Below are 57,484 nucleotides of genomic sequence, written 5' to 3'. Positions count from 1 at the left end.
GACTTGCCTGTCGCACCGGATGACGAGGGCCATGAGGCTAGCAAGAGTGCGGGCCGGATACCAGCCCGCACGGTAGCGGATGTGCCGCAGTTAACGGTTTGCGGGTTATTGCACCAGGGCGTGGAGGGCGGCGGCGATGGCTTGCTGCTCACCGGCCATCATCGCCTGTTCGGCGCTGGCGTAATCCGCCACCCCTTGTTGCACATCCTGCTCGAACAGCACCACGTTGCAGAGCACGGCGGCGACCCGCACCTTGCGCAGGCGCCCCACGGCGAGCAGTGAGGCAGTCTCCATATCGGCGCCCAGCACGCCACGGGCACGCCAGTAGCGGCACACCTCCTGCTCGTCATCCCGATAGAAGCTGTCGTGGGAGCGTACCAGCCCGTGCCAATGAGGCTGGCTGCCGGTTGCCACATGGTTGAGCAAGGCGGCCTGCAGCCAGATATCGGCGCAGGCGGGGTACTCAGGGGGCAGATAGGCCTGTGAGGCGCCCTCATTGCGCACAGCGCCTTCTACCACGATAAGGTCGCCAAGACCGATGTCGTGCTGCAGGGCACCGGCGGAGCCGACCCGGATCAGCGAGCGGGCGCCGGCTTGCACCAGCTCCTCCAGCGCTATGATGGCCGAGGCACCGCCAATGCCGGTGCTGCAGACCGTGATGGGCTGCCCCTGATAGCGGCCGTTGATGAGGCGAAACTCCCGGTTTTGCCCCAGCACCTCACACTCTTCAAGCTGGCTGGCGATGCGATCGACCCGGGCCGGGTCGCCGCACAGTACCACCCGCTCGGCAATCTGGTCGGGGCGGCACTGGAGATGGGGTAACAGACTCATGGCTTACAGACCTTGTGGCTGGCGCTTGGCGGCAATCACCCAGAGGCGGGTGCCGTTGGCGGCGATAAACAGCAGGATCAGGTACTCCAGCGACATGGCGTAGACGCCCTGCGCCGCATAGACACCGATGCTGATGATGTTGATGACGACCCAGAGGATCCAGTTCTCCACGTATTTGCGGGTCATCAGGATCTGGGCGACCACCGAGAGCACCGTCATGCTGGCATCCCAGAACGGGAAGGCATCGGGTGAAGGCTCGGGGGTAGCAAGGTTGGCACCAAACAGGTTGAGCAGGGAGACCGAGGTGCGCGCCAGGGTGGCGAAGACCGGGTCGATATAGCGGGTCAGCAGAGCGATGGCCAGCACGCTCACGGCGGCGGTCACCATCAGTTTGGATTTGCTGAGCCAGCGGATCTGCAGGGTATCCCCCTGATCGTTGGCCGGGCGGGTCCAGGCGTACCAGCCGTAGACGTTGGCGCAGAAGAAGAACAGCTGCAGCATCAACAGTCCGTAGAGCTGGATCTGGAAGAAGATGATGGCAAACAGGCTGACGTTGATCAGGCCAAACAGGTAGTTGATGGTTTTCTCCTGACTGGCGAACCAGATACAGGCCAGCCCGAACAGGGTACCGATGGCTTCAATCCATGACATGGCATAGCCGCCACCCAGCGGTATGGTCACTAGCGTGTTATTGATGCTGAACAGCTCGAATATGCTCATTTTCTGATCCTTGGACATGAGGGTTAGTATGCGAGGGCGCCATTCTAAGGGGTGAGGGGGAGGAGGGGCAGGACTTTTGTCCGCCCCGTACTTGGCCCATATCAAAGAAATCGCCGCTGCTGCCCGGTTATTCCAGCAGTGATGGGTTATGGGGTCCCGATGGGCCGGACTTTATTGATATGTAGCAAGATGATAGCGCCATGGCTGTGGTCTGATAGAGTCCACTCTCCGGGAGGAGAATCACGTGATAAAAGGAGGTTGCATTGAATTCCGAGCTTGTCTGGGTGCTCTGTCTGCTGGCTGGCGCCATCTATCTCTTTATGACCAACAAGGTGCGCATGGACGTGGTCGCTCTGTTGATCATTATCCTCTTTGTGCTGAGCGGCACCCTCACCCTGCCGGAGGCGCTGGCGGGCTTTAGCGATCCCAACGTCATTCTGATTGCCGCCCTGTTTGTGGTGGGGGAGGGACTGGTGCGCACCGGCATCGCCTATCAGGTGGGGGATGCGCTGGTGAAGGTGGCGGGCAGCAGCGAGACCAAGCTGCTGGTGTTGCTGATGGTGGCGGTGGCAAGTCTGGGGGCTGTGATGAGCAGCACTGGGGTGGTGGCCATCTTTATCCCGGTGGTGCTGAGTGTGGCGAACCGGATGGGGATCCCGGCCGGTCGCCTGATGATGCCCCTCGGTTTTGCCGGGCTGATCAGCGGCATGATGACGCTGGTGGCCACGCCCCCCAACATGGTGGTCAACAGCGAGCTGATGCGCCACGGCATACATGGTTTCGGGTTCTTCGATTTCACCCCCATGGGCGTGCTGATCCTGGGGCTGGGCATCCTCTACATGCTGCTGGTGCGCGGCTCCTTGGTGGGCGAGGGAGAAGAGGGCAAGGGCAAGCCGACCGGGCGCCGCACCCTGCGCGATCTGATCCGAGACTATCGCCTTACCGGTCGGGCCCGTCGTCTGGCGCTGCGCCCGGACTCCCCGCTGATTGGTCACACCCTGGACGAGCTGCAACTGCGTGCCCGTTATGGTGCCCACGTCATCGGGGTGGAGCGCTGGCGCAAGTTTCGCCGGGTGATGGTGCCGGTGTCGGGGATCAGTGAATTTCAGGCCAAGGATGTGCTGCTGATCGACATGTCAGACCCCGAGGTGGATGTGCGGGCGTTTTGCACCGAGGCGCGGCTCGAACCCATGATCCTGCGCGGGGAGTACTTCTCCGATCAGGCGCGGGAGGTGGGGATGGCCGAGGTGTCGCTGATCCCTGAGTCCAAGCTGCTGGGTAAAAGCGTGCGTGAGGTGACCTTCCGCTCCAGCTATGGTCTGAGCGTGGTGGGGCTGCGCCGCGACGGTGAGGCACTGGCAGGCAAGCTGGTGGACGAGCCGCTGCAGATGGGGGATACACTGCTGGTGGTAGGAAACTGGAGCCACATCAGACAGTTGCAGACCCATAGCCGCGACTTTCTGCTGATGGGGTTGCCCGCAGAAGTGGACGAGATGGCCCCCGCCCGCAGCCAGGCGATCCATGCCCTCTTCTGTCTTGGAGTGATGATCCTGCTGATGGTGACCGATCCGGTGCCCAACGTGATTGCCGCGCTGATCGCCTGTCTGCTGATGGGCAAGTTTCGCTGCATCGATATGGAGAGTGCCTACAAGTCGATCCACTGGCCGACCCTGATCCTCATCGTCGGCATGCTCCCCTTTGCGCTGGCGCTGCAAAAAACCGGCGGGGTGGATCTGATCGTCGGTGGTCTGATCAATGCGGTAGGGGAGATGGGGCCGCGGGTCATGCTGGCCAGCCTGTTTGCCCTCTGCGCGGTGATCGGGCTCTTTATCTCCAACACCGCGACTGCTGTGCTGATGGCACCCATTGCGCTGGGCACGGCCCAGCAGATGGGGGTATCGCCCTATCCGTTTGCCATGACCATTGCCATCGCCGCCTCGGCTGCCTTTATGACGCCGGTCTCGTCACCGGTCAATACCCTGGTGCTGGGGCCGGGCAACTACAAGTTTGCCGATTTTATCCGTATCGGGGTGCCATTCACCCTGTTGGTGATGGCGGTCAGCGTGGTAGCGATCCCCTGGTTCTTCCCGTTCTGATCACCGGGATGATGAATGTGTGCACCAGCGGCCTGCGGGCCGCTTTTTTATGGCCGGGAGACAAGAGTGGCAAGGCGTGCTCGGAATCAGTGAAGAGTGATGTGGACGGGAATTAACGTGGAGCTGGGTTAATAGAGGAGCGAGAGAAAAACTGGGGAGAGGCAAATTTCAGATACAAAAAAACCAGCGTGAGCTGGTCTGTTTGGTACTGCTATTAATGGTGCGGAAGGAGAGACTCGAACTCTCACGCCTAGGGCGCCAGAACCTAAATCTGGTGCGTCTACCAATTTCGCCACTTCCGCAATATTAATGGTGGCTATGACGGGATTCGAACCTGTGACCCCCGCATTATGAGTGCGATGCTCTAACCAACTGAGCTACATAGCCGTTTGTTATCGACCACTGATGTGGAAGAGAACAGAAAAATGGCTGGGGTACTAGGATTCGAACCTAGGGATGGCGAGATCAAAACCCGCTGCCTTACCGCTTGGCGATACCCCAACAGAAATAATGGTGGCTATGACGGGATTCGAACCTGTGACCCCCGCATTATGAGTGCGATGCTCTAACCAACTGAGCTACATAGCCGTTTGTTATCGACCACTGATGTGGAAGAGAACAGAAAAATGGCTGGGGTACTAGGATTCGAACCTAGGGATGGCGAGATCAAAACCCGCTGCCTTACCGCTTGGCGATACCCCAACAGCGCTCCTCAACAGTCATGAGACTGGCAAAGAACTTTTAAAAATGGCTGGGGTACTAGGATTCGAACCTAGGGATGGCGAGATCAAAACCCGCTGCCTTACCGCTTGGCGATACCCCAACAGCGTTCCTCAACAGTCGCGAGACTGGCAAAGAACTTTTAAAAATGGCTGGGGTACTAGGATTCGAACCTAGGGATGGCGAGATCAAAACCCGCTGCCTTACCGCTTGGCGATACCCCAACAGAAATAATGGTGGCTATGACGGGATTCGAACCTGTGACCCCCGCATTATGAGTGCGATGCTCTAACCAACTGAGCTACATAGCCAACCTTGCTTCCGGTGAGTCGTTACCTCGTCACCGTGCGGGCCGAATTATGCGTATCTGGCTCTGGGGCGTCAACCCTTTTTTTGCCAGAAAAACGCAATTTGAGTGCGTTTGACCAGTTATTGGTCTCTGTTGCGCAAAAGCCCAACAATCTGCTTTTTTTTAAGACATTGCCATGATTGCCCGGGCAATGGCAGATAAAAAACAGGCCAGCAAATGCTGGCCTGTCATGGGATTAGACGTTGAACAGGAAGTTGGTCTTGAGTGAGTCTCCATGGATGTCATGAAGTCTCATCTTTTAATTCAATCTCTTTATTATCAATAAATTAAAGAGTTTTTGGTCTCACGACGTTTCAGGTGGAATCACTGGTAGCCAAGTAGTTTGTGTACGCAGTTGCGTACTCAAAATGCTATTGTGTACACAGCTTGAACAAAGGGGGCTAGGGTGGCGCTTAAGACAGATCGGGAAATCGCCAATTTGAAGGCGGAGGATGGCCAACGACAGGTGGTTGCTGTTGCTAGTGGGGCTGGTGGTGGGTTGTGTATCGAGGTTCGCAGTGGTGGGCGTTCTAAAACATGGCTTTACCGTTATCGTATCAATAATAAGGCCCGAAAATTCACATTGGGCTCTTACCCAGCAATGAGCTTGGCGGCTGCGCGAGTTGAGCACGGTAAGGCTGTTGCTTTGGTTAAGGCAGGAGAAGATCCTGCTGCTGTTGCCAAAGCATCCAAAGTGAAGCGGTCGGCTATGCCGACATTTGATGCGTTTTTTGAAGAGTGGTTGGAGTGGAAGCAAGTTGCCAGGCCTGCCCGAGCATCTACCGTTGAAGCCTATCGTCACACACACCGACTATATATAAGCAAAGCCATTGGTAGTCTGTTACTGAAAGATGTGACGCGAGCAGTGTTGTTTGCTCACTTATCTAAGGTTCGAGGGCGCAGCATACAGGCTGCGCGAAAGGCACTGACTATCTGTGCTCAGATGCTAGATCATGCTGTGAACCTAGAATTGCTCGAACTGAATCCAGCTCGAACCATTAAGCCATCAACAATTGGGGCTGAGGCGCCACCTCCTCGTCAACGTTGGCTTTGTCGTGAGGAAGTCGCTTCTTTTTGGCAAGGGCTATCAGAAGGAGGGTTCCATCCATCTCAGTCAAATTGTTTACGTTTGATTTTGTTAACTGGTGTTCGCCGTGGAGAAGCTACGGGCATGACCTGGGAGCAAGTTATTGGCAACAAATGGATCATTCCTGCCAGTAATACCAAGAATGGTAAAGAGCATACGGTCACGCTTCATAAGATGTCTCTAGAGATCCTTGCTCATCAACGAGCTATTAGCAGTGGCAGTCCTTGGGTTTTTGAGGCAATAAGAGAACACGAAGCTGGACAAGGTCATATTGATGGCAATGCCCTTCGTTGGGTGATAAATAAGGTAAGGTCTATTTCTATGGCCCAAAGTGAGCAATTCACCGTCCATGATTTACGGCGTAGCTTTGCTAGCTGTTGTGCAGAGTATTTGGATGCAAATGAAAGTGTGATTGAACTTGCTCTTAATCACAGCAAGCGAGATCGTCTCGTTGCTACTTATCAAGCGGGTAAACGTGCGGAACAGGTAGCTCGGCTTTTTGAAAAATGGGGTGAGTATATTGAAAAGCTCACTACAACAGAAAATACAATTCCAGACAATGTTGTTACTATAAACTTCAGGAAATAGATACCAATGATAAATCACATCAATTATATTTGAGACTATTATGGTTCATGATTAATGTGAGAAAAGTTAGTTGCCAACACCGGAACTATGGCTAAATACGGCAAGGAAATGCCAAGTGATTTCCTTGTCGTATTGTTGTAGAAAGCTCAAGGTCTCGTTATCTTCTCATACTCAGCCCTGATCAGGGCCTCAACTATTGCATTTTTATTTTCATTTCTAGCTAAGCTAAGTTTATCAAGAATATCGCCAATGTCTTGGCTCATGTTTATACTGTATTGTTTCTTTTCTTTGTTTTTATCTCGGTATTTTCTCTGGCTCCATGTTTTTTTCATGGTGAGTGCAATAAGTTTTGAGCTATCCTCATTTAATGTGCGCGTCACATCAAAAAATGAAATAATATCATCTCGAACTCCAATTGAACCAGGAAGTACTAGTGGTATATATCTTGGTTTGATATTAAGTAAGTAGTCAAATACCCACGTTGTTTTTTGATGTTCATCCTTGCTTAGCCAGTTAGTTATTTCTTTATTTTTTAGAGTGTATGAAGCTGCCTGTTTTATGTGGTCTAGTATTTGTAATTTAGTGGCCTTGCTAACTCTCAATCTATTTATACAGCAAGCGATTAAGAATGTGCTTATTTTTTCGTTGGTAATATCATCCATTCTCGCCATTTTTTTGCTGTTGTTTGGCTGCATTGTGTGTAAAAAATCATATTTAAGATTCGAAACCGAACATCCTATTAGAGGTGTTCTCTAATATTAAATGACTTAATGTTCGCCATATATAAAAAATCAATCTGGTATTTTTGTCATCTATCCAATGTAGGTCACCCTTGGAAATACAAACTTGGGTATATTCGTTATGAATTACTTTGATAAATCGGTCGAGGTTAAGTGTTGAATTGTCTCTAACATCATTATCAGACATGAATCTTTGGGCGTTAGGATCTAAGCTGGCTCTTAATAATTCGTTTTCAAGATTTTCAGCTGCAGGAATTATACATACTGAGTACAAATTTATTTCACATGTTCTATACCAAAGATAATCAACGAAGTATCTGTCGAATAACTGTGTTCTGACAACTTTTCCATCCGCCCAGACCGCCATGCTTTTACCCCAATAACTTAAAACTACATTGTAGTTTTTATTGCGTCTTTCATGAGTGGTTTTTGTTGATTTTCGTGATGCATTTCACGTGTTTTTTATGTCTAGCCTGGTGCAGGCTATGTCAACCAGTGTCTGTGGTATCTGGTTTTAAGCTATCTATGTATATGGTGGTTTGGTTCCTGATATTGTTTGGTGTGCTATGAATTACTGTGTGTCAGTAAAGTTATTTCTTCATGAATTTATCGCAAAGTTCAGTGGAGGCCGGGCTTTATTATTCAGTTGTGGGAGGTAGTGAATTTACTCTACGAATTAATGAGATTGAGATTAGATCGGCTAGATAGTGGTTTTCTTCGGATGGTAATTTTTCACATGAGGTCCTTCGTTATGAAGAAATAACGGAGAGAGAACATGAAGTTGATTAAGCTAAAAGAAGTCATCGAAATGACTACCTTATCCAAAGCGACAATTTATCGCTTGATGAGCAAGGGGGCATTTCCTAGAGCCGCTCCTTTAGGGGCTCGTGCAGTCGCTTGGAAGCAGAGTGACGTAATAGAATGGATTGATTCGAAGGTATCCGCTAGAGAGGAGGTATCGAGCTAAGTTCAGAGTAACTTCTTTGTCCTAATGCTCGGTATTATCGAGAACTTATAGAAAATAACTGCGATTTTCTCGGTGATTTAGTCGGCTACTTAGTTTGGTAATAGTATTACTATACACGCGAAGTGTATAACAAGGTAAATGCGGCGTAGAGGATATACACACCAAGGTGTATAACAAGGTAGAGGGGGTAGGAGATATATCGAGGGTGAGAGTGATACACCATCAGAGTGTATCACAGGGTATGTGAACGAGAATATGTGATATATACACTTCGTGTATACCAATCAGATGCACATCAGGCTTGTACATCAGAGACAAGCCATTAGCCGTATACATCTGCATAGCGAAGCATATGTAAAACACAGGGTGCTAAATGTTGGTTGATATATAAACCTAGTGGTTTGATAAGAGAGCAAGGTATCAGTTGTCCGTAAAGTTTTACGTAGCAATCCTCATTAATTACGATAAGTGAAGTCACCTGAGTATCTAACCCCAAGGCATGGATATTCCATGCGAACAATAGGTCTGTATATGAAGTCAATTGTTGGGTATCATTTAATAGCCGACGAGCTAGAAAACTTGCGAATTGATGCAGAAGCCAAGTATGGCGAAATATCACATGAACAATTGGAAACGTCATTAGGTGTGATCATGAACTTCTTGCATCGCTACCCACGAGTGTTTGCAGTGCGCGTTGATCTACGCTTTCCCCAGATACCAGTTATGGATGATCCGGACATGCCGACAAGCTTTCCACCGGAGGTAGAGGAGGAAAGGGTGATTAAGCGCTTTATAGCTTCACTAAAAAGCCAAATACAGGCGGCACGTCACCGTAAGGGGAAGACCGGTAAACCATTCTTCTTGGGTTATATCTGGGTGAAGGAGCAAGTAGCAAGCCAACATCCTCATTACCACGTGGTGCTACTGTTTAACCGAGATGACTACGGTCATCTTGGTGATTACTCTAATTTTGATGCGGATAACATGGCTACACGCATCCGTAAAGCTTGGTGTAGTGCATTGAGGCTCGCATACCCTGATTATGCGTCTTTGGTGCATTTCCCTGATGATGCAGAGTATCGATTTGATCGCCGAGATGCTGACCTACACAATGAGAAATTTTATAAATTCTTGGAGAGGACTGCGTATTTATTTAAATTACGTTCGAAAGTACGAGGTGAGCGTAATTTCGGGCGTAGTCAACTGATAAGGTAATGTTTACACTTAATTCATGGGCTCTAAATAACTGATCCTAATAGTGCTACACCTTCGCTGTGCCATAGCCATTCCCGGCGAAAGGAGACACGGTATCCATGAAGTGTTTCACTCGGGCCAGCAGGCTGGCCATTCCTCTACATTGATGATTGCGCGTGATGGTTTCATGTAACTTGTGCCACAGCCGTTCTATGTGATTAACCCAAGGGCTGTAAACTGGCTGGAACACCAAGCAGAACTTGGGGTTCTTCTTCAACCATCGCTCGGTCTGCTTGCTTTTGTGGGTGATGCATCCGATCGGTTGAGTTGATATGATGAACTCTTTTGAGACCGACAGCTTCATGGCATCCATCCCCGTTCACTGTCCTCGTTGCAACTCTGACCACGTATATCGCCATGGTAAGACCCCTGCTGGCCATGTTCGCTATCGTTGCCCCGTCTGTCCGCACGTGTTTCAGCTCACCTACACCTATGAAGCCCGAAGCCTGGCGTCAAAGACAAGATTGTTGATATGGCGTTCAACGGCTCAGGTGTTCGTGATACTGCTCGCGTCCTCAAGATTGGCATCAACACCGTCATACGCACCCTAAAAAACTCACCCCAAGGCAAGTAACCTCCGAAAAGGGGGGGCTCGATGACGTGGCGCTTATCTGTGAACTTGATGAGCAATGGGCCTATGTTGGCAACAAACTGCATCGACATTGGCTTTGGTATGCCTTTGATACCAAGAGAAAACGAGTCGTGGCATATACCTTTGGCCCACGCAACGATGAGACATGCCGTCGGTTGCTGAGCCTGCTTTCTCCGTTCCAGATAGGCTTTATCACCAGTGATGACTGGGGAAGCTATGCCAGAGAGGTGCCGAGCGAGATGCATCTGACCGGGAAGATATTCACCCAGCGTATCGAGCGTAACAACCTGACGCTCAGAACGCGCATCAAGCGATTGGCTCGCAAGACCATCTGCTTCTCTCGTTCCGTTGAGCTCCACGAGAAAGTGATTGGTGCCTTTATAGAAAGACACCATTTCAACTGATTGGAGTCATTACCGTGAGCTGATCACCACGATCCTCTTCAAGTCTGCATCATGGGCAAGTCGCTTCACCCCATTACCAACTGGCCTCAATACAACAAGTCTCTGATTAGCCGTGGCTCTCTCACCTTCTGGGTTGATGCAGGCGCCATGGATAACTGGTTTCACCAAAACCAACACGGGCGACGGGGCCGCAACCAGCTCTACACCGACCAGACCATCTGCACCTTCCTGATGCTCAAGGGGATTTTCAACCTCACTCTGCGGGCCACTCAGGGACTACTCGACACCCTGTTCGAGTTGATGAATGTGCCGTTGTGCGCACCGGACTATAGCTAATGGGATGGTCGCCCCTCCCCAAAACGGCATCTGAGTGCCCAAGTGGCGAATGTATGTAGTTGGTTAGCCAGAGCTGTTCGCTGCTCAACTATGAGCTGGCGAGCACTACGTAACGCCTTGATATCTTGTTGTTCTGTAGTTTTAACTGATACGAATTGGATCCCTGGTCGGAAAGCGCCATGAAAAAGGGACTGCCGGAGCAGTCCCTGAGGTAGGTTCATAGAGATAACATATATCTGAGATTTGGTTCAATTGTATTATCCACATGTTAATCAAAGCTGCTTACTGAGAGCGTTGTTTAACTAAACTAAGTCCAATGCTCATCGCTTAGCAATACGGCTATACCATGACCAGTTTGGAAATAGTTGACCACTACAATATTGAGGTGTCAGCGAAGATATCAGAGTAGGCCGGCTCCGGCTGAGGGCTTACAGATATAGATGCTCGGGGCCAGACCGCTTACTTGGGGATAACGAATATTAACCTGTTCGCACAATGCTGCTGTCAGTGACTGTGGAACCAATGCAACCACACAACCACCAAACCCGCCACCTGTCATCCTCACACCACCACGACTGCCGATGATATCTTTGATTATGTCGACCAGGGCATCAATGGCGGGCACTGTGATGGCAAAATCATCACGCATCGAGGCATGAGAGGCTGCCATTAATTCGGCCATCATGACCATGTCTTCATTGGCAAGCGCATCGGCCGCTGCCAGCGTTCGTTCATTCTCGGAGATGACGTGGCGTGCACGGCTCGCGACGACAGGAGCCAGTTCGTTGGCTCGCTCCGTGAACTGGGTCATAGTCAGGTCGCGCAGTGCCTTGACCCCAAAATGCCGTGCGGCCTCTTCACACTGTGCTCTGCGGGTATTGTATTCGCTATCCACCAGGCCCCGGCGTACGTTCGAGTTGATTATGACCACATCAATGTCGGCCGGCATGCTTACAGGACGGGTTTTCAGGCTACGGCAATCGATCAGCAGGGCATGATCCTGCTGACCCAGGGCGGAGATGAACTGATCCATGATGCCGCAGTTGCAACCGACGAACCTGTTTTCCGCCAGTTGTCCGTTCAGGGCGATATCTGCCTGGCTGATGTCGAGGTGATTCATCTCTTTGAAGATCTGTCCTACCGCCACTTCCAGAGAGGCGGAAGAGCTCAGACCGGCTCCCTGCGGTACATTGCCACTGAGCACCAGGTCAGCCCCGGTCAGTTGACAGCCTCGCAATAGCAAATATTTGACGACACCTCGCACATAGTTGGCCCACAGGTATTCCGGGCGCGGCTCTATGGGGTGGCGCAAGTCAAATTCATCCAGCTGGTTGTCATAGTCGGCAGCGATCACCCTGATCAGGCTGTCTTGGCGGGGGGCCGCACTGATCACTGTCTGATAGTCAATGGCGCAGGGGAGCACGAAGCCGTCGTTGTAGTCCGTGTGTTCCCCGATGAGGTTGACACGCCCTGGAGCCTGAATGGCGAGGGTAGGGGGATAACCGTACTGGGTGTAAAAGGTGCGTTCAGTCACGCTGCGTGGCGATTCAATACTCATATCTCAACCTCAAACCTGTTCACGAAAATGGATATCACTGACGGAACGCAGGCGTTCGGCCGCCTGTTCTGCCGTCAGGTCACGCTGTGTTTCCGCCAGCATTTCATAGCCCACCATAAATTTGCGTACGCTCGCAGAGCGCAGCAGGGGCGGGTAGAAGTGGGCATGCAACTGCCAGTGGTCATTCTCCTCGCCATTGAAAGGCGCACCATGCCATCCCATCGAATAGGGGAAGGAGCACTGAAACAGGTTGTCATAGCGGCTGGTCAGCTTCTTGAGCGCAAGCGCGAGGTCTTCACGCTGTTGTGTTGTCAGGGCCGGTAGACGTGTTACCGCAAACTTGGGAAGCAACAGGGTTTCGAAGGGCCAGGCAGCCCAATAGGGCACCACTGCCAGCCAGTGCTCCGTTTCCACTACGGTACGGCGGCCGTCAGCCTGTTCGCGCTCCACATAATCGAGCAACATGGCACGACCATTTTTTGCAAAATACTCCCGTTGGGCATCATCTTCCCGCGCGGCTTCGTTGGGCAAGAAGTCGTTGGCCCAGATCTGCCCGTGTGGGTGGGGATTGGAGCAACCCATCATGGTTCCCTTGTTTTCGAATACCTGGATCCAGGGGTAGTCGCACCCCAGCTCTGCAGTTTGCTCGCACCAAGTGTTGACCACGGCGGTGAGGGAGGGGACGGACAACTCGGGTAAGGTCTTGCTGTGATCCGGTGAGAAGCAGATTACCCTGCTGGTGCCGCGCGCACTCTCTAGCTGGAAGAGGGGATCCTCGCTGGTTGGGGCCATCGGAGTATCAACAATCAGGGCTGCAAAGTCGTTGGTAAAGACGAAGGTCGACTGATAATCCGGATTTTTGTCACCAGTGACGCGAGTGTTGCTGGCGCAGAGGAAACAATCCGGATCGTGAGCTGATCGCTGGGTGCGATCGGGTTCATCCTGCTGCCCCTGCCAAGGGCGCTTAGCCCTGTGGGGAGAAACTAGAACCCACTGCTGGATCAATGGGTTGTAACGACGGTGGGGGTGATCGGTCGGTTCAAATTGCATAGGAAGGCCTGTCTCGTTCTGTACATTCATGGAAGGGGGTAACCGTTCGGATTTTGGGATTGCCAGCGCCAGGTATCGGCCGTCATCTCATCAAGCGTGCGATTAGCCTTCCACCCCAGCTCGTTGTAGGCTCGTGTTGGATCGGCCCAACACTGCGCTATGTCCCCGGCGCGGCGCGGCACGATCTCATAAGGCAGTTCGCGGCCACAGGCCTTGGAGAAGGCGGCATGAATGTCTAGGACGCTGTAGCCATGCCCAGAGCCCAGGTTGTAAACATGGACGCCAGCTTGCCCAAGAGTATGTTTCAAGGCTGCAACATGGCCATCGGCTAGATCCATGACATGAATGTAATCCCGCACGCCGGTACCATCCGGTGTCGGGTAGTCATCACCAAATATGGCGAGTTTGGCACGGCGGCCCACTGCCACCTGGGCAATATAAGGCATCAGGTTATTGGGAATGCCCTGGGGATCTTCGCCCATCAGGCCGCTGGGATGGGCTCCTACCGGATTGAAATAGCGCAACAGGGTTAATGACCAGTCGGGAGCTGATCGTGCAAAGTCCTTGATGAGACGCTCCACCATCAGCTTGCTCTGACCATAAGGGTTGGTGGCGCTAAAGGTTGGCGATTCCTCGGTGATGGGCATAGTCTCTGGTTCACCATAAACGGTGGCAGATGAGCTGAATAGCAAGGTCTTGACCCCGGCGCGTCGCATAGCCTGCAATAGCACCAAGGTGCCGCTGACATTGTTGTCATAGTACTCGAGAGGTTTTTGTACTGATTCACCTACAGCCTTGAGGCCAGCGAAGTGGATTACGGCATCTATTTGCTGGTCGGCAAAAACTCGATCAAGCAGGTCGGCATCTCGCACATCACCGTGATAGTGCAGAGGGCGTTGTCCGCTGAGAGTGTGGATACGTTCTAGGACACTTTCTCTGCTGTTAACCAAATTGTCCAACAAAATGGGGGTCATCCCGGCAGCGATAAGCTGCAAGCAGGTATGACTACCTATGTAACCAGTTCCACCCGTGACGAGTATCTTCAACATGAATCTCTCCTTGGCGCTCGTTTTGATTGGGTTTCATTAGTGTAACCGCTTACCCTTATTCTGCGCTTGTGAAAGTATGCCGGGAAGATTCACCTCCATTTTATGTGATTTTTGTCACGTTTTTATTCGCAATACGCATGATGCTGGAGAGCGGTGTATGTAAGATGATTACACGGCGAGGCGCTCGTATTGATAGAATGATCCCGCTTTTGGTATGAAAGCCGTGTCAGGCATTGGAAATGTCGGTAGTATCCTTACCATGTAAAGCACAGGTTTTTATTTATCCCGTTCACCGGAAAAACTAATTCATGGCAACTATCAAAGATGTGGCACTCCTGTCAGGCGTATCCGTCGCCACAGTCTCACGTGTCATCAATAAGTCGCCAAAGGCAAGTCAGGCATCACGCGATGCCGTCTTCAAGGCGATGCATGAACTCAACTACCACCCCAACGCGAACGCGAGAGCATTGGCCCATCAGAACAATGAAACTTTGGGATTGATTGTTGCTGATGTGTCTGACCCGTTCTTTGGCACCATGGTTAAAGTTGTTGAGCAAGTGGCACAGGCCACGGGGAATTTTCTGCTTATCGGAAATGGTTACCACGACGCAGCCAAAGAGAAGCATGTAATAGAGCAGTTGATAGGGCATCGCTGCTCTGGCTTGGTGGTTCATGCCAAAATGCTGCCAGATGAAGAGCTGATCCAGATGATGAGCTATGTTCCAGGCATGGTACTAATCAACCGTATTGTTCCAGGATTCGAGTCCCGTTGTGTTGCGCTAGATGATCGCTATGGTTCCTGGCTTGCGACTCGGCATTTGATTCAGGAAGGCCATAAGAAGATAGGATTTTTATGCTCAAATCATCAGATATCAGACTCTCAGGACCGTCTGCAGGGTTATCTGGATGCTCTGCAAGAGCACAATATTCCGGTTGATGAACGCCTGATCTCCCGCGGTAGTCCTGATGAATTGGGGGGGGAGGCTGCGATGACCGAGTTGCTGGGTCGGGGACCGCAGATGACAGCCGTCGTTTGCTATAACGATTCGATGGCGGCGGGGGCCTTGTCAGTGCTTAGCGATAACGGGATTGATGTTCCTCAAGACCTCTCTTTGGTGGGCTTTGATGATGTGCTGATATCTCGCTACTTGCGTCCGCGTCTCACCACAGTTAAATACCCCGTGGTGGCTATGGCAACGCAAGCTGCTGAGTTGGCTGTGGCTCTGTCGCGTGGTGAGGCCATCAATTCAGCGACCAACTTGTTTAGCCCGACCTTGGTTCGGCGCCATTCAGTCAAAACCTTGTAAATCTGACTCCCGCCTCTCTAAGTGGTCAAGATCCAATGATCTGGCCACTGCTTCTTCTTGACGTTGCCTTTAATGCCCGTCTCGCTATCCGCTCTGTTAGCTAAGACCTCTGCCTAAGTCGTTGGCTTAGGGCCTCTTTCAGTCCGCAGTGTCTGCTTGACAGCCTTGGTTGTGCGAAAACACTTTATTAACAGTGTAATCGATAACACTCCAGTGGTGATTTATTTTTATTGATTATCAATACCTTACATTAAGTCTTGTGTTGATGTAATGTGTTTTCACCATTTCAATGATGCTTGTTTCATGAATGTGTGATGCATGTCATGACAAAAGTTCAATCGTCGCGCATATAATCCGTTCCGTCGGTGAGAGCGTTTTCTTGGATGCTGACGTTCATCGCCATACATATATAGATACAACGGAGGAAGGAACGCACATGAAGACCAAATATTTGACATCATCGATTGCACTCGCTGTTGCCATGATGGCTGCGAATGCTCACGCTGTTGATTTTACTGGTTATTTCCGTTCTGGGGTCGGTGTTTCCCAAGATGGTAAACAGCAGACAGCGAATAAGGATCTATTAGGTCGCCTGGGTAATGAAGATGATACCTATGGCGAAATTGGTCTTGGACAAGAGCTGTTTAAAAAAGATGGCGTCTCGTTCTATGTAGACAGTATGGTCAGCATGGAAAGTGATGGTTCTAATGACGGTGAAAGTACCAAAGATGATGATGCAAAATTTGGTCTTCGTCAGTTTAATGCTAAAGTTAAAGGCCTCATTGCTAGCGATCCAGATGCAATACTGTGGGTTGGTAAGCGTTATTATCAGCGTCATGATCTGCATATTATCGACACCAAGTATTGGAACGTGTCCGGTGCAGGCGCAGGCTTGGAAAATCTGAAAGCAGGGCCAGGAGCATTCTCTTTTGCCTGGATCCGTTCCGACGGCAATGATATTGATAATTCCATTACCAATAATGATCTGAATATCAACTTCCTTGATGTACGCTATGCAGGATTAAAGCCCTGGAGTGGTGCTTGGACTGAGTTTGGTGTTGATTACGCTATGCCCAACCCAACTGATGAGCAAAAATCTGCTGGCTCCAGTTATGATCCAAAGAATGGGGTAATGGTGACTGGTGAAATCAGCCAATATTTTGATGGCTCAGGCATCAATGAAAAGCTGGTACTGCAGTATGCCAATAAAGGTCTGGCTCAGAATATGATCTCGCAAGGTGGTGGTTGGTATGACGTATGGCATACAACCGACGATGCCACTGGCTACCGCGTCATTTTGACTGGTGATATTCCAGTTGGTGAGCGTTTCTCAATCAACCATGTTTTCACTTATGGCAAGGGTGAAAAACTCCAAGCTTGGCACGACAATACTGAACTCTTTAGTGCAGTAGCTCGTGGTTCATATGCTTGGACTGATATTACTAAGACCTTGGTTGAGCTTGGCACTTTCGAGCGCACCAAAACTTGGACCAGTGGTTCTGAAGACAAAGAAAGTGGTCAAAAATATACGTTGGCACAAGCTTGGTCTGCTGGCCCTAGTATGATGGCTCGTCCTGAAATCCGTGTTTATGCAAGTTATCTGACAGATGGTGAAGGTGATTCCTTCAATGGTAACACCGATGACCATGCGTGGAACTTTGGTGTCCAAGCTGAAGCGTGGTGGTAATATCTACTCGGGTTTGTTACATGCTGCCCCCTTTTGGGGGCAGTCTTGTTTGTGTCACCATTTGATAGGGAAATACGATGAAGTTGGCCAATTATCTCCTTGCCGCCGCGGTGGCAGTCGTGTTGTCGGGCTGTTCAAGCATGACGGTTCCCCTGCAGCCGCATGAAGCCGTGTTAAATTCCCCCGATGCAGCTAAACAGGCGCTGCTTTCAGCCCAGAGTTGCTGCGCTTCCCTGTCGGCGCTTAAATATCAGCCTCTGGCGGAAGGCGATACGCTGCTGACCATTGATGGCGCTTCCCAGGTTTATAAATTTCAGGAAGGGTTGAGTTACCTGGCTGCCTACCAGTTGCCCACCAATACCGGTGATATGGTGGTCAAGGTTGCAGCCCAAGTGGGCAAGAGTGTCTTGATGCCGCAGGTATTGATGCTCAACAGCAATTTTGAAGTGACCCGGGTATTGGGCAAATCTCTGTTTAGTTACAAACCGGCACACCTGCTCGATAATGACCGTATTGAGGGCACCATTTACGTAAGCCGTAATGCACTCAAGCCAGAGGCGTATATGGTCATCTATTCACCGGCCACCGAGCTCTCGGGTTCGACCACGATTTTGCACCCCGCTAAGGCGTTTGCCCGAGCGACCTCCACTCAGGAGCCGCCGGTCAATGATCCGGTTATCCCGCACTCCCCGTGGGGATTGGTCAAGATTGAGCTGGTGGATCGCGCCAAGCTGGAAGGGGTCGATAATGTGTTTAAATCAGAATACAGCGACAAACTGGCATTGAGCCAAGGTGTGCAACCCAGTGCCATGGCGCTTGGCGCCGGTGCTGGCGCTGTGGCGGCAACGGCGATAAAGAATCAGCCAGCCGTCGCGACTCCGACCATGTTGGGTGAAACGGAGAACTTCTATCTGACCCAGATTGAGATAGCGGTGCAGGCTGGTGATATCGACAAGGCGATGAAACTGGTGGATGAAGCTGAGCGGGCTGGCTCGACCAAGGCCAAGACCACCTTTGTCGAGGCGGTCAAGCGCAGTCAGAAATAAGACGAGCCACGTTTCTTAAATAACAACGCCTGCTTAAGCAGGCGTTGTTATTTAAGAAACATAATGCCAGCTAATTTTTACGGGTTGGCATTATTTGTCGGTATTATCTGTGCGGCAATATTTAATCTTTACTGACGGTGACGATCACCTTGGCCGGGTCACGACGATCAAGCGTAAATGTGTAACTTCCATCAGCAGCTGGTGTAAATTTCATATCGCCCCACTGGTAACCGGCTTTGACCACCACGGGCTTGCCTGACTCGACTTTGCTGGTGGGATCGACCTGGCCATAGGTCGTGTCACTTTTCCATTTTTCATCAGCAATCTTGAACTTGTAAGCGCCGTGACTGGCTTGCAGTTGCGTCTTTACGCTCAATAGGTCGATCGCCTGAACCGTCATCTTGGCGGCAGCTGACGCTTCCCAGTTGTTCATCTCGCCACGTAAAAACAGAGCACGGGTTTGCGCCGAGTCATCATCGGCAAATGCAGGTTGCAGGCAACTGAGCATAGCCGCGACAAGCAGAGTACGTTTGAGCATGTTAGTAGGTCCTCATGGTCATGGGATATCTCCCGTTTTGGTCAGGTATTTTGCAGAACAAAGCGCTGTACCAGAGATTGCTGCTGTGATGAGAGCTTTTGCAGTTGCCCGCCGGTATGAGCCACATTGCCCAGCACTTTTTGGTTTTCATTGGCAATAGAGCTGATATTGCTGATGTTTCTGGCTATTTCTGTACTGGTTTGGCGCTGCTGTAGGGCCGCTGTAGCGATTCGACTGCTCAGTTCGGCCACTGAGTGAAGACTGTCTGAAAGAGCGCCAAGCATCATTCGGGTTTGTTGACTGTCCTGGCTACATGCCTGCATTACTCCGTGGCAGCGGACAATGGTCTCGACCGCTCCGGTAACCCCTTGCTGCAGGGCCGCAATGTGCGACTGGATCTGGGTTGTTGACTCTGCGGTATGACGGGCTAGCTGGCGTACCTCGTCGGCAACAACCGCGAAGCCACGGCCGTGCTCGCCGGCTCTGGCGGCTTCTATTGCCGCATTGAGCGCGAGCAGGTTAGTTTGCTCTGTGACCCGCTCAATGATCTCAAGAATGCCACCGATATTGACACTCAAGTGATGCACTGACTCAATGGCGTGGCAGGAGTTGGTCAGGTCGTCAGCTAATCGACTCATTCGCTCTGCAGTGTGCTTACTCATCATGCTGGTCTGAGTGGCTTCTTTCGCCACCTGTGCCAGCGTCTGTTCGGCCATTTCAGCACTGGTTGCCACTTCTCGCGCCGAATAATCCATCTCCTCCATCGCGGCGCAGACACTGTTAGTTTCACTTCGCTGCTGCTCAAGCTGGCGGGTGGCGCTTTGTTGTGCGCTCAGGTTGAGCTCGGCCATTTCCCCGAGTGAACGGGCGGCATGTACCACTTGGCTGAGCATATTGCTCATCTCGTGTGCCAAAGAATTGATCCCTTCGCCTACTTGCCCCAGTTCGTCATGACGATCCAGCATGGCTCGCTGTGTCATGTCACCACGACTTAGTGAGAGCAGTGTTGTGAGCAGTTGTTGCATGGGTTTACGAATGGCGCGAATCAGATGCAGTAAAATAAGAGCGCTCAAACACAGTGAAACCAGTAGCCCAACCGAGAGCCCGATTTCCAGTTGCAACAGAATACCCTGGCTTTGTGAAACCCGCGCACTGAGCTGGGCGTCCACGATGTCATCAATGGCAGAGAGTTCTGCGAGCAGTGAGTCAACCATGCGGGTTGCTTGCTCGCTTTGATTGCGCAATTGTTCACTGCGCATAGAAAGTTCCAGGTGTTTTGCCAAGAGTGCTTGGGGGCCGGAGAGCAAGGCAAATACGCTATCTAGGGTGATCCCGGCACTTTGTTCAAGGTCAATATAGTCACCAAAGGCACTTTCCTGCGTGCGTAATTGCACTGAGAGTTGCTTGCGCAGTGCAGCCAGTTTCATCGCTGATGCGGTGAGTTGCTCAACCTTGCTGGCAATCAGCTGGGGATCACGTTGTTTGAGAGAGTCTGTCACACTACTTGTTTGTAGCTCCAACTCTTGTAACAGCTGATTTTTTGTAAGCACGGCAGGATAAGCCCCCAGTGGCGCAACCAATATATCCAGTTGTCCGCGTAATTTTCGAAAAGCACTATTGAGTCTGTTATCGCGGCTGAGCGTCTGCTGATGGGAGAGATTAGTGGCATAGTCAGTTGCAAGTTGCTTTATCAGTGCCCAGTACTGGCTCTGCTGCTCGTCCAGCGTCAAGACCTTCTCTTGTAAATCGGCATCACTGTTGGTCTGCTCTTTTAGACGCTGCGCGTCTTGCTGGTAGCTTTGTTGCCATTGCTGCATGAGGGCTATCGCTTTATCGATATCCTCCACAGAGGGCTGCAATAAGGCGACTCGCAGGCTCTTATCGAGAGAGAAAAGGTCACGCGTCACCGCGCGGCTCTGTACCAACGTCGGGGCAGTGTGTCCGGTAAGCTCATTGACTTGGGCTGCCAATCTCTGTCCGGTATAAAGCGAAAGCCCGACCGAGAGAATCAGCAATAAGATGATGGTAAGAAATCCCAGTGCGATGCGCTGAATAATGGAAAAATGTCGTTTTGATGTCTTCATTGTAATCAATTACACGGATTAAGAGTTATGACACTCGGTTGATTGATGACCGAAGACCTCTTCGGCGACTCGTTGCTGATGCGTCGCAACACGTCTATAGCGCGTCTTTTGATCGCCAGGAACTTCTTGTGTAACGTTTACACAATTAAGTGATTATTTTACACCGCCTAGTTCAGGACGAAATTACAACTCACCGGAGCTGAGAGATAGCTCTCATTTTCCTTTTAATAACAAATGAATAAAAAAAAGCCCCCGGCTCTGCTGGGGGCAAATCTGGCATGGCTTGTGATGAAATCAGTGGTTGATGCGTAATCCTTCTGCATCAAAAACGAGACAATGTTCGGGTGAGAAAAAGACATCCATCTTCTGGTAGGGGCTAAATGCGCTGTCGCCGGCAAGTAACAGTTTGAATCCATCGACGCCGCAGCACTGGCCAAACAGATAGGTACTGTTGCCCAGGCGTTCAACGACTTCACAGGTAAAAGTGAGGTGAATGCCTTGGCCGTTTGGCACAACATGCTCCGGACGCAGGCCCAGTGTCACTTCGCTGCCTTCTGCTACGTGAGAGGTGGCTATGGGCAAAGTCAGGATCTGTTGCTCACTGACTTGTACGGTCAGCTCATTTTCACTCCAAGCAAGCACTTTACCGGGCAGGAAGTTCATCTTGGGGGATCCGATAAAACCGGCGACAAACTTGTTGGTTGGTTTGTAGTAGAGTTCCATCGGAGAGCCCACCTGCTCTACCTTGCCGTAGTTCATGACCACGATCTTGTCTGCGAGGGTCATTGCTTCCACCTGATCGTGTGTAACGTAAATCATGGTGGTCTTGAGTTCCTGATGCAGCTTGGCGATATGTAGACGCATCTCCACACGGAGTTCTGCATCAAGGTTGGATAGTGGCTCGTCAAACAGGAACACCTTGGGGTTACGCACGATAGCTCGGCCGATGGCTACGCGCTGACGCTGCCCGCCGGAAAGTTGCTTGGGTTTACGGTCGAGCAAGTGGGAAAGTTGCAGTGTTTTGGCCACCATGCTGACCTGATGTGCGATCTCCTCTTTCACCACACCATTGACCCGCAGGCCATAGCCCATATTTTCGGCCACAGTCATGTGGGGGTACAGGGCATAGGATTGGAACACCATGGCCACCCCGCGATGAGCTGGGGCTACATCGTTGACCACCTGCTCATCAATCGCAATGTGGCCGTCCGAAATCTCTTCCAGACCGGCGATCATGCGCAGCAGAGTGGATTTACCACAACCGGAAGGACCGACAAAGACGGTGAACTCACCGTCTTCTACATCCAGATTCACATTATGTAGGGTCACATTGCTGCCAAAACGCTTGATCACATTGTTCAGTCTGATACTCGCCATGAGCTTTAACTCCTTGATAATAAATGCATTAGCTGCGAGTGCTGGGGCGGTCATACCCCTTCTGCGGCTTTTTTGCCCTGGGAGGGAGAAGGCGTTTCACACCGTTTCACTCTGTGGCTTTAGAGGGACTATATCAGGCTGGTGTAATCGGTTGCACAAAATGCTGTTTCTTTTGTGCATGAGATCACAGCCTTGATATGTGCTGCTGGCAGGCAGAGCAAGCACCGCTTACCGTAGAGGTATTCGGTGTAATCGTTACTTTTTTGCTGTTCCAGTGCACCCGAAGACCTGTGCCAAGCAAAAATCAAGTGATAGAGCGTATTGCTCCGGATCTGATGTATGGGATTAAACCATTTATTTTTCATTGCATTAGGTGGTGGTTAGGTTGTGTCGTAGAGGCCAGACCAGTCCGGCGTGAAATGTGGCTTTGCTTTGTTTTACACCCGAATTGGTAACAATCTTCAGAAGTTACACCGACTGGATGGAATCGTAACACTCACTTTACCTACGTGGTCTGACAAGACCTGCTTTTACCTGAGTTGGGGACAAGGAAATTATATGAAAATCAACAAATTGACTGCTGCAATGTTGTTGTCTTTGGGCGTTATGGGGTTGGGCCAGTTAGCCCGCGCCGCTGACGGTGAACTTCTGGTGTGGGAAGACATCAAGAAATCAAACGGCATTGAGGAGGCTGTCAAGGCGTTCGAAGCCAAGCACAACGTCAAGGTGAAGATCCTCGAAACCCCGTATGCCCAGCAGATCGAGAAGCTGCGCTTGGACGGTCCGGCCGGTATCGGTCCGGATGTACTGGTACTGCCCCATGATCAGGTTGGTACTGCCGTGGTGCAGGGGCTGATCAGCGAGATCAAGCCGGGGGCCGACTACCTTGCTGGTTTCACCAAACCTGCGGTGGATGCCCAGACTTATGAAGGCAAGCTCTATGGCCTACCCAAGGCGGTCGAGACCATTGTCATGGTCTACAACAAGGACTTGTTACCCAAGGCTCCTGAGAGCTTTGACGAGCTGATCAAGGCTTCCCAGACCCTGCGCGGGGAGGACAAATACGGTCTGCTCGCCAAGTTTGACGAGATTTATTACTCCTATGGTGTAGTTGCAGCCATGGGGGGTTATATCTTCGGCCAGAACCCCAACGGTTCGCCCAACGTCAAGGATGTGGGCCTAGCCAACCAGGGCTCGGTCGATGCAGTGAGTCTCCTCAAGCGTTTCTACAGCGAAGGCCTTTTCCCGGCCGGTATCGTGGGTGAGACCGGTGCTAACGCCATCGATTCCCTGTTCACCGAGAAGAAGGCCGCGGCCGTCATCACTGGACCCTGGTCGTTCCAGCCCTACAAGGATGCGGGAGTGAACTACGGTGTTGCCCCGCTGCCGACATTGCCCAATGGCGAGCATATGCGCTCTTTCCTCGGCGTGAAAGGGTACAGCATCTCTACCTATTCCAAGCAGAAAGAGTTGGCACAGCAGTTCATCGAGTTCATCAACCAGCCTGAGTACGCCAAAGTCCGCTTCGAGAAGACCGGCGAGATCCCGCCCCTCAAGGCGCTGATTGACGATCCGCTCATCAAGAATGACGAGAAATCCCGTGCCGTGGCCATTCAGGCCGGTTTCGCTACTCCGATGCCGAGCGTGCCCGAGATGCAAGAGGTGTGGACCCCTGCCAACAGTGCACTGCAGCTTGGCGTGACTGGCAAGCAGGATGTGAAGGCGGCACTGGAAGGTGCAGTCAAGAACATCAACATGCAGATCGAAGTCAATCACTCGCAGCAATAACACAAGTTGGGCACAGGCCCAATTCGGGCCGGGCGGCGTTCGTGGCCGCCCGGGCTCTCAATGGAAAGGAGGTACATTGTGGTTGTCGATTCCGGATCGCTTACCCAGATCGGTACAAGAACCCATCATGCCAAGGTGGCCGCCCTGCTCTCGCTGATCCCGGGACTCGGTCAGTGGTATAACCGGCAATGGGTCAAGGGCACCCTGTTTTTCATCGTCATGGCCTGTTTCTTCGGCGTATTCCATGATTTTCTATCTCAAGGGTTCTGGGGGCTGTTTACCCTCGGTACCGAGTTGCCCCGGGACAATTCCGTCTTCCTCTTGGCCAAGGGGGTTATCAGCGTACTAGTGGCCATCTTTGGTTGCGCCATCTATTTCTGGAGCGTCCGTGATGCTTATGTTAACGGCGATCGCCGGGATCGTGGCGTAGCGCTGACCAGTGTGCGTAAGCAATACCAATTGTTGCTGAGCGAAGGTTTCCCCTACCTGATGATCACCCCGGGCTTTATATTGTTGGTATTCGTGGTGGTGTTCCCCATCATCTTTGGTTTCTCCATCGCCTTCACCAACTACGATCTCTACCACACTCCGCCTGCCAAGCTGGTGGACTGGGTGGGGATGAAGAACTTCATCAACATCTTCAAGCTCGATCTGTGGCGTTCGACCCTGCTCGATGTGCTGCAGTGGACCGTGATTTGGACGCTGATCGCCACCACGCTGCAATGCACGGTCGGGGTACTGCTGGCTATCCTAGTCAATCAGAAGGATCTGCGCTTCAAGCCGCTCATTCGCACTATCCTGATCCTGCCGTGGGCAGTGCCCGGTTTTGTCACCATTCTGGTCTTTGCCGGCATGTTCAATGAGACATTTGGTGTGATCAACAATGGCATCCTGGCTGCGCTTGGCATTGAGCCCAAGGCATGGATGACAGATCCCTTCTGGACAAAGACGGCCCTAATCCTGATGCAAACCTGGCTTGGTTTCCCGTTCGTCTTTGCCATGACCACCGGGGTACTGCAGGCGATCCCGGATGATCTCTATGAGGCCGCCATTATCGACGGCGCCAGCGCATGGCACAAACTGACTACCATCACACTGCCTCTGGTGTTGTACTCGATCGCCCCGATTCTGATCACTCAGTACACCTTCAACTTCAACAATTTCAACATCATCTACCTGTTTAACAATGGTGGCCCTGCTGTGGCAGGCTCAAACGCGGGTGGGACCGACATCCTGGTCTCCTGGATCTATAAGCTGACCATGTCATCGTCCCAGTATGCGATTGCGGCGAGCATCACCATCCTGCTCTCTATCTTCGTGGTCGGCATCGCCCTGTGGCAGTTCCGTGCGACCAATTCGTTCAAACAAGACGACATGGTGTAAGGAGACCCTGCCATGAGTGTCAAACACAGTCTGAAAAAGCGTAATGCCATTCGCCTGACCCTGAGCTACCTGCTTCTAGCCATGGTCGCGGTTATCATCATCTATCCCCTGATCTGGACGGTTGGAGCCTCTCTCAATCCGGGCAGCAGCCTGCTCAATACGTCGATCATCCCGGAAAACTTCTCCTTTATTCATTATCAGGAGCTGTTTGACGGTCGCATCGACTATGCAGCCTGGTACTGGAACTCGATGAAGATCAGTTTCCTGACCATGGCGTTTACCCTCATCAGTGTCAGCTTTACTGCCTATGCCTTCTCACGCTTTCGTTTCCGTGGGCGGCAAAATGGCCTGATGTTGTTCCTGTTGTTGCAGATGGTGCCCCAGTTCTCGGCCCTCATCGCCATCTTCGTGCTGGCCCAGATGCTGGGTCTGGTCAACAGCCACCTGGCGCTGGTGCTGGTCTATGTGGGCGGCATGATCCCGATGAACACCTATCTGATGAAGGGTTACCTCGATGCCATCCCCAAGGATCTCGACGAGTCGGCGCGCATGGACGGGGCGGGCAACTTCCGCATCTTCATCGAGATCATCATGCCGCTCTCCAAGCCCATCATTGCGGTGGTTGCACTGTTCTCCTTCACCGGCCCGCTTGGCGACTTCATCCTGGCCAGCACCATATTGCGCACCCCGGATCAGTTCACCCTGCCCATTGGTCTCTACAACCTGGTCGCCCAGAAGATGGGGGCCAGCTACACCACCTATGCAGCGGGAGCTGTGCTCATCGCGGTGCCGGTGGCCATCTTGTACCTCTCCTTGCAGAAGTACTTCGTTTCCGGTCTTACCGCAGGTGGGACCAAAGGTTAATCCGTTAAACAGGACGTTCGACATGAAAATCAAGAAGACGCTGGTGATGGCGGCGCTGCTCGCCACCGGCATGTTGGGTATGCAGGCCCACGTCGTGGCTGCCGAAAGTGTGGTGGTGCAACCAGTAGCGGTACCGCAGGAGTTCATCAAGGGGGCCGATGTCTCCATGCTGGCCGAAGTGGAGAAATTTGGTGGCAAGTTCTTCGATGCCAGCGGCAAGCAGCAGGATGCCATGGCCATCCTCAAGGAGAACGGCTTCAACTACATCCGCCTGCGCCTGTGGGTGGACCCCAAGGATGCCGACGGCAAGCCTTACGGCGGCGGCAACAACGATCTGGCCGCAACGATCGAACTGGCCAAGCGTGCCAAGGCGCACGGCATGAAGTTCCTGCTCGATTTCCACTACAGCGACTTCTGGACCGATCCGGGTCGCCAGAACAAGCCCAAGGCGTGGCGCACCATGTCGGTCGAGCAGTTGGCGGATGCGGTCTATGCCCACACCAAGGAGAGCATGGACGCCCTGGCCAAGGCCGGCGTGATGCCTGACATGGTGCAGGTTGGCAACGAGATCAACGGCGGCATGCTGTGGCCGGAGGGTAAGAGCTGGGGCCAGAACGGTGGCGAGTTTGATCGCCTGGCCACCCTGCTCAAGGCCGGTGTGCGTGCGGTGAAAGAGCACGGCAAGGATATCAAGGTGATGCTGCACCTGGCCGAAGGCACCAAGAACGACACCTTCGTCTGGTGGTTTGACGAGATAGCCAAGCGCGAGGTGCCCTTCGATATCATCGGGCTCTCCTTCTACACCTACTGGAATGGCCCCATCAGTGCCCTCAAGGCCAACATGGATGACATCAGCAAGCGCTATGGCAAGGATGTGATCGTGGTCGAGGCCGCCTACGGCTACACCACGGAGAACTGCGACAACGCCGAGAACAACTTTACTGCCAAGGAAGCGAGCGACGGTGGTTACCCGGCCAGCGTACAGGGGCAGGCCGACTTCCTGCGCGATCTGATCAAGAGCGTGGTGGCGGTACCGGACGGGCGTGGCAAGGGAGTTTTCTACTGGGAGCCTGCGTGGCTGCCAACCCCTGGTGCCACTTGGGCTACCAAGGCTGGGATGAAGTACAACAACGACGACTGGAAAGAGGGCAATGCCCGGGAGAACCAGGCGCTGTTTGACTGCTCCGGCCATGTGCTCCCCTCGATCAAGGTATTCAACTGACCCGGTTTCAACCGATAGGGCGACCGGCCATGGCCGGCGCCCCCTCGTTTTAGGAGATGTGTGATGTTCAAGTTTCCCCCGCTCAGTGAACGGGTGCCCGCCCTGCTGCATGGTGCTGATTACAACCCGGATCAGTGGCTGGATGATCCCCAGGTGTTCGAGCGCGATCTCGAGATGATGAAGCAAACCCGCTGCAACGTGATGTCGGTCGGCATCTTCAGTTGGTCTTCCCTGGAGCCACAAGAGGGGCGCTATGAATTCGGCTGGCTCGATACGGTGCTCGATCGCCTGCACGAAAGCGGTGTGTCAGTTTTCCTCGCCACACCAAGTGGTGCTCGTCCGGCTTGGCTTTCCCAGCGTTATCCCGAGGTGTTGCGGGTCAGCAAGGAACGTGTGAAGGCACTGCACGGTGGCCGTCACAATCACTGCATGAGTTCGCCTGTCTATCGTGACAAGGTGCGAGCTATCAACGGTGCCCTGGCCGAACGCTACGGCCATCATCCCGGTGTCATCGCCTGGCACATCTCCAACGAGTACGGTGGCGAGTGCCACTGCGAGCTTTGTCAGGAGCGCTTTCGTGACTGGCTCAAGGCTCGTTATGGCAGCATAGAAGCGCTCAATCACGCCTGGTGGAGCAGCTTCTGGAGCCATACCTACACCGACTGGTCACAGATCGAATCCCCGTCTCCCATCGGCGAGAGCTCGATCCACGGTCTCAACCTCGACTGGAAGCGTTTCAATACCGCCCAGGTGAGCGATTTCTGTGCCGAGGAGATCAAGCCCTTGAAGGCGGCCAACCCGAGCCTGCCGGCCACCACCAACTTCATGGAGTACTTCTACGACTATGACTACTGGCAGTTGGCCAAGGAGATCGATTTCATCTCCTGGGACAGCTACCCCCTCTGGCACAACAGTGGCGATGACTCGACCCTGGCGGCGTACACCGCCATGTATCACGACCTGATGCGCACTCTCAAGGGAGGCAAACCTTTCTTCCTGATGGAGTCGACCCCGAGCCTGACCAACTGGCAGCCCATCAGCAAGCTCAAGAAGCCTGGAATGCATATCCTATCCTCCTTGCAGGCGGTAGCCCACGGCTCCGACTCGGTGCAGTACTTCCAGTGGCGCAAGAGTCGTGGTTCGGTCGAGAAGTTCCACGGCGCCGTGGTCGATCACGTTGGTCACATCGATACCCGGGTGGGCCGCGAGGTACAGGCACTAGGCGAGATCCTGGCCAAGTTGCCAGAGGTCGCGGGCAGCCGCGTCGAGGCCAAAGTGGCCATCATTTTCGACTGGGAGAGCCGCTGGGCCATGGACAATGCTCAGGGGCCGCGCAATGCCGGCCTCTTCTACGAGAAGACGGTAGCCGAGCACTACCGCCCATTCTGGGAGGCAGGGGTGGCGGTGGATGTCATCAATGCCGACTGCGCGCTTGATGGCTATGACCTGGTTATCGCCCCCATGCTCTACATGGTGCGCGATGGCTTTGCCGAACGGGTTGACGCCTTTGTCAAACGAGGCGGGCAGTTCGTTACCACTTACTGGAGCGGCATCGTCAACGAGACCGATCTCTGTCACCTGGGGGGATTCCCAGGGCCGCTGCGCCCGGTCCTTGGGATCTGGGCAGAGGAGATAGACGGTCTCTATGACGAGGAACGTAACGCCGTCTCGGGTTTTGCCGGCAACGAAGCCGGACTCTGCGGCCCTTACGAAGTCACTCACCTTTGCGATCTCATCCACCTGGAAGGCGCGAGGGCCCTGGCCAGCTATGACGGTGACTTTTATGCCGGACATCCGGCGGTGACGGTCAACGAGCACGGGACAGGTCGCGCCTATTACGTCGCCTCGCGAAATGATCTGGCGTTCCAACGCGACTTCTTTGGCCATCTCATCGAGACCCTGGCTCTGCCGCGTGCCTTGCCAGCCTTGCCGGAGGGGGTCACCGCCCAGTGTCGCACCGACGGTGAGCAGGTGTTCGTATTCGTGCAAAACTTCGCCAACGCCGAGCGCCTGGTCACTCTGCCGGGTGGTCACAGTGACATGGTGAGCGGTGAGGCGCTGAGCGATTTACTGGTGCTGCCTCCATTCGGCTGCCGGGTGCTGCGTCGCGCCTGTTGATTGCGGGGCGGAGCCAGTGGCTTCGCCCTCTTTTTTACGTTTAGGAGACTCAAATGGTCAAGATGCAGGACTTCAAGCGGCTGTTCGCCGCGGCCCTCGGCCACAAGGAGGAGAAATCGGCCGAGGCACCGCTCTCCGGGCTGGACGAAGCGGCCATCACCGCGCTCATCGCTGCCTTTGGCGGGCGCGACAACATCGTGGGCTTTGACGCCTGCCTGACCCGGCTGCGGGTCAGGGTCAATGCCTTGCAGCCGGTCGACAGCGAGGCGCTGCAGCGTCTCGGCGCCATAGGCGTCATCATCATCGGCGACGAGGTGCAGGCTATCTTCGGCAAACGCTCGGACAACCTGCGTCGTGATCTCGGTCAGTGGTTCGAACTGCACGAGCCGGAGCAGCACTAGGATGCGCCCCCCGCTGAGCTGGCCACTGTTGGTCATGCTGGGAGCCATCAGTGCAGGGGCTGGTGCCGCTCCTCATAACCTGGCCATCCGAGGGGCGGATGTCTCCACCCTGGCCGAACTCGAGCGCCTGGGCGTTCACTATCAAGACGGAACGCGGCAGGGGGATTTGCTAACCCTGATGCGCAAGCGTGGCCTCAACCTGGTACGCCTGCGGCTGTGGGTCGATCCCCGTTCGGCCAAGGGGGAACCCTTTGGTGGTGGCAACAATGACTTGGAAAAGGTGATTGCACTGGCGCAGCGAAGCCGGTCCCTCAACCTGCCCTGGTTGCTCGATCTTCATTACAGCGACTTCTGGGCCGACCCTGGCAAGCAGCACACGCCACGGACCTGGCGAGGCAAGTCGGATGCAGAGTTGGCGGCAATGCTGCACGATTACAGCGCCGCCGTGATACAACGCCTGCGCGAGGCCGGGGTGCCACCGCAAATGGTGCAGGTCGGCAACGAACTCAATAACGGCATGCTGTGGCCGCAGGGGCAACTACACCGGCAAGAAGAAGAGGAGGGGTTCGATCGATTAGCCCAGTTGCTCAAGGCGGCCATCGCCGGGATCCGTGCTGGCAGCGAGGGGGGTATCACCCCACGACTGATGCTACATCTTGCTGAAGGAGGGGATGAGGCTCAGTGCCTACGCTGGTTCAAGGCGATGCAGGTACGCGATGTGCCGTTCGATCTGGTGGGTATCTCCTTCTACCCATATTGGCACGGATCTCTGGGCGACCTCTCGCGCACCATGAACAGCCTTGCCACCCAAATCAGGCGTCCGCTGCTGGTCGTTGAGACCGCCTATGGGCATGACACCGTCAACCAGGACGAGGTTCGTAACGCCTTCGGTGAGCAGGAGGCCGTACGCGGCGGGTTTGCTGCGACGCCCGAGGGGCAACTAGCGTTTCTCGATGCACTGCGTGCTGCTATTGCCGCAGTGCCGGATCAGCTCGGGCTCGGGTTTGTCTATTGGGAGCCGGGCTGGATCCGGGTCCCCGGCGACAGTTGGGCCAGTCGCGCTGGCATGGCGTTCCTCGGGATAGATAGCCCCTCGGCAATGGCTGGGAGAACCAGGCCCTGTTTGATCGGGAGGGCAGAGGACTGCCGGCGTTGGCCGCCTTTGTCCTGACCCGCTGACTATTTCACATTGAAGAGATGACAACAGCACAATGAAGATTGACATGAAAAAGACCAAAATTGTCTGCACCATCGGTCCGAAGACCGAATCCAAAGAAATGCTGGCCAAAATGCTGGACGCCGGCATGAACGTCATGCGCCTGAACTTCTCCCACGGTGACTACGCCGAGCACGGCAGCCGCATCAGCAACCTGCGCGCTGTGATGGCCGAGACCGGCAAGCACGCAGCTATCCTGCTGGACACCAAGGGTCCGGAAATCCGTACCATGAAGCTGGAAGGCGGCAACGACGTCGCGCTGGTCGCTGGCCAGACTTTCACCTTCACCACCGACCAGACCGTGGTTGGCAACAAAGACAAAGTGGCCGTGACCTATGCAGGTTTCGCCAACGATCTGCGCGTCGGCAACCGCATCCTGGTTGATGACGGCCTGATCGGTCTGGACGTTATCGAAATCACCGAGCGCGAAGTTATCTGTAAAGTACTGAACAACGGTGACCTGGGCGAGAACAAAGGCGTTAACCTGCCGGGCGTCTCCATCAAGCTGCCGGCCCTGGCCGAGAAAGACAAGCGCGACCTGATCTTTGGTTGCGAGCAAGGCGTTGATTTCGTTGCTGCTTCTTTCATCCGTAAGAAAGAAGACGTTCTGGAAATCCGTGAGCACCTGAAAGCCCACGGTGGCGAGAACATCCAGATCATCTCCAAGATCGAAAACCAGGAAGGCCTGGACAACTTCGACGAGATCCTGGCTGTCTCCGACGGCATCATGGTTGCCCGTGGCGACATGGGTGTCGAGATCCCGGTAGAAGAAGTGATCTTCGCCCAGAAGATGATCATCGAGAAGTGCAACAAAGCCCGCAAAGTGGTCATCACCGCCACCCAGATGCTGGACTCCATGATCAAGAACCCGCGTCCGACCCGTGCCGAAGCTGGCGACGTGGCCAACGCCATCCTGGACGGTACCGACGCAGTGATGCTGTCCGGTGAGTCCGCCAAGGGCAAGTACCCGCTGGAAGCCGTGACCATCATGGCCACCATCTGCGAGCGTACCGATGCCGTGATGCCGTCCAACCTGTCTGCTGCCAACGACAGCAACAAGCTGCGCATCACCGAAGCCGTATGTAAAGGCGCCGTAGAGACCTCCGAGAAGCTGGACGCCCCGCTGATCGTGGTCGCTACCGAAGGCGGCAAGTCTGCCAAGGCCATTCGCAAGTACTTCCCGAAAGCCTGGATCCTGGCTATCACCACCAACAAGAAAACTGCTGCCCAGCTGGTTCTGACCAAGGGTGTAGTTGCTCACGTGGTTGACAGCATCGCCTCTACCGACGATTTCTATCGCATCGGTAAAGAAGCCGCGCTGGAAATCGGCATGGGTCTGAAAGGTGACGTGGTTGTGATGGTCTCCGGTGCTCTGGTACCGAGCGGCACCACTAACACCGCCTCCGCACACATACTCTGAGCTGAAATGGAGTCTTTTAAGTCCCAAGGTGGATTTAACATTCTTATCTAACTTCTAGCTACTCAGAACCTGCGACGCACCATATCGCGGGTTCTGTATTTCAAGGGGGGGGACGCATATGTTATAAGTATGCGCTATCCTACCGTCTTGATCTCACTGCAAAAAGCATGGTTTCCCACCTTTCCCTCTTCTGCGAGGCTCTTTCATTTTACCTATGCTCCTGAAGCGCTCATACATCACAGCCAGTAGTACTTCATCAAATTTGAGCAACTAGTTCAGCACATATGCAATAGCAGATGAAGTGTAGTGGAGAGAGCTGTTGCCATGCTGGTCAAAGAAGGGCGATTACGTTTTGTTGGGCCGCGTAAGAGCGGACGTTGGGAGGTACTGGATCCTGACGTGTAACCACCTAGCCTCGCAGCTAACCGACTCAGGGCTACCTCGCCACCGGCAGGTCCTCCCAGCGTGTGGTGTAACAGGGGCTCAGGTGCTCTTGTCGCATCATCCACTCAGGCGACCCCGTACCTTGGCTGGCAAAGCCTACGCGCCCCAATCCCTTGGCTTTGATCTGGTCCATCACAGCCATCAGCGCATCTGATTGAGCGGAGGACGGGGCAAACAGGTCAGCCTGTTGCTGCCCCTTGGGGGTGAACTCACTCAGCATGACACCTCCCTTCTGATAGCGGTAACCGTCGCGCCAAATCTGCGGTAGCAACACGTTCACTTGCTGCAGCAGCAACCGGGTATCATCGCTAGGGCAGACCAGCCGGACGCCAGCCTGCTCACTGTAGTAAGGGGCTTGTTCATCAAAGGGGCTGGTTCGCACGAACAGGTGCACCCGCTGGCAACACATCCCCTCGGCCCGCAGCTTCTCGGCTGCGCGAGCCATAAAGCCTGACAACGCTTGGGCCATTTCTCCACGGCCAGTCACGCGCTCACCAAAGGAACGGCTCGAGAGGATCTGCAGCTTCGCAGCCGGTTCAACGGTCAGCTCTGCGCAAGGCAGGCCACGCAGCTCCTGTACGATCCGCTCGACCACCACGCCGTATTGGGCGCGTAACCCTTTGGCATCGCTAGCCACCAGGTCAGCCACGGTGTTGATGCCTTGTGCCACCAACTTGGCCCCCAAGCGCCGTCCTATGCCCCACACCTCGTCCACCGGGGTGATAGCCATCAGCCGGGCACGGCGCAGCTCGTCACGCAAGTCCACGACGCCGCCCGTGGCAGGCCACTTCTTGGCTGCATAGTTGGCCAGCTTGGCGAGGGTCTTGGTGGGGCCGATCCCAACCCCGACAGTTAGTCCGGTCCACTGCCACACTCGCTGCCGGATCTGTTGTCCATAGGCTGTCAGGTCCCCGGCAAACGACTCCGACAACGCCATGAACGCTTCATCGATGGAGTAGACCTCCAGCTCGGGGGCCATAGTCTCCAACGTGCTCATCACCCTGCCAGACATATCGCCGTAGAGCGCGTAGTTGGAGCTGAATGCCACACCGCCATGCGCCTCGAACTGCTCGCGGATCTTGAAGTAGGGCCCGGCCATCTTGATACCCAGCGCCTTGGCTTCGGGGCTGCGCGACACCACGCATCCATCGTTGTTGGAGAGCACCACGATTGGGCGGCCACGCAGCTCAGGGCGAAACAGCCGCTCACAGCTGGCGTAGAAGTTGTTTACATCAACGAGCGCTATAGCCATCACGCTGCCTCAGATTGCCAATCACATGGGTGACCACTCCGAACAACTCCAGGGAGAGGCTCATACAAGGGTCGATAGGCGCGAACGCCGGATTGGCTGGCAACAGCCGCAACCTCGGCTTGAGCTGCAAGGTCTTTACCGTGAAGCCGCCATCGAGTAGTGCAATCACCACATCACCATGGCGCGGGGTGAGGCTCTTATCGACCACCAGCAAGTCACCGGGAAAGATGCCGACCCCGGTCATGCTCTCCCCCTCGGCACGCAGATAGAAGGTTGCTGCAGGGTGCGCCACGCAGTGGGTGTTGAGGTCTAACTTCCCTTCCAGATAGTCGCTGGCTGGGCTGGGAAAGCCGCAAGAGGCGCGGTGCAAGAACAGCGGGATGGTCACCTCGGCGGGTGATGGGTCTGGGGTTAACAGCTTCATGGTAATAACGCCTGTGTTTATATACAGGCATTATAGCGCGCCACCTTTGAACCAGCGCAAGTCCCGCATGCCACTGATGGCGTACCATGGCGCCAACAAATAACAAAGAGGTCAGTATGAGTCACAATCTGTGTCTCAGCCTTGAATCCAGCTGGGTGGTTATGTGGATCCCCAGTCAGTTGGAGAGCCGGGGCGATTCATAAAGACACGCTATCTCAAGGTTTCTGATGAGACAGACCAAGTTGAAATCGCTAGAATATGCCAATTTATTTGTGTCATTAAGCAGAGAGCGATGCTCGGGCAACCAATCCATGTAACAAGCGTATCTTCGGCATACGAGCTGCAAGCGGAAGCCAACAAGGCCCTGTTGAGAATGAGTGTCCAATCTAGCGCCTTGGTGCTAGTCATCAACTCACCTACACAAATCATCAGGTCTGCTCGTGAAACAGAAGGGCTGACATATCTTGAGCTTTCAGAACAGTTATGTGAGCGGCTGTTACCGCTATCATGCAATGACCGGTCTCGCCATGTTTCAGACATCATTGCTCAAATGCTGAATGGCATAGCGTCTGATGTTGTATGGCTAGACAGGATCCAAGTTTTGTTTGAGCCAACGTTGGAACTAGACCCACTGCGTCAGCTCCAGGATTTAGCTCGCCTCAAACCTATCGTGGCCATCTGGCCTGGTCAGATTACAGAACGATTTCTAACCTTTTCCGTCCCCGGACGGGACGACTATCAATCTTACTCTGCGAATGATTTGGCCAACGTGCCCATCATTCACGTTACCGAGCAAAGGGGATAAAAATGAAAAAGTACGGGGAGCTCATTCAGTTCGAGCCCGTCACCACCATCATCAAACTCAAAGAGTCGGCAGAACAGTCAAAGGCTCAGCAGTTGGTGGCCTCATATGTCATCTCGGACAAAATGTCGCAAAAGCTGGCGGACATCATCATTCCTCAGCTTCAGTTTGACGAATCCGTTGATAACAAATCTCTCTGGGTGGTCGGTAACTACGGTTCCGGTAAATCACATTTGATGTCGGTGATCTCGGCCGTCGCCGAGTTTCCAGAATTGGCCCAATTCATCACTAACGACAAGGTGCGTGCAGCCGCGAACAAGATTGCTGGCAAGTTCAAAGTTATCCGCTTTGAAGTCGGAGCGAGCAAAAAAGCCTTTGCCGATATTGTCACCGACAACTTGACATCAGGCCTGGCTGAGATGGGTATCGACTACCAATTCCCGGCCATGGAGGAAATCTCATCCAATCACAAACCCTACTTTGAAGAGATGATGGCGCTGTTTCACGAGCGCTATCCCGACCAAGGTTTGCTGCTGATCTGTGACGAGATCCTCGATTACCTGCGCTCTCGTAATCAGCAGCAGCTGCCGTTGGATATGGCCATGATGCGTGTGATGGGTGAAGTGATAGATGGCACCCGTTTCCGTTTCATCTGCGGTGTGCAGGAAGCCATCTTCGATAGCACGCAACTCGCATTCGCCACCCAAGAAGTCAAACGCATCCGTGACCGGGCCGAACAGGTGCTGATCACCCGTGACGATATCAAATATGTCGTCGCCGAACGTCTGCTCAAAAAAGATGCTCAGCAACTGCATTGGATCCGCGAGTACCTGCAGCAATTCACCCCTTGCTTTGACCGCATGAACGAACGCCTCGACGAGTTTGTGCGCATGTTCCCAGTGCACCCTGACTACATCAATACCTTCGAGCGCGTGCGGGGCGCGGGTATTGAGCAACGTCAGGTACTGCGTAGCCTGTCGCGGCAAATGCAAGCCTTGATGGAGCTGGTGGTGCCTACCGATAAGCCTGGCGTGTTTTCTTACGACACCTACTGGGATGAGCTCAGAGGCGACCCTAGCGCCAAAACCAACCCGGAAATCGGTCAGGTTATTGAGGTCGGTGAAACCCTGTTTACGCGAATTGATCAAGCCTATCCCACCGCGACAGAGATCGATTTTGCCAAGCGCTTGGTAGCCGGACTGGCTATCCATCGTTTGTCCGTGGGCGATGTCTATAACGAGATGGGGGCCACAGCTGCCGAACTGCGTGATTCTCTTTGCCTCTATCTACCCGGCATCGAACAGTTGCCTGGTGAGAAGAGCAAAAACCTGGAAACCCAGATCGTCGCGGTATTGACCAAGATCCGTAAAACCGTCAACGGTCAGTTCTTCTCCAAGAACAAGGCCAACGATCAATTCTTTTTGGATTTGAAAAAAACCGAAGATTTTGATGCCTATATCGAAAACAAGGTGCCCCTACTGACCGATGACAGCCGTAATGGTGCATACCGCGTTGCCATGTTGGAAATCCTTGGAGAACCTGATCGACAACATACCAGTACTCAGATGTGGGAACATCAACTGAAATGGCTGGACCGTAACGTTAACCGGCCTGGTTGGTTATTTCTTGGCTCACCCAATGAACGTGAGACTGCCAAGCCGCCTTACGACTATTACATGTACTTTATTCAGCCCTATAACCCGCCTAAGGTGAAGAAAGAGTTTATCCGCAGCGATGAAGTGTTGTTTATCCTGCAAAATGCCGACGCTGAGTTTGCTAGTTGCTTGAACTACTACGCCGCCGCCATCGACTTGCATGCTTCGGCCACGGGTAACGCCAAGAATGTCTATAAACTCAAGGCCGAAGGTTATCTCAGAGAGATGCAGACTTGGCTAAAGAGTCACTTCAAAGAGGCTTACATTGCCCAATATAACGGGCAAAACAAGCCGATGATGGACTGGCTAAAAGGCACCTCGGTGCGCAACATCTCCGGACTTGGTGATAGCCAGATCGGCAGTCTGAAAGATATCTTCGAAGCCGTTGCCAGCCATATTTTGGCCAATCATTTTGAAGCATTGGCACCCGAGTATCCCAGCTTTAGCCAATGGATCACCTACGAGAATATCGAAAGCGCAGCCAAGGATGCGTTAAGTGTCGTCTCCGGTGGTGCGGCCACCAAGCGCGCCAATGCCGTGCTCGATGCATTGGAATTACTTGATGGCGATAAAATCGCTCCGCTGCAATCGCGCTATGCCCAAGCCGTTTTGGCTGTCTTGCAAAGCAAGCAGCAAGGGCAAGTGGTCAATCAGACCGAATTGCTGGAGGCTATCAACTCCCGCCTCTACTTTAAGCCAGATAGCTTCCGCCTGGAGCCTGAATGGCTTCTGGTGCTGATCGCCTGTTTGGTTTACAGCGGTGAGCTTGAGTTGGTGGTGGTCGGCCATACCTTGACCGCCAGCGATGTGGTCAAGTTCAAGTCCATCGCCTTTGATGTGCTCAGAGACTTTAAACATATCCAGGCGCCCAAGGATTTTAATATCACCGCCATAAAAGCCCTACTCACCCTGCTGGAGATGAACGATGGCCTAGCCACCTCAATTCAGCAAGGCGATGAAGACGTGGTGCGTGAAATGTTACAGCGCACCGAGGTACTGATTAACGAGCTAGTCAAAGGGCAGCAGAGCGTTAAGGATCGCTTGCCACTGTGGGGGCAATCAGTACTGGAAGAGAGCGAGGAGCAGACGCTCTCTACCCAGCTGAGTGAGCTGAAGAACTTTTTGGAAACCATTGCGCGCTACGATAAACCCGGCAAGCTGAAAAACCTTAAGGTGACGGCGGCTGACATCGCTACATACCAGCAGATGCTGCAGGCATGGCACAACTTTGTGCAGCTTAAAACCGTAGTGGGCGATCTAGCCCCCTTATGCGCCTATCTCAAAGAGGCGCAGCTGGTACTTCCTGAATCACACGCTTGGCAAGAGCAAGTCAAACAGGCGCGTGATGTACTGAGACAAGGTCTGGCCACTCCGGCTTCACGTAGTGATGACAGCTTCAAGGCTGAGCAAATCAACATGTTGTCGGCACTGAAAACTGAGTATGCCAAACACTATGTTGAGCTCTATATGCGAGCACATCTTGACGGCAACGAAGAGAATACCAAAGCCAAGCTGCTGAATGACGAACGCTTGAATGAGTTGGAGATCTTAAGTGGTATCGCCTTGCTCCCGGCTCAGCAACTAGCCGAGTGGCGTAAAGATGCTGCGCAATTGCAAGCAGCAAAGCCTATCGACCCTAAGCTGCTGGCGATGAATGCCAACCCCATGGAGTTTAATGCTCGCCAAGAGAGAGGCAAGGCGCCAGCCAGTGCACAATTGAAGAGCCTGGAGCAGCGGCTCGACAGCCTGCAAAGCGATTGGCTCAGTAACCTCAGCAGCTTGCTGGATGACCCCTTTATTAATCTGGATCTGCTCAAAGCCGAACAGGCACAGTTAATTCGTGATTTTATTCAGCAAGGGCTGCTACCTGACCCACTGGATTCCGCCTTTGTCCAGGCGGTCAATCTGGTTCTCGCCGGGTTGGAGGAGGTGCGAGTCAGCGCCGCCGAACTCGTGCATGCACTCGGTCAAGGTTTGCCTCAGGGCCGTGACGAAATCGCTGAACGCTTTAACCGCCTGCTCAGCAAACTCTGTCAGGGCAAAGACATCGCGAAAGTTCGCATCATCATCGATTAATCAAGAGTCGCGGGTGCGGTATAAACTGCACCCGCTATAGGAAGCACCATGCAGCAAGACAGCTTATTTTCCACTGACAGCTCACAACCGAATCAGGCGGCAGGTCCAGTGACCTGCTTAGGCAAAACCTTTGCCAACGATCAGGCTCGCCGTAACTATTTTTTAGCCCTGCTGGCGGAAAAATTAAAAGATCCAGAATTTCGTAAAATTGAAGGTTTTCCTATCGGAAGTGATGAGGATATTTTAAATCTTAGTGATCCGCCCTATTACACGGCTTGCCCCAATCCTTGGATTGGCGATTTTATTGCGGAATGGGAAGCGCAAAAGCCAGCTTCTGATGAGGAATATCATCGTGAGCCATTTGCGGCAGATGTCAGTGAAGGAAAAAATGATCCTATTTATAACGCCCACTCCTACCACACCAAGGTGCCGCATAAAGCCATAATGCGTTATATCCTGCATTACACCAATCCAGGCGATATTGTCTTTGATGGATTCTGTGGTACGGGCATGACAGGTGTTGCGGCTCAGATGTGTGGTGATAGAGATATCGTAATGTCGCTTGGCTACCAAATTAAGTCTGATGGAGTCATTTTACAGGAGGAGATCGATGATAATGGTAAAAAAATGTGGCAGCCATTTTCAGCGCTAGGTACACGCCAGGTGATACTTAATGATTTGTCCCCTATTGCGACATTTATTTCCAATAACTACAACTCTCCTGTTAACATTGATGAATTCAAGAAAGAAGCAGACCACATCCTGAAAGAGATAGAAAATGAATGTGGCTGGATGTATGAAACAAAACACTCTGATGGTCGCAATGAAAAAATTAACTACACTGTCTGGTCAGATGTATTTGTCTGCCAAGAATGCAGCAGCGAAATTGTCTTTTGGGATGTGGCAGTAGATAAAGAAAATTGGCAAGTGAAAGATGATTTTGAATGTTCAACATGTGGAGCGGAACTAGCGAAAAGAAGCCTTAAACGATCATGGGTTTCGTATTTTGATGAGAATGTCGGTGAGATTTCAAAGCTAGCAAAACAGATACCAGTATTAATTCACTATAAAACATCCGGAAATTCATATACTAAAAAACCAGATGATTACGATGTTGGTGTATTAGATAGCATCTCGAACACTAATATTCCATACTGGTACCCAATAGAACCACTTCCGGATGGTGATAAAATGTCTGATCCGAGAGGGGTTGGAATTCAAAATGCCAGTGAATTCTACACTAAAAGGGCTCTATATAATTTAGCAAAATACTCAGACTTAGCTAGATCATCAAATCTAAAAGGTCGACTTCTTGTGAATTTAACCTCATCAGCAATAGTGCTAAGCCGTCAGTATCGTTTCCGTTCACAGGGGGGGAACCTTGGGGCTGGAGGTGGCCCAATGAATGGAACTCTGTATGTCCCATCTCTTTTAAAGGAAATTCCCGTTACCAAGGTTTTAGGTCAACATATTGACAGAATGGTCAACATATTGCCATCCCTAAGCAAAGGTTCAAGCGTACTCCAAACAGGGTCGTTATCATCTATTCCTGGTCTACCTGACGATAGTGTGGACTACCTATTTATTGATCCTCCTTTTGGCGCAAACATAATGTATTCAGAGCTAAATTTCCTTTGGGAGGCTTGGCTAAAGGTAAAAACAAACTCCAAAGATGAAGCGATTGAAAACCGAAACCAAAGGAAAGGAAGTTTCGAATATCGCCAACTTATGGCTAATTGCTTTTCTGAGTGCTATCGAGTTCTCAAACCTGGACGATGGATTACAGTTGAATTTTCAAATACCAAAGCTGCAGTATGGAATAGCATTCAAACTGCACTAACAGATGCTGGGTTTATAATCGCCAATGTTTCGTCACTGGACAAAAAACAGGGAAGTTTTAATGCAGTAACAAACACAACCTCAGTTAAACAAGACCTGATTATCTCGGCGTACAAACCTAAGGATAGCTTTGAGGCGCGTTTCCAGACTGAGGCGCAAACCGAAGACGGAGTCTGGGATTTTGTTCGTACTCATCTAAATTATGTGCCCATTACTAAAAAACAAGGAGCTTTATTACAGTTTGTCCCAGAGCGAGATCCACGAATTCTGTTTGACCAGATGGTGGCTTACTTCGTGCGGAAGGGCTACCCAGTGCCGATCTCAAGCCAAGAATTCCAATTCGGACTCACACAACGCTTCATCGAGCGTGATGGTATGTTTTTCCTACCAGAGCAAGCTGCAGACTACGATAAAAAGAAGTTGGCTTCTGGAGAGTTAATGCAATCCTCTCTTTTTGTAAAAGATGAAGCCTCTGCCATTGACTGGTTGCGTCAACTTCTCAAAAATAAACCTCAAACCTTTGCCGATATTAATCCGCTCTATATGCAACAGCTAGGTGGCTTTAGTAAGCATGAGGTGACACTGGAGCTGCGCGAACTACTAAGTCAGAATTTCCTCTGCTTTGACGCCCAGGATGAGGTGCCGGATCAGATCCATAGCTATCTCTCCAGCAACTGGAAAGAGCTGCGTAACTTGGCAAAAAATGATCCAGCCTTGATAGCCAAAGCCAAAGATCGATGGTATGTCCCTGATCCCAATAAAGCGGGTGACTTGGAAAAGTTGCGAGAAAAATCGCTGCTTAAAGAGTTTGAAGAGTACAAGGCCGCCAAGAAGAAGCTCAAGGTGTTCCGCATTGAAGCAGTGCGCACAGGCTTTAAGACACTCTGGGAACAGCAGGAGTTTGCCGCTTTGATCGCCGTGGCCGAGAAGTTGCCCAGCAATGTGTTGGAAGAGGATCCGGTACTGCTGATGTATTACGACCAGGCCGTGACCCTGAGTCAGGTCGATACCGACGATGAGTGGTAAACCGTCATGTGGCAGGTAGGAGACTGGGCCTGGAGTCAGGCCCATCAACAATATGTCAAAGTGATCGAAACCGCTGGCCTTTGGGGCCAGCAGTTTTATCGCGTCTGGTTGCAGCAACAAGATGTGGTGCTCAAGGTACCGGCTGTCGATCTCACCCCTCGGCCCGCACAGCCAGTGGTGACGGCTGAGGCATTCTGCTATCTAGCCACTGCCGCGAAAATTGCCAACGCTCAGCAAGAAGACACACTGTTAGCCCCGATCGAATCAAATGTGATCCCGCTACCACATCAACTCAAGGCGCTCACCAAGGCGATGAGTAAAAAACAGGTGCGTTATCTGTTTGCCGATGAAGTTGGCCTGGGAAAAACCATCGAAGCTGGGCTGGTGATGCGCGAGTTGAAATTGCGCGGCTTGGCCAAGCGTATTCTGGTCTGTGCGCCGAAAGGGCTGGTTAGTCAGTGGGTCAGCGAAATGCAGACTCACTTTAACGAGTCATTTCAGCTGCTGCTGCCCAGTGAGCAAAAATCGCAACATGATCAGGAGAATATCTGGTCGCGCCATGATCAGGTGGTCTGCCCGGTTGACAGTATCAAGCCCATCGAAAGCCGCAAAGGCTGGACACTTAAACAGCTAAATGAATACAACAAGTTACGGTTTGATGATCTGTTGGCCGCAGGATGGGATCTGATCGTCATTGATGAGGCCCATCGGCTCGGCGGCAGTACCGATCAGGTCGCCCGCTACAAGTTGGGTCAGGGACTGGCCGAAGCCGCCCCCTACCTGTTGCTGCTTTCCGCCACTCCCCATCAAGGCAAAAGCGATGCCTTCCATCGCCTGATGGCGCTTCTGGATGCTGAGGCTTTCCCAGATGTCGGCTCTGTGACCCAAGAGCGGGTTCAACCCTTTGTAGTCCGCACTGAAAAGCGGATCGCCATTGATGGCGAAGGCAAACCGCTGTTTAACCCCCGACAAACCGAACTGGTTGCGGTGGCTTGGCAAGATCAGCATGCCTTGCAGCGTCATCTCTACGAAGAGGTCACCGAGTACATCAAGGAGGGTTACAACCAGGCGCAAGCCAAACAGCAAAATGCCATTGGCTTTTTAATGATCCTGATGCAGCGCTTAGTAAGCTCCAGCAGTGCGGCCATCGCCCGCACCCTTGCTCGCCGACTCAATGTGTTGGAAAACAAGCGGGTTGAAGAGGAGTTGCCCCTTGCCTTTGCCGATGAGTGGGCCGATCTGGATGGTCAAGCCCAGTTAGATGAGTTATTAGCACAATGCCAAGCCTCGCTGGAGAATGAGAAGAATGATGTTCGCCGCCTACTGACGTTAGCGGAGCAGTGCGTCAGTGCCGAAAATGATGCCAAAGCCGAAGCGCTGCTCGAGTGGTTATACCGACTCCAGCAAGAAGAGGGTAACCCACATCTGAAGATGTTGGTGTTTACCGAGTTTGTGCCAACCCAAGAGATGCTAGCCCAGTTTTTTATTGAACGGGGGATCAGTGTGGTCTGTCTCAACGGCTCCATGGATCTGGCAGAGCGCAAAAAAGTGCAAGCCGCCTTTGCTAGTGACATCCGCATTCTGATCTCCACCGATGCCGGTGGTGAAGGTTTGAACCTGCAGTTCTGCCATGTAATTGTGAACTACGATATGCCCTGGAACCCGATGCGCATGGAACAGCGTATTGGCCGCGTCGACCGTATCGGCCAACGGCATATCGTTCGAGCCCTGAATTTCGTGCTTGAAGATACTGTCGAGCACAGGGTTCGTGAAGTTCTCGAGACCAAGTTGCAGATCATCCTGGATGAGTTTGGTGTTGATAAGACCAGCGATGTATTGGACTCCTCCGCCGCCAATCATTTGTTCGATGAATTGTTTATCGCTTCTATCACGGATCCTGCGTTAATGGATCAGGAGCTAGCCAAAGCCTTGGCTACATTAAGAGACGGCGCAGTCGATAAGCGGCAGCAGGATGCGCTGTTTGGCGGTGATGATCCCTTATCTGCCGACGACTATCGCCAAGCCCTGAACCACCCGCTGCCTTATTGGATACAGAGCATGGTTACCAATTACTTGCGTTGGCAACGCAGCATGCAGCAATCCGCGGATTTCATTGAGGATCAGGAAGGTGGACATACCCTAATCTGGCCTGATGGCGCAGCATGGAGTGGCGTCACCTTTATGGGTAAAGAGGCCCAGCAACGACCCGAGCTTACCCATCTCACATTGGAAAATCCCAAGATCAGAGGGCTATGTAGCCAATTGCCGGTCTGGAGTGAAGCACAACCGATCCCCTGTGTCAGGGTAAAGTCGTTACCAGCGGGAGCCAATGGTTACTGGGCATTGTGGAGTATCCGCCTGGTGGCAGGCCAAGAGCGTCGCTGCCAATACATGCCTGTCTATATAAAACCGAATGGTCAGTATTATGCTACAGCGTCACAGCGAGTCTGGGATGCGGTCTGTAGTAAAGAGTTCGACATCTTGCCTCATGAGTTGGCCGCCGCACCGGCTGAACATCAGTCAGTCTATGCCCTGCTACATCAGGCAGCGCAACAGGAAGGCAAAGCGATGTTCGAGAGCATGTTGGCAGCCACTCAGGCCGATTTAGATAACCATTATGAGAAAGGTGAATACTCGTTTAACGCACGAAAACGCGCGATAGAGCGCGTTGGATTACCAGAGGTTCGTCAATACCGTTTGCGTCAACTTAATAGTGAATATGCACAGTGGCGTCAGGACCTGGACAAAAAGCGCAACGCGATTCCGGACATGATGCTGCACGCCGTTTTTGAAATTAAAGGATAAATATGACTTGGCAGGATGATGTTATTCAAAAAGTAAACTTGGATGGTTCGTTTGTTTACATCGTTAACGATCCTGATGGACTGCTCTTTGAGCCTAAAATATCCTCTGCCTTGCAAAAAAAAGATGCAATTTTATTTGATGACAAGGATCCTCTCGCACTTCGACTAACGTATGAAGCATGGAGAAAACGGACTAAAAAAAACTCCCTCTTAATCCGTCTGGGTCAAGAGGGAGAGCTATTTATCCCTTGTGACATTCAGGTCGAATCAAGTGAAATTAACTTTCACTTATCTGAGTTTTTTCAAGACATTGATTTATCGGCCATCAGATTGCTCCCGGCGTCGTTACTCCAGTCGGCAATGGATGCACTGAAATTATATACGCCTGGCAAACTAAATCTGCAGTCCAGCCTCGACTTCTTACTTCGTCATATTTATCGCATAGCCCCTGAGACGATCCAAACTAATACAGACCTTGTTAGGCTGTTAATCAGAAAACACTATGTTGGTATTGAGATGCCAACGCAGATTGAAGAGCGCCTCATTCGTCTACTCAGTCTTTCGCCGAAATTTAAATATTGGGACTTTAATGCATTAATTCCAAACAAGAGTGCATTTTTTGATTTCTTGCAGCAACAATGGGAAATGTATCTGCATAGTGAGTTACCTAATGCTATTGCAAGTACTGCGTGGCCAAGCGAGAAACTTGTAGTACCATTTGCAGATAGTGACATTCGTGTTTTTATCGACAACTTGTTTGCCGAGGGCATTATCAAACCGGTGAAAACAGACGGCCTGCCCGCAGGACATTGGGCCTGGTTTGGTATAGCCAAAGAGCCTGAGATAACCGAGCGAGAACGGATAAGCCTTTTATTGAAAAATGCCAAGGTTTACTTTGAAAAATGTGAATTAGAAAGTATTAATACTGAATTTTGGTTTGAACAATCCCACTCGCTTGGGATTATGAATGCATTGTTTTATGAAAACAAAAAACAACCTCCTGTTGCTGCTCTTTTCGAAGAAATAAAGAAATTAAACACCACTGCAGATTTTCTATTTCAAAAATGGCTACGTTTAAATTTTATAAAGTTACAAACTACTCCCACGGTTCGCTATCCTGCAATGTTGCATAAAGTCCCTGATTGGCTATCACGGCGCGTGGATAGTGGCAAAAAAATATGTTTATTGGTTTTAGATGGCATGGGAGCTCGACAGTGGCCATTATTGCGTAATCACTTGCAGTTGTGTGCCAATATATCTTTGGAAGAACATGCCTGTTTCTCTTGGGTTCCAACGATTACATCAATATCACGACAGGCCTTATTCTCTGGCAAGAAACCTTTTGCCTTTGCAGAGTCTTTACTGACTACCAGCAAAGAGGAGCAGCTATGGCTGGATTATTGGCAGGGTAAAGGTTTCGCCAAACGAGAAATAAATTATGCCAAAAAAATTGAGTCGTTATCAAATGACGCATGGCAAGAGTTGATAACTCCACCAAGCGTTAAAGTAGCCGGGTTCGTCATAAATTTTATTGATGAGCAAATGCACGGTATAAAAAATGGAATGTCTGCTTTGAATATGGTCGTAGATGGCTGGCTAACCGACTGGAATTTCAAAGAGAAAATTGCAGAATTATTAGACAAAGGCTTTGAAATTATCATTACTTCAGATCATGGCAGCCAGGAAGCGACGGGAATCGGATATATCAATGAGGGAGTGAAAGCTGATACCAGAGGCGAACGAGTACGGATCTACCACGATCCTGCATTACGTGACAGTACTGCTCAAGCCTGCCATGGATCTGTGATAGCATGGCCTGGTCCTGAACTAGGGCTTCCCAAAGCGACCTACCCACTACTCGCCAATGCTGATTGTGCTTTTAAAGGCAAAGGTGATGTCGTTGTGGGGCACGGGGGGATCAGTCTCCACGAGGTTATCGTTCCATTAATAATAGTTAATAGAAAACAATAAGTTATGGTTAAAACTCCCGGTTTCTGTCGCCATGTTGAAAAAGAGTGGCTTGAACAATCTCTTCGTTGGGTAGCAAACGGGGCTGAATATGCACAACTTAATGATAATCTTGATAACTTTTTAAGCGCGTATATTGTTTCCAAAGAAAACCGCCGTAAAGCGCGGAATTTGCTCACCTCGGTGTGGAGTCAGCCAGTAGACCATTACACAAAGAATTTTTTTGATAAAGGTATTGTATTACATAAAGAGGCTGAATCATTTTCCTTACCTATTCATTGGGGCATGTTAATTGCGAGAAAGCCGTTCTTTGCCGAAGTCGCTCGCTTTATCGGCCGACAATCAAGGCTGAATAATACTTTTACTTATGCCCAAGCGCTTCGGCGTATGAGTATGCTTTATGGTGAAACTGAAGCCACCAGCAGAGCATTAAGTGCCGTATTAAGAACCATAATGGAATTAGGCATATTAAAGCGAAATATGAGTCCGGCCTCTTACTCCATTGTTAGTCAACGAGTCAGCATAAATAGTCATCTAGCAAATTGGCTGCTTGATGCTTTGCTCATTTCATCAAGCAAAGAGAGTATTGCTCTTGATGATGCCTTGAATGATCAGGCTCTCTTTCCCTTCCATCTTGATATTAACCTATCCAATCTTGATATGTCGGCATTTGAATGTCTGCAACAAGGAAACTCAATTGTAATTTTTAAAAAGGAATATTGAGTTATGAAACCAGCTATTGGATTTAATCGGCATTTAGAGATGGACTGGCTAGTTCAAACCGCATCTTGGTCAGCAAATGGGGTTCACGGCCAAGCATTAAAAAATAAAATTGATGTATTACTTGCGCCCAGCTTTGATAGCAAAGTTGCCCAAGATAAGACTAGAAACCTGCTCTTTGGAATTTGGGATTCAGAATCAAATTCCGTACCCAAAGCATTTCATGCCGATGCTTGTAGACTGCTTATTGAATACAGTGAGGTAAATATTGCGATTCATTGGGGAATGATGCTGGTTAAGTATCCATTTTTTTATAATGTTACGGCACAAATTGGAAAAATGGCTAAGCATGAAGGCTTATTTATCTACAAGCAGCTGGAGCAGCGTATAACCGAAGTCTATGGCGATACATCAACTATTAAGCGTTGTATTCAATTTGTTGTTAGGACATTGATCAATTTGGAGTTATTGTCTAATCCCAAGCAAGGTGTATATCAGTTACGAAAGCCCATTTCAATCGCTCATGATGATGTAAAGTCTTGGTTGGCGGAAGTGTCTGTGAGAGCAGAAGGAAACTCAAGTAAAAGTCTTTCTGCTATTAGTAATGACCCGGCTTGGTTTCCTTTTTATATTAACTTCAATGAGAATCGCTTAACATCAAATTTTCGCCTAGATGTCCATCATCAGGCTAATGATGCGATTATTTTTATATAAGTGAAACGATTAATAGCAACATCTATTTAAAGTGGGCTATAAATTAACGCCGGATATTCCGGCGTTTATTTATAGCCAATGAGCGGGAAGCGTGATATCAAAAGACTTCGCTGCATAGCGTAGCATACTCAAAATTTCGCTGTGCCGGGCTTGATCAATAACATGCCCAGCTTTGCGCTGCTCCAACATCGTCTGTAGCTCCGGCAAATTGAACATGCCAAGACGATGGAAGTTGCCCCAGGTAGGCTCGCCAAATAGGTTATAGACCACCACGGTGCTATCTCGTTCACTGGCTAGGCGTTTTTCACCAAGGAGTTTGGTCAGCGCTTCTTCGGCTTCATCTTTGTCATCGTAGGTGTTTAAGAGTTTCATCATCGGATTTTTTGGAGAAAATTAAAGTGCAGAGTCTAGCAAAAATGGTGACTGAACCACAGCGGGAGTGCTCAACCCAAGTACCCTCTCTCGGCTAGCGATACAATCCCCTCTGTGGCAACCACCAGATGATCCAGGAGCCGGATATCGACCAGCTCTAGGGCGGTCTGCAATCGGTGGGTTATTTCGATATCTGCCCGGCTGGGTTCCGGGTATCCCGACGGGTGGTTATGCACCAGCATCAGGGCAGCAGCATTAAGCGCCAACGCACGTTTCACTACTTCCCGTGGGTAGACGGAGGCACTGCTTAGCGTACCGCGAAACAGCTCCTCATATGCCAAGATCCGATGCTGGTTGTCCAAGAACAGCATGGCAAATACTTCGTGCTCTCTGCTCTGCAACAGGGTTTGTAGTGCATGCTGTGCCAAGTGTTTGTCGGTAATAGCTTCTCCCTTGGCCAGTTTCTGACGGGCGATCTGGTTGGCGATAGTCAACAGCTCCTCTTCGTTAATCAACTCAGTGACGAGATAGGTGCCGGGGATCTCCCCGGCGATCAGTTTGTGATGCAGCATGATGGTACTCCATACGCCATCGCCCCACCGCGTCAGACGCAGCAGGGTTGGCGAGGTGGTTGGTTAATGGGTTACTGAATGGAATGTGAGCGCTGACTTGGCTGGAAGTGTTCAGGCCGCCAGTGTGTGCTGGGTGTAGTCGTGTAGCGGAACGTGGTAACTGGTGGAGAGCAAGTTACCTACCCGTGTCAGCCAGCAGTGATCCGGGTGGTCGCACAGCCATTGCGCCAGTCTGTCACCCCGTTCGTTTTCATAGCGCAGGTAGAGGGCATAACCGTCTACCTGTGCGCCTCGGTCATGCACCACTTCAATTTGGCCATGGCACTCACGATAAGCCTCCAGCTCAATAGCAAGCACAGCACTAATCATCTTCTGCCTCCTGGTTGGGGATAGGGTCACTCGCCACGGCATAGCCGCGATGGATGCAGATGCGCTGCAGGTCAGCCAAGAAGCTGGCCAGCACGCGGGGTTGCTCGGTGAGTGGCACGGGGCCTGCTTGACTGCGCCAGAAACAGCGACGTTTGGGGTCAATGCAGATCTCATCCACCGTTTGGCTCATTGTGTGCCAGTCCTCGGCATTGCTGAGGGAGAGCAATTGCCACTGCGCCCCAGACCAGCGCACTTGCAGGGTGACTGTGCGGATGTGTGGACTATCCGGGGTCAGATGTAGCAACCAGCGCTGACCACTGCAGGTGGGGGTTAGCTTGGCGCTGGTCGCTACGTGTCCCAACCACTGACGTGAGTAGTGGGAGAGCGCTAATTCTTGGCTCATGGTGTCCTCCTAATCTCCTGTGACGGTGACGCTGAAGCATTCCAACCGGTAGTAGGCAATGAAGTTGCTTTGCCAGATGTTGAACAATTCCCGCGCTTCGGCCAGCCGCAGAGGCCCCCAGCCCAGCATGGTGTGTTCCCCATCGAGGAAGTTGAAATCGAGCTCCTTGCTGAGCTCGGCATCCGAGCCCAGCCCCTGATAACTGAAATCGGTGACGTAATCGAACAGCCAGCCATCGAGCCCACGGATCAGGCGGATCTCGACTGGGTGCACGCCGCCTTGCTCGGCACTGTAGCCGGGGTTACGAAAGTTGAAAGTCAGTTGGGTTAAGCGCTCAAGATTGAGCTCGGTTTTAGCAACTTCTTGGTTAAGCTGAACCAGCAATGCTTGTGCAACGGGCAGGGCAAAGCCGTCCCGGAAAAAGGGAATGGTCATGGTGTACTCCTTGTGGGGGTTAATCTTGGCCGAACAGCTCGCGCATTTTTCTGGCCACACGGGCACGGATCTGTTCATCAATAAAGGCGACAATGCTGGCGAGAGCTGCACTCAGTACCGCGATGTCATCGGCGAGTCCCATCGGCAACACATCCGGGATCGCATCAATGGGCGATATAAAGTAGGCCAGTGCACTGTAGATCAGCAGTTTGGCCCAAAGCGGCAGATCATCCTTCTGGCTGGTGTAGTAGAGCAACAGGCTGGTCTCGATAAAGGGCCGACCGGCACGTTTGGCAAAGGCCCAGAGTTTGTGCCAAAAGCCTGTGTGATCGAACGGCTCGCATTCAGGGGGAATGCAGGGGGGCATAGTGCGTCTCCTTCACGGGTGGGTGAATTGCAGAAATAAAAAGAGGAGGCAAATGCCTCCTCTTGGATGGGAATGAGTGTGACCTATTGGTCCCACATCAAGCAGTCAAACTCGGGGGTATTGGTAGCGGGCAGTACAGAGGCTACCTCTTGGGTCGGCAGTGCCAGCTGCTTGCCGTCAGCCGTCAAAATGCGGATCGACTTGGCCTTGCGCAGCTTGCCCCACATGTCGAAGAAGTTGTTCTCACCGACACGGGACTCGGTCTCATAGGGCGCATCGTATTGGCTGCCATCGACGATGATGGTGAAAGCCTGCCCAGCATAAGAGCCGTACTCCTTGCCCTGTACCGTGGCCGTCATGCTGACTTTGCGGGTGTCATTACAGGCGATATAGAGATGGTTCTGCTCGTTGACCACCGCCGTGTATTCGCTGGTACCCTGACCCCAGCCACTGCTCCAGCGCCCGGCCTCACCATAGGCCAGGGCGTTGCCGCACAGCAGCAGTGCTGTTGAGGTAATGAAGAGTTTGTTCATCCCTGTGACTCCTGAAGGCTCAAGGATTTAGATCAGCCATTAGAATGGTTATTTTTGGTAAAGCACGCTGAGGGAGTTATCCACCAAGTGCTTGACGATTTCATAGTCTGGATTGTAAGTGGCGAGATTATGTGCCGCGATGGTGACGGCTGATGCGATCCCGGCCAGACCGGTAATACCGCCAAAGATGCTGGCTCCTGCAGCGGCGATCCGGCCCTTGGTATAGACCCGACATTTCAACCCGGCAGGTTCGATGGTGTTTTCAAGTTTTGTGACAGCGGCGCTCATTCGCCCCGACAGCCCCACGACTTCGAAAGATTTTCGTGCACGGATCAGTGAGGCCAGCTTGTCAGTATCCAGGTCTTCATAAGTCAGTCTTTCCATGTTTTGTTTCCTTGGTTGTGTAGTGAAAGCGTCTTATGGAGCCCACCTGTTGCGAGTTGGTCACGATGATTTATTGGCCGAGGGCCTCACATCTCTGTCAAATCTGCAAAATTGCTGTTGAGTGGACTCATTGAATCGTTAGTTTATCTTTTGAGTCCTTATCGTCAATGGGTCCATGGTCAACCATGACGTTGACTGGAGGACCCATGACAGATATCAACCTTGAGCTGTTAGCCAAGAGAGTCGGCAAGGCGATTAGCCACAAGCGCACCCAAGCCGGATTCACGCAAGAGCTGGTGGCGGAACACCTCAGTATCGGGATGGAAGCCGTCTCACGAATGGAGCGGGGGATCGTGGTGCCAACCGTGGTGCGGCTGGCGGAGCTCGCTCAACTGTTTGGTTGTGAGCTGGCGGATTTTCTGCGTGAGACCAGTAACCGGCCCACCGAGCAGGGCATTGTGCTGAGCCAGCAACTGGCCCGGCTTGATGCTGCTGACCGGACCCTGTTGCTGGAAACGGTAGAACGGTTGGTGGAGCGGTTGGCGCGTCCCCGCTGAGCATCCACCATTCACTGGGGAGGGAGCGGGTTCCCTTTCCCCAATTTATTGGTGAGCGGGCTCCTTCTTGGTTGCGGCTTCGGTGGCGTTCTGGTTGCTTGGCTTTGAGGGGCGTTAAGGGAGGTAGTCGCCTCCGTACCAGCGTGACTATTCGCCGTCTCGTCGCTGCAGGCTTCGGGATAGAACTCCTCCAGCAGCATCGGCACCTCTTCATCGATATCCTCAAACTGGCCGTTACGCAGCAAATCACGAGCAGCCTGCTCCATCTGGTCGATGGCAAGGCCAGCCTCTTGGTCACGCTGGGCGGCCTCCTGTGCCTGTCTGACTGCCTCGGTCAGGTTGGTCTCTTCCCGCAAGGTCAAATCCACGTAGTAGACCGGTGTGCGGTAGGATTGCGCCGTGCTCTTGGCCCGCAACCGTAGGGTGAGCGGCAGATAGCGGGTATGGCCCCCGCTCAAAGCCTCCAGGTACTTCAGCCGAGCAGCCAGAGTGCGCACCGAGTTGTAGCCGGTGGTGCGGAAGATAAAGCTACCCAACTCATCCCCTTGCCCCTCCACAAACAGGTTCAGTCGTCCGTACAGCTTGCAACCCTGTTGGCCTGCAAAGGCGCAGCGCTCAGGTCCAGGGCAGCTGACCTCCTCCATGCCTTGTGCCCCCACACGTCTTGCCACCTCCCCATTCCCGACACAGAGCGGCCTGCCGGTTTGCCGGTCAAACGCGCTGTATTCCGCCCGTAGATTCAAGTCGCTATCGTTGAACAGCACCCGCACCGGAATGGCGCGGATCTTGGTTTGTTCCTGCCCTTGGCCACTCTTTTGCGATGAGTAGTGTTGATGCAGGGGATGGAGTAACCATCCCCCTTTTTGTTGTACCTGGGTGGTGAGGGTGAAGCTGTCGTCCTTCTCCGGTACCCATTTATCCTGTTTTTGCACCAGCTTGCCGATGCAGATCCGCCCGATCACGGGCGGGGTGATCGCCAGTCCTTTGATCATGGTGTTTGCCTCAAGGGTTGAATGGTGAAACGGCGCACGCCGGGCACCGGTTTGACGTAATGGGTGAGCAGGTCGGGATGATCCTGACCGAGCTTATCCAGATCCGGTGCTAGCCGGTCTTTACTGCGCTTCCAGGTGATCTTGCCGTCGGCAAACAACCCGGCTGTCGCTTCACCCAAAGTGGCTTGCAGCCGCTGCTTGAGTTGTGACTCTTGTTGCTCGACAGCTTCCTTTTGCTGACGTAAGCGCAGTAGCTCCCCAAACAGCTGGTTGAACTCGGGAGAATCCGAGAGATCCAGCGTCTGACCATCATCGCGGGGAAAGAGCCAACTCAGGGCATTGGCGGCATCGCGGGAGCCATCAGGCTCGGGCTGCTGGTCTTGTTGTACCATCTGCCAGAACTGCGCTTCCCGCTCGGTGAGATCCTGGATCTTCTCCTCATCGCGCTCGATGCGATAAATCCGAAAATCCTGGCCGCCGATCAGCACTGCCACTTCGGCCCAGGCATGGCCGGTGACGGCCAGTTGATGGAGTACCTGACACTGGTAAGCCACCGGCACCCCTTCCTCCCACTGGGGGGCGCTGTGATAGCTGGCGGTCTTGATCTCCAGAATGCCCGGCCCATCGGGATGGCCGACCACCTCCCGGTCGAGGTTGGCGAGCATGAAAGGATGCTCGGGGTGTTGCAGTACCGCATTGACCCGTCGCACCTTGTAGCCAGTGCGTTTGGCATAGACCTGCGCCAACACCGGCTCCAGCTCAATGCCCCACAGCACCGCTTCCTTGTGGGAGATATCTTCCGACTCCTTGCGACCGGTTTTTTCCAGCCACAGGCTGAGCGGGCATTTGTAGGGAGATAGCCCCACAGCCACGGCAGCATCGGAGGAGCCAATGCCGAGTTTGCGGATAGCAAGCCACTGCTCGCGGGTTAATTGGGTAGTGGAGGCCAGCCGCAGGGCTTGGCCATATTTGGCTTTTGCTTTCATGACGACTCCTTGTTGACGGCATAAATGGCTACGCCCGGATTGGCTTGCACCAGTCCGGGTGAGGTCGTTATGCGGTTTGAATGGGGAAACGGAATTACTGCAGCAGGGTGAGAGCTTGATTCAAGGCTTGGGATTTGAGTTGGGCGCCCTGACCAAACCAGGCGGAATCGAGCCGGTGATCCTGGCTGCGAGCACGGCGGTGGTGATCCACGTATTCGGTGACCGCATTGACCAGCCCCCAGGCGGTATTGCGGGAACTGGCAAGTTCTGAGCCCATGCCTGCGCCCTGATAGAGCTCATGCAGCCGTTGTACCGGCTTGGTGAGGATGATGTTCTCCTCATCCAGCGGTTGCGCCAACAGGTCGCTGAAAAAGCGCAGTGCCTCTTCGGGGGTGACTGGCCGCTGTGCCAGCGCCTTGGTCTGTGTCTTGAATTCATCCCAATGAGAGAGCCCGAGCCCAAGCGACTCTTTGACGGCAGCTGCATCGAACTGAGTAGAGTGGGGCACCTTGATGGCGCCGGTAGCGCCGCGCAGTGCCATCTGCAGGGTGTTGTTGCATACCACCCGCAGCGAGGTGAACTGCGCCGTGGTGCAGAGCGTGCCGTCGCAGCTAGTCGCCAGCAGCAGATAGGATTTTACCAAGTCATTGCCCTTGAGTTTTAGATCCTGACCGGTTTTGGCCAGTGCCCACAGCTTGCGGCCGCCTTTAAGCGAGCCTGCAGTCTCCAGCTCAAAGCCACCAGCTTGCACCAAGTCTTGATAGAAGTGCAGCACCTCGTGAGGCTGTACCACGTTGTAGCGGCTTGAGACCACCGACAGAGGGGTGAGGGTATCGGAGCGATAAAGTACCTTGCTGTCGCTGTAGGGGCGGATATGTAGTGCATCGGAGGCGACGTTAAACATTACGTCACTCTGCTCGATGGTCCAATCCATCCCGGCTGCCTTCAGCCAGATATCGAGAGATTGTTGCGGGGGCAAGACATTGCCAAGGCCATGCCAAGGGGTTTGGCCGGTGTAGGCCATGGTGTCGATCATGTGAGCCATATCTCCTCCAGGAATAGTGAAATGCAGACATTCAGCCTGCTAACTCATGGGGGTGATATAGGTTTGAAAGTTTATTGAATAGGATTCTTTTCGATAGTGTTTCGTATTTGGTATGAAGTGCGTTCTTTTGGGTTCGGAGTATGGAAGAAATTGATAAGGCATTTGGAGGGGGAGCATAGGGATGGAGAAAGGCCCATCTGACAACAGATGGGCCTTTTTATGAGAGCAATGATTTAACCTAGCACTGCGCAGTGTGTACGCAAATGTGTACTCGGTTCATTTATTGCTGCGCCAATAATACACAAGCATTTGATTTGTAAGAAAAAAAATTAATTACACGTTGAACAGGAAGTTCATGATATCGCCATCTTTGACGATGTAATCTTTCCCTTCAGCGCGCATCTTGCCCGCTTCCTTGGCGCCTTGCTCACCCTTGTAGTTGATAAAGTCTTCAAAGGCGATGGTTTGGGCGCGAATAAAGCCTTTTTCAAAGTCAGTGTGGATCTTGCCAGCCGCTTGCGGGGCAGTGGCACCGACCGGAATAGTCCAGGCGCGTACCTCTTTCACACCGGCGGTGAAGTAGGTCTGCAGGTTGAGCAGCTGGTAGCCGGAGCGGATAACGCGGTTCAGGCCCGGCTCTTCGATGCCCAGGTCTGCCATGAACTCGGCGCGATCTTCATCGTCCAGTTCGGCGATGTCGGCTTCGATGGCGCAGCAGACCACGACCACGACCGCGTTCTCGGCGGCGGCGATTTCACGCACCTTGTCCAGATAGGGATTGTTCTCGAAGCCATCTTCCGCCACGTTGGCGATATACATGGTGGGTTTCAGGGTCAGGAAGTTGAGGTAGCTCACGGCGGCCAGCTCTTCTTTATCCAGCTTCATGCCGCGGATCATCTGGCCGTTTTCCAGCGCGACCTTGATCTTCTCCAGGGTTTCCACTTCCAGCTTGGCATCCTTGTCGCCGCCTTTGGCACGCTTGGACTGACGGTGAATGGCGCGCTCGCAGGCGTCCAGATCCGACAGGGCCAGCTCGGTGTTGATCACTTCGATATCGTCAGCCGGGGAGACCTTGCCCGCAACGTGAATGATGTTCTCGTCGTCGAAGCAGCGCACAACGTGGCCGATCGCTTCGGTTTCACGGATGTTGGCCAGGAATTGGTTACCCAGACCTTCACCCTTGGAGGCACCGGCAACCAGACCGGCGATGTCCACAAATTCCATGGTGGTCGGCACAACGCGCTGCGGATTGATGATGGCAGCCAGCTGATCGAGGCGGGGGTCCGGCATCGGCACCACACCTGTGTTCGGCTCGATGGTGCAGAACGGGAAGTTGGCGGCTTCGATACCGGCCTTGGTCAGCGCGTTGAACAGGGTGGATTTGCCTACATTGGGCAGGCCCACGATACCGCATTTAAAACCCATGGATTGTTACCTTACTTGATGGATGCTGTTGGGGGTCGCCCGCAGGCGGCCCATGTCATGCTTGTTCTGGTCGTTGCTCATGTACCGGCACAATGCCCGTACAGGGTCAAACCGACCTAACCCTTTTCTGCCTTGAAGCTGTGCAAGCGATTCATGGCCTTGGTCATATCTTGTTTGAACAGGATGTCGGTGGCGCGCAGAGACTCGTCCAGCGCGGCGTCGATCAGGTTCTGTTCACTGCTGGGAGCCTTGGTCAGGACGAAGCCAGCCACCTGCTCTTTGCTGCCGGGATGGCCGATCCCGAGACGCAGCCGGAAGAAGTTATTGTTGTTGCCCATCTTGGCGATGATGTCCTTGAGGCCGTTATGGCCACCGTGACCACCACCCTGCTTGAACTTGGCGATGCCCGGCGGCAGATCCAGTTCATCATGGGCCACCAGAATCGCTTCCGGCTCAATCTGATAAAAACGCGCCAGTGCGGCCACAGCCTTGCCAGAGAGGTTCATATAGGTGTTCGGGATGAGCAGC

The 57,484-nt window shown here is 52.5% G+C and carries 47 protein-coding genes, 8 tRNA genes and 4 pseudogenes (1 of these 59 cut by a window edge); 25 read left to right on the top strand and 34 right to left on the bottom strand.

Features of this window, described 5'->3' with window-relative positions:
* Nucleotides 1–105: 105 nt before the first annotated feature.
* Both ACTG2J_RS15715 and pnuC read right to left on the bottom strand, forming a co-directional pair.
* Entirely contained in the window at nucleotides 106–831 is a 726-nt protein-coding gene (locus tag ACTG2J_RS15715) for a nucleoside phosphorylase (RefSeq protein WP_439989397.1), read from the bottom strand.
* 3 nt (nucleotides 832–834) lie between these two features.
* Nucleotides 835–1,551 (bottom strand): nicotinamide riboside transporter PnuC, encoded by a 717-nt coding sequence (pnuC, locus tag ACTG2J_RS15710; protein WP_042656944.1) that lies wholly within the window; start codon nucleotides 1,549–1,551, stop codon nucleotides 835–837.
* A 263-nt stretch (nucleotides 1,552–1,814) separates the two neighbouring features.
* On the opposite strand from pnuC, the gene ACTG2J_RS15705 reads away from it, so the two are divergent.
* Complete coding sequence (locus tag ACTG2J_RS15705) at nucleotides 1,815–3,647, top strand: SLC13 family permease (protein WP_270905256.1); 1,833 nt, start codon at nucleotides 1,815–1,817, stop codon at nucleotides 3,645–3,647.
* A gap of 218 nt (nucleotides 3,648–3,865) precedes the next feature.
* Here the strand turns inward: ACTG2J_RS15705 and ACTG2J_RS15700 are convergent.
* The 8 genes from ACTG2J_RS15700 to ACTG2J_RS15665 form a co-directional block, all read right to left on the bottom strand.
* Nucleotides 3,866–3,949 (bottom strand) — tRNA-Leu (locus tag ACTG2J_RS15700).
* An 8-nt stretch (nucleotides 3,950–3,957) separates the two neighbouring features.
* Nucleotides 3,958–4,034 (bottom strand) — tRNA-Met (locus ACTG2J_RS15695).
* A gap of 39 nt (nucleotides 4,035–4,073) precedes the next feature.
* Nucleotides 4,074–4,148, bottom strand: a tRNA-Gln gene (locus ACTG2J_RS15690).
* 10 nt (nucleotides 4,149–4,158) lie between these two features.
* Nucleotides 4,159–4,235 (bottom strand) — tRNA-Met (locus ACTG2J_RS15685).
* A gap of 39 nt (nucleotides 4,236–4,274) precedes the next feature.
* Nucleotides 4,275–4,349, bottom strand: a tRNA-Gln gene (locus tag ACTG2J_RS15680).
* 46 nt (nucleotides 4,350–4,395) lie between these two features.
* A tRNA-Gln gene (locus ACTG2J_RS15675) sits at nucleotides 4,396–4,470 on the bottom strand.
* Between the two features lie 46 nt (nucleotides 4,471–4,516).
* Nucleotides 4,517–4,591 (bottom strand) — tRNA-Gln (locus tag ACTG2J_RS15670).
* Between the two features lie 10 nt (nucleotides 4,592–4,601).
* Nucleotides 4,602–4,678 (bottom strand) — tRNA-Met (locus ACTG2J_RS15665).
* A 444-nt stretch (nucleotides 4,679–5,122) separates the two neighbouring features.
* On the opposite strand from ACTG2J_RS15665, the gene ACTG2J_RS15660 reads away from it, so the two are divergent.
* On the top strand, nucleotides 5,123–6,391 hold the full coding sequence (locus ACTG2J_RS15660) for a tyrosine-type recombinase/integrase (RefSeq protein ID WP_257688159.1): 1,269 nt from the start codon (nucleotides 5,123–5,125) through the stop codon (nucleotides 6,389–6,391).
* 146 nt (nucleotides 6,392–6,537) lie between these two features.
* Here ACTG2J_RS15660 and ACTG2J_RS15655 read toward each other — a convergent pair whose 3' ends face one another.
* Nucleotides 6,538–7,053: a hypothetical protein gene (locus tag ACTG2J_RS15655; protein ID WP_439997652.1), complete on the bottom strand. Its 516-nt coding sequence runs from the start codon at nucleotides 7,051–7,053 to the stop codon at nucleotides 6,538–6,540.
* Between the two features lie 853 nt (nucleotides 7,054–7,906).
* On the opposite strand from ACTG2J_RS15655, the gene ACTG2J_RS15650 reads away from it, so the two are divergent.
* Both ACTG2J_RS15650 and ACTG2J_RS15645 read left to right on the top strand, forming a co-directional pair.
* On the top strand, nucleotides 7,907–8,098 hold the full coding sequence (locus ACTG2J_RS15650) for a helix-turn-helix transcriptional regulator (RefSeq protein WP_257688017.1): 192 nt from the start codon (nucleotides 7,907–7,909) through the stop codon (nucleotides 8,096–8,098).
* 510 nt (nucleotides 8,099–8,608) lie between these two features.
* Nucleotides 8,609–9,313 carry an inovirus Gp2 family protein gene (locus ACTG2J_RS15645; protein ID WP_439989399.1) on the top strand — a complete coding sequence of 235 codons (705 nt, stop codon included), beginning with the start codon at nucleotides 8,609–8,611 and terminating at the stop codon, nucleotides 9,311–9,313.
* 46 nt (nucleotides 9,314–9,359) lie between these two features.
* Here ACTG2J_RS15645 and ACTG2J_RS15640 read toward each other — a convergent pair.
* Nucleotides 9,360–9,602: pseudogene (locus tag ACTG2J_RS15640) on the bottom strand (transposase); the annotation flags it as partial.
* Between the two features lie 52 nt (nucleotides 9,603–9,654).
* On the opposite strand from ACTG2J_RS15640, the pseudogene ACTG2J_RS15635 reads away from it, so the two are divergent.
* Nucleotides 9,655–10,348, top strand: a pseudogene (locus ACTG2J_RS15635) (IS1 family transposase).
* A gap of 51 nt (nucleotides 10,349–10,399) precedes the next feature.
* A pseudogene (locus tag ACTG2J_RS15630) lies at nucleotides 10,400–10,681 on the top strand (IS5/IS1182 family transposase); the annotation flags it as partial.
* 59 nt (nucleotides 10,682–10,740) lie between these two features.
* Here the strand turns inward: ACTG2J_RS15630 and ACTG2J_RS15625 are convergent.
* From ACTG2J_RS15625 to galE, 4 genes and pseudogenes are all read right to left on the bottom strand, one after another.
* A pseudogene (locus tag ACTG2J_RS15625) lies at nucleotides 10,741–10,854 on the bottom strand (IS110-like element ISSod21 family transposase); the annotation flags it as partial.
* Nucleotides 10,855–11,084: 230 nt separating this feature from the next.
* A complete protein-coding gene (gene galK, locus ACTG2J_RS15620; protein WP_042080898.1) occupies nucleotides 11,085–12,242 on the bottom strand; it encodes a galactokinase in 1,158 nt (385 codons plus the stop codon).
* A gap of 9 nt (nucleotides 12,243–12,251) precedes the next feature.
* Entirely contained in the window at nucleotides 12,252–13,292 is a 1,041-nt protein-coding gene (gene galT, locus ACTG2J_RS15615; protein ID WP_042080899.1) for a galactose-1-phosphate uridylyltransferase, read from the bottom strand.
* A gap of 26 nt (nucleotides 13,293–13,318) precedes the next feature.
* A complete protein-coding gene (galE, locus tag ACTG2J_RS15610; RefSeq protein WP_439997920.1) occupies nucleotides 13,319–14,338 on the bottom strand; it encodes a UDP-glucose 4-epimerase GalE in 1,020 nt (339 codons plus the stop codon).
* A 311-nt stretch (nucleotides 14,339–14,649) separates the two neighbouring features.
* On the opposite strand from galE, the gene galR reads away from it, so the two are divergent.
* The 3 genes from galR (at nucleotide 14,650) to ACTG2J_RS15595 (ending at nucleotide 18,381) form a co-directional block, all read left to right on the top strand.
* The gene (gene galR, locus ACTG2J_RS15605) at nucleotides 14,650–15,648 is read left to right on the top strand and encodes an HTH-type transcriptional regulator GalR (protein ID WP_042080901.1); all 999 of its coding nucleotides are present in this window, start codon (nucleotides 14,650–14,652) and stop codon (nucleotides 15,646–15,648) included.
* Nucleotides 15,649–16,084: 436 nt separating this feature from the next.
* Entirely contained in the window at nucleotides 16,085–17,335 is a 1,251-nt protein-coding gene (locus ACTG2J_RS15600; protein ID WP_042080902.1) for a maltoporin, read from the top strand.
* 77 nt (nucleotides 17,336–17,412) lie between these two features.
* The gene (locus tag ACTG2J_RS15595; protein ID WP_042080903.1) at nucleotides 17,413–18,381 is read left to right on the top strand and encodes a MalM family protein; all 969 of its coding nucleotides are present in this window, start codon (nucleotides 17,413–17,415) and stop codon (nucleotides 18,379–18,381) included.
* Nucleotides 18,382–18,502: 121 nt separating this feature from the next.
* Here ACTG2J_RS15595 and ACTG2J_RS15590 read toward each other — a convergent pair whose 3' ends face one another.
* From ACTG2J_RS15590 to ACTG2J_RS15580, 3 genes are all read right to left on the bottom strand, one after another.
* A complete protein-coding gene (locus ACTG2J_RS15590; RefSeq protein ID WP_042080904.1) occupies nucleotides 18,503–18,919 on the bottom strand; it encodes a hypothetical protein in 417 nt (138 codons plus the stop codon).
* A 41-nt stretch (nucleotides 18,920–18,960) separates the two neighbouring features.
* Nucleotides 18,961–21,003: a methyl-accepting chemotaxis protein gene (locus ACTG2J_RS15585; RefSeq protein WP_439997651.1), complete on the bottom strand. Its 2,043-nt coding sequence runs from the start codon at nucleotides 21,001–21,003 to the stop codon at nucleotides 18,961–18,963.
* 294 nt (nucleotides 21,004–21,297) lie between these two features.
* Nucleotides 21,298–22,380, bottom strand: a complete 1,083-nt coding sequence (locus tag ACTG2J_RS15580; RefSeq protein WP_042080906.1) for an ABC transporter ATP-binding protein — start codon at nucleotides 22,378–22,380, stop codon at nucleotides 21,298–21,300.
* A gap of 558 nt (nucleotides 22,381–22,938) precedes the next feature.
* Between ACTG2J_RS15580 and ACTG2J_RS15575 the strand changes: the two genes are divergently transcribed.
* From ACTG2J_RS15575 to pykF, 8 genes are all read left to right on the top strand, one after another.
* Nucleotides 22,939–24,168 carry an extracellular solute-binding protein gene (locus tag ACTG2J_RS15575; RefSeq protein WP_042080907.1) on the top strand — a complete coding sequence of 410 codons (1,230 nt, stop codon included), beginning with the start codon at nucleotides 22,939–22,941 and terminating at the stop codon, nucleotides 24,166–24,168.
* 78 nt (nucleotides 24,169–24,246) lie between these two features.
* A complete protein-coding gene (locus tag ACTG2J_RS15570; RefSeq protein WP_439997650.1) occupies nucleotides 24,247–25,551 on the top strand; it encodes an ABC transporter permease subunit in 1,305 nt (434 codons plus the stop codon).
* Nucleotides 25,552–25,563: 12 nt separating this feature from the next.
* Nucleotides 25,564–26,415, top strand: a complete 852-nt coding sequence (locus tag ACTG2J_RS15565) for a sugar ABC transporter permease (protein WP_042080909.1) — start codon at nucleotides 25,564–25,566, stop codon at nucleotides 26,413–26,415.
* Between the two features lie 22 nt (nucleotides 26,416–26,437).
* Nucleotides 26,438–27,637, top strand: a complete 1,200-nt coding sequence (locus ACTG2J_RS15560) for a glycoside hydrolase family 53 protein (RefSeq protein WP_047434901.1) — start codon at nucleotides 26,438–26,440, stop codon at nucleotides 27,635–27,637.
* Between the two features lie 63 nt (nucleotides 27,638–27,700).
* Nucleotides 27,701–29,755 carry a beta-galactosidase gene (locus ACTG2J_RS15555; protein ID WP_042080910.1) on the top strand — a complete coding sequence of 685 codons (2,055 nt, stop codon included), beginning with the start codon at nucleotides 27,701–27,703 and terminating at the stop codon, nucleotides 29,753–29,755.
* A gap of 53 nt (nucleotides 29,756–29,808) precedes the next feature.
* Complete coding sequence (locus ACTG2J_RS15550) at nucleotides 29,809–30,156, top strand: glucose PTS transporter subunit EIIB (RefSeq protein WP_042080911.1); 348 nt, start codon at nucleotides 29,809–29,811, stop codon at nucleotides 30,154–30,156.
* A 1-nt stretch (nucleotide 30,157) separates the two neighbouring features.
* Nucleotides 30,158–31,327, top strand: a complete 1,170-nt coding sequence (locus ACTG2J_RS15545; protein ID WP_439997649.1) for a glycoside hydrolase family 53 protein — start codon at nucleotides 30,158–30,160, stop codon at nucleotides 31,325–31,327.
* A 52-nt stretch (nucleotides 31,328–31,379) separates the two neighbouring features.
* Nucleotides 31,380–32,792: a pyruvate kinase PykF gene (pykF, locus tag ACTG2J_RS15540; protein ID WP_339581704.1), complete on the top strand. Its 1,413-nt coding sequence runs from the start codon at nucleotides 31,380–31,382 to the stop codon at nucleotides 32,790–32,792.
* A gap of 436 nt (nucleotides 32,793–33,228) precedes the next feature.
* On the opposite strand, the gene umuC is transcribed toward pykF, so the two are convergent.
* Both umuC and umuD read right to left on the bottom strand, forming a co-directional pair.
* Complete coding sequence (gene umuC / locus ACTG2J_RS15535; RefSeq protein WP_439997648.1) at nucleotides 33,229–34,488, bottom strand: translesion error-prone DNA polymerase V subunit UmuC; 1,260 nt, start codon at nucleotides 34,486–34,488, stop codon at nucleotides 33,229–33,231.
* On the bottom strand, nucleotides 34,469–34,912 hold the full coding sequence (umuD, locus tag ACTG2J_RS15530; RefSeq protein WP_025327594.1) for a translesion error-prone DNA polymerase V autoproteolytic subunit: 444 nt from the start codon (nucleotides 34,910–34,912) through the stop codon (nucleotides 34,469–34,471). The genes umuC and umuD overlap by 20 nt, the downstream gene beginning before the upstream one ends.
* Nucleotides 34,913–35,075: 163 nt before the next feature.
* On the opposite strand from umuD, the gene brxF reads away from it, so the two are divergent.
* From brxF to ACTG2J_RS15495, 7 genes are read left to right on the top strand one after another with little or no spacing between them, the layout of a single operon-like run.
* Entirely contained in the window at nucleotides 35,076–35,717 is a 642-nt protein-coding gene (brxF, locus tag ACTG2J_RS15525) for a BREX-3 system P-loop-containing protein BrxF (RefSeq protein ID WP_156852402.1), read from the top strand.
* Nucleotides 35,718–35,719: 2 nt separating this feature from the next.
* On the top strand, nucleotides 35,720–39,445 hold the full coding sequence (locus ACTG2J_RS15520) for a DUF6079 family protein (RefSeq protein WP_439981345.1): 3,726 nt from the start codon (nucleotides 35,720–35,722) through the stop codon (nucleotides 39,443–39,445).
* A gap of 48 nt (nucleotides 39,446–39,493) precedes the next feature.
* A complete protein-coding gene (locus ACTG2J_RS15515; RefSeq protein ID WP_439981344.1) occupies nucleotides 39,494–42,310 on the top strand; it encodes a DNA methyltransferase in 2,817 nt (938 codons plus the stop codon).
* A gap of 6 nt (nucleotides 42,311–42,316) precedes the next feature.
* A complete protein-coding gene (locus ACTG2J_RS15510) occupies nucleotides 42,317–45,115 on the top strand; it encodes a DEAD/DEAH box helicase (RefSeq protein WP_439981343.1) in 2,799 nt (932 codons plus the stop codon).
* Between the two features lie 2 nt (nucleotides 45,116–45,117).
* Nucleotides 45,118–47,085 carry a BREX-3 system phosphatase PglZ gene (gene pglZ, locus ACTG2J_RS15505; protein WP_439975017.1) on the top strand — a complete coding sequence of 656 codons (1,968 nt, stop codon included), beginning with the start codon at nucleotides 45,118–45,120 and terminating at the stop codon, nucleotides 47,083–47,085.
* Nucleotides 47,086–47,088: 3 nt separating this feature from the next.
* Complete coding sequence (locus ACTG2J_RS15500) at nucleotides 47,089–47,805, top strand: hypothetical protein (RefSeq protein ID WP_139730806.1); 717 nt, start codon at nucleotides 47,089–47,091, stop codon at nucleotides 47,803–47,805.
* 3 nt (nucleotides 47,806–47,808) lie between these two features.
* On the top strand, nucleotides 47,809–48,516 hold the full coding sequence (locus ACTG2J_RS15495; RefSeq protein ID WP_335815395.1) for a hypothetical protein: 708 nt from the start codon (nucleotides 47,809–47,811) through the stop codon (nucleotides 48,514–48,516).
* 69 nt (nucleotides 48,517–48,585) lie between these two features.
* Here the strand turns inward: ACTG2J_RS15495 and ACTG2J_RS15490 are convergent, their stop codons facing one another.
* The 8 genes from ACTG2J_RS15490 to ACTG2J_RS15455 all read right to left on the bottom strand — a co-directional run bounded on the left by ACTG2J_RS15490 (nucleotide 48,586) and on the right by ACTG2J_RS15455 (nucleotide 51,951).
* On the bottom strand, nucleotides 48,586–48,891 hold the full coding sequence (locus ACTG2J_RS15490; RefSeq protein WP_232354301.1) for a hypothetical protein: 306 nt from the start codon (nucleotides 48,889–48,891) through the stop codon (nucleotides 48,586–48,588).
* Between the two features lie 68 nt (nucleotides 48,892–48,959).
* On the bottom strand, nucleotides 48,960–49,460 hold the full coding sequence (gene radC, locus ACTG2J_RS15485) for a RadC family protein (protein WP_156852395.1): 501 nt from the start codon (nucleotides 49,458–49,460) through the stop codon (nucleotides 48,960–48,962).
* A gap of 111 nt (nucleotides 49,461–49,571) precedes the next feature.
* Complete coding sequence (locus ACTG2J_RS15480; protein ID WP_156852394.1) at nucleotides 49,572–49,829, bottom strand: hypothetical protein; 258 nt, start codon at nucleotides 49,827–49,829, stop codon at nucleotides 49,572–49,574.
* The gene (locus ACTG2J_RS15475) at nucleotides 49,822–50,232 is read right to left on the bottom strand and encodes a hypothetical protein (RefSeq protein WP_160882160.1); all 411 of its coding nucleotides are present in this window, start codon (nucleotides 50,230–50,232) and stop codon (nucleotides 49,822–49,824) included. The genes ACTG2J_RS15480 and ACTG2J_RS15475 overlap by 8 nt, the downstream gene beginning before the upstream one ends.
* Nucleotides 50,233–50,241: 9 nt before the next feature.
* Nucleotides 50,242–50,667: a DUF2787 domain-containing protein gene (locus ACTG2J_RS15470; RefSeq protein ID WP_339581711.1), complete on the bottom strand. Its 426-nt coding sequence runs from the start codon at nucleotides 50,665–50,667 to the stop codon at nucleotides 50,242–50,244.
* Nucleotides 50,668–50,686: 19 nt separating this feature from the next.
* The gene (locus ACTG2J_RS15465; RefSeq protein ID WP_270659854.1) at nucleotides 50,687–51,034 is read right to left on the bottom strand and encodes a YkvA family protein; all 348 of its coding nucleotides are present in this window, start codon (nucleotides 51,032–51,034) and stop codon (nucleotides 50,687–50,689) included.
* A gap of 83 nt (nucleotides 51,035–51,117) precedes the next feature.
* Nucleotides 51,118–51,567 (bottom strand): hypothetical protein, encoded by a 450-nt coding sequence (locus ACTG2J_RS15460; RefSeq protein WP_215805210.1) that lies wholly within the window; start codon nucleotides 51,565–51,567, stop codon nucleotides 51,118–51,120.
* Between the two features lie 48 nt (nucleotides 51,568–51,615).
* On the bottom strand, nucleotides 51,616–51,951 hold the full coding sequence (locus ACTG2J_RS15455; RefSeq protein WP_010634549.1) for a hypothetical protein: 336 nt from the start codon (nucleotides 51,949–51,951) through the stop codon (nucleotides 51,616–51,618).
* A gap of 206 nt (nucleotides 51,952–52,157) precedes the next feature.
* On the opposite strand from ACTG2J_RS15455, the gene ACTG2J_RS15450 reads away from it, so the two are divergent.
* Nucleotides 52,158–52,508, top strand: a complete 351-nt coding sequence (locus tag ACTG2J_RS15450; RefSeq protein WP_339581712.1) for a helix-turn-helix domain-containing protein — start codon at nucleotides 52,158–52,160, stop codon at nucleotides 52,506–52,508.
* Nucleotides 52,509–52,519: 11 nt separating this feature from the next.
* Here the strand turns inward: ACTG2J_RS15450 and ACTG2J_RS15445 are convergent, their stop codons facing one another.
* The 5 genes from ACTG2J_RS15445 to pth form a co-directional block, all read right to left on the bottom strand.
* The gene (locus ACTG2J_RS15445) at nucleotides 52,520–53,500 is read right to left on the bottom strand and encodes a recombination directionality factor (protein ID WP_270659848.1); all 981 of its coding nucleotides are present in this window, start codon (nucleotides 53,498–53,500) and stop codon (nucleotides 52,520–52,522) included.
* Nucleotides 53,497–54,486: a YqaJ viral recombinase family nuclease gene (locus tag ACTG2J_RS15440; protein ID WP_339581713.1), complete on the bottom strand. Its 990-nt coding sequence runs from the start codon at nucleotides 54,484–54,486 to the stop codon at nucleotides 53,497–53,499. Before ACTG2J_RS15440 ends, ACTG2J_RS15445 begins: the two co-directional genes overlap by 4 nt.
* 94 nt (nucleotides 54,487–54,580) lie before the next feature.
* Entirely contained in the window at nucleotides 54,581–55,531 is a 951-nt protein-coding gene (locus ACTG2J_RS15435) for a DUF932 domain-containing protein (protein WP_439989404.1), read from the bottom strand.
* A gap of 333 nt (nucleotides 55,532–55,864) precedes the next feature.
* Nucleotides 55,865–56,956 (bottom strand): redox-regulated ATPase YchF, encoded by a 1,092-nt coding sequence (gene ychF, locus ACTG2J_RS15430; RefSeq protein WP_139440410.1) that lies wholly within the window; start codon nucleotides 56,954–56,956, stop codon nucleotides 55,865–55,867.
* 116 nt (nucleotides 56,957–57,072) lie between these two features.
* Nucleotides 57,073–57,484, bottom strand: the 3' portion of a protein-coding gene (pth, locus tag ACTG2J_RS15425) for an aminoacyl-tRNA hydrolase (protein WP_058059203.1). The gene runs 185 nt beyond the window's last position; the window shows 412 of its 597 coding nt (coding positions 186–597); its start codon lies beyond the right edge, outside the window; it ends in the stop codon at nucleotides 57,073–57,075.

The sequence above is a fragment of the Aeromonas sp. 6P genome (assembly GCF_051919525.1).
Lineage (GTDB): Bacteria > Pseudomonadota > Gammaproteobacteria > Enterobacterales > Aeromonadaceae > Aeromonas > Aeromonas veronii.
Note: the sequence above shows the minus strand (reverse complement) of the source record. Positions and strands in the feature narration are given on the sequence as shown.

What these genes read in the sequence shown, in the direction of transcription:
- ACTG2J_RS15550 (WP_042080911.1), top strand. Translation starts at nt 29,809, where the DNA reads ATGGTCAAGATGCAGGACTTCAAGCGGCTGTTCGCCGCGGCCCTCGGC.
- ACTG2J_RS15480 (WP_156852394.1), bottom strand. Translation starts at nt 49,829, where the DNA reads ATGATTAGTGCTGTGCTTGCTATTGAGCTGGAGGCTTATCGTGAGTGC.
- galK (WP_042080898.1), bottom strand. Translation starts at nt 12,242, where the DNA reads ATGAGTATTGAATCGCCACGCAGCGTGACTGAACGCACCTTTTACACC.
- ACTG2J_RS15645 (WP_439989399.1), top strand. Translation starts at nt 8,609, where the DNA reads ATGCGAACAATAGGTCTGTATATGAAGTCAATTGTTGGGTATCATTTA.
- ACTG2J_RS15555 (WP_042080910.1), top strand. Translation starts at nt 27,701, where the DNA reads ATGTTCAAGTTTCCCCCGCTCAGTGAACGGGTGCCCGCCCTGCTGCAT.
- ACTG2J_RS15515 (WP_439981344.1), top strand. Translation starts at nt 39,494, where the DNA reads ATGCAGCAAGACAGCTTATTTTCCACTGACAGCTCACAACCGAATCAG.
- ACTG2J_RS15565 (WP_042080909.1), top strand. Translation starts at nt 25,564, where the DNA reads ATGAGTGTCAAACACAGTCTGAAAAAGCGTAATGCCATTCGCCTGACC.
- ACTG2J_RS15445 (WP_270659848.1), bottom strand. Translation starts at nt 53,500, where the DNA reads ATGATCAAAGGACTGGCGATCACCCCGCCCGTGATCGGGCGGATCTGC.
- ACTG2J_RS15520 (WP_439981345.1), top strand. Translation starts at nt 35,720, where the DNA reads ATGAAAAAGTACGGGGAGCTCATTCAGTTCGAGCCCGTCACCACCATC.
- pglZ (WP_439975017.1), top strand. Translation starts at nt 45,118, where the DNA reads ATGACTTGGCAGGATGATGTTATTCAAAAAGTAAACTTGGATGGTTCG.
- ACTG2J_RS15470 (WP_339581711.1), bottom strand. Translation starts at nt 50,667, where the DNA reads ATGACCATTCCCTTTTTCCGGGACGGCTTTGCCCTGCCCGTTGCACAA.
- ACTG2J_RS15450 (WP_339581712.1), top strand. Translation starts at nt 52,158, where the DNA reads ATGACAGATATCAACCTTGAGCTGTTAGCCAAGAGAGTCGGCAAGGCG.
- ACTG2J_RS15495 (WP_335815395.1), top strand. Translation starts at nt 47,809, where the DNA reads ATGAAACCAGCTATTGGATTTAATCGGCATTTAGAGATGGACTGGCTA.
- ACTG2J_RS15490 (WP_232354301.1), bottom strand. Translation starts at nt 48,891, where the DNA reads ATGATGAAACTCTTAAACACCTACGATGACAAAGATGAAGCCGAAGAA.
- ACTG2J_RS15475 (WP_160882160.1), bottom strand. Translation starts at nt 50,232, where the DNA reads ATGAGCCAAGAATTAGCGCTCTCCCACTACTCACGTCAGTGGTTGGGA.
- ACTG2J_RS15715 (WP_439989397.1), bottom strand. Translation starts at nt 831, where the DNA reads ATGAGTCTGTTACCCCATCTCCAGTGCCGCCCCGACCAGATTGCCGAG.
- ACTG2J_RS15500 (WP_139730806.1), top strand. Translation starts at nt 47,089, where the DNA reads ATGGTTAAAACTCCCGGTTTCTGTCGCCATGTTGAAAAAGAGTGGCTT.
- pykF (WP_339581704.1), top strand. Translation starts at nt 31,380, where the DNA reads ATGAAAAAGACCAAAATTGTCTGCACCATCGGTCCGAAGACCGAATCC.
- ACTG2J_RS15655 (WP_439997652.1), bottom strand. Translation starts at nt 7,053, where the DNA reads ATGGATGATATTACCAACGAAAAAATAAGCACATTCTTAATCGCTTGC.
- ACTG2J_RS15435 (WP_439989404.1), bottom strand. Translation starts at nt 55,531, where the DNA reads ATGGCTCACATGATCGACACCATGGCCTACACCGGCCAAACCCCTTGG.
- galR (WP_042080901.1), top strand. Translation starts at nt 14,650, where the DNA reads ATGGCAACTATCAAAGATGTGGCACTCCTGTCAGGCGTATCCGTCGCC.
- ACTG2J_RS15560 (WP_047434901.1), top strand. Translation starts at nt 26,438, where the DNA reads ATGAAAATCAAGAAGACGCTGGTGATGGCGGCGCTGCTCGCCACCGGC.
- ACTG2J_RS15595 (WP_042080903.1), top strand. Translation starts at nt 17,413, where the DNA reads ATGAAGTTGGCCAATTATCTCCTTGCCGCCGCGGTGGCAGTCGTGTTG.
- ACTG2J_RS15600 (WP_042080902.1), top strand. Translation starts at nt 16,085, where the DNA reads ATGAAGACCAAATATTTGACATCATCGATTGCACTCGCTGTTGCCATG.
- ACTG2J_RS15440 (WP_339581713.1), bottom strand. Translation starts at nt 54,486, where the DNA reads ATGAAAGCAAAAGCCAAATATGGCCAAGCCCTGCGGCTGGCCTCCACT.
- ychF (WP_139440410.1), bottom strand. Translation starts at nt 56,956, where the DNA reads ATGGGTTTTAAATGCGGTATCGTGGGCCTGCCCAATGTAGGCAAATCC.
- umuC (WP_439997648.1), bottom strand. Translation starts at nt 34,488, where the DNA reads ATGGCTATAGCGCTCGTTGATGTAAACAACTTCTACGCCAGCTGTGAG.
- umuD (WP_025327594.1), bottom strand. Translation starts at nt 34,912, where the DNA reads ATGAAGCTGTTAACCCCAGACCCATCACCCGCCGAGGTGACCATCCCG.
- ACTG2J_RS15580 (WP_042080906.1), bottom strand. Translation starts at nt 22,380, where the DNA reads ATGGCGAGTATCAGACTGAACAATGTGATCAAGCGTTTTGGCAGCAAT.
- radC (WP_156852395.1), bottom strand. Translation starts at nt 49,460, where the DNA reads ATGCTGCATCACAAACTGATCGCCGGGGAGATCCCCGGCACCTATCTC.
- ACTG2J_RS15465 (WP_270659854.1), bottom strand. Translation starts at nt 51,034, where the DNA reads ATGCCCCCCTGCATTCCCCCTGAATGCGAGCCGTTCGATCACACAGGC.
- ACTG2J_RS15575 (WP_042080907.1), top strand. Translation starts at nt 22,939, where the DNA reads ATGAAAATCAACAAATTGACTGCTGCAATGTTGTTGTCTTTGGGCGTT.
- pnuC (WP_042656944.1), bottom strand. Translation starts at nt 1,551, where the DNA reads ATGAGCATATTCGAGCTGTTCAGCATCAATAACACGCTAGTGACCATA.
- ACTG2J_RS15460 (WP_215805210.1), bottom strand. Translation starts at nt 51,567, where the DNA reads ATGAACAAACTCTTCATTACCTCAACAGCACTGCTGCTGTGCGGCAAC.
- ACTG2J_RS15455 (WP_010634549.1), bottom strand. Translation starts at nt 51,951, where the DNA reads ATGGAAAGACTGACTTATGAAGACCTGGATACTGACAAGCTGGCCTCA.
- ACTG2J_RS15585 (WP_439997651.1), bottom strand. Translation starts at nt 21,003, where the DNA reads ATGAAGACATCAAAACGACATTTTTCCATTATTCAGCGCATCGCACTG.
- galT (WP_042080899.1), bottom strand. Translation starts at nt 13,292, where the DNA reads ATGCAATTTGAACCGACCGATCACCCCCACCGTCGTTACAACCCATTG.
- ACTG2J_RS15545 (WP_439997649.1), top strand. Translation starts at nt 30,158, where the DNA reads ATGCGCCCCCCGCTGAGCTGGCCACTGTTGGTCATGCTGGGAGCCATC.
- ACTG2J_RS15650 (WP_257688017.1), top strand. Translation starts at nt 7,907, where the DNA reads ATGAAGTTGATTAAGCTAAAAGAAGTCATCGAAATGACTACCTTATCC.
- ACTG2J_RS15510 (WP_439981343.1), top strand. Translation starts at nt 42,317, where the DNA reads ATGTGGCAGGTAGGAGACTGGGCCTGGAGTCAGGCCCATCAACAATAT.
- ACTG2J_RS15590 (WP_042080904.1), bottom strand. Translation starts at nt 18,919, where the DNA reads ATGCTCAAACGTACTCTGCTTGTCGCGGCTATGCTCAGTTGCCTGCAA.